The sequence below is a fragment of the Pseudomonas fluorescens HK44 genome (assembly GCF_000217955.3).
Taxonomy (GTDB): domain Bacteria; phylum Pseudomonadota; class Gammaproteobacteria; order Pseudomonadales; family Pseudomonadaceae; genus Aquipseudomonas; species Aquipseudomonas fluorescens_AQ.
Window position 1 is genome coordinate 115,344 of record NZ_AFOY02000008.1, and the last position, 57,671, is coordinate 173,014.

The following is a 57,671-nucleotide window of genomic DNA, read 5'->3' on the forward strand; positions in this document are numbered from 1 at the left end:
TGCACGCACGTTCACCAAAAACTCGGCAACTCGCAGTGGCCACCGTGCGGGCCGCAGGTCCGTACCCTTGAGCAGAGCGGGCAGCAGGCACACCGCTGACAGGTAGGCGCCGAGCAGACCGGCGGCAGAGAACACGGCAATCTGGGTCAGCGCCGGGAACGGTGTCCAGGCCAGTGCCAGATAACCGATGCAACTGGTGGCCAGGCTCAGGGTCAGCCCCGGCAAGGTCACGCGCAGTGCAGGCCAGCTGTGCCAGGGCTTCAGGCTCCAGCTTTTGGACAGGTAATGCAACGGATAGTCGACCGCAACGCCGATCAGGCTCGACCCCAGCACCAGGGTTATCACGTGCATATGACCAAACAGTGCGACGCAGGCCACCGCACCAAACAGCATGCCGACCAACACGGGGATGAAGGCCAGCAACACGCGGAATCTGCGGAACGCCAGCAACAGCAGCAACAGGATGCCGACGGTTGCACCACCGCCGACCCAGGTAATTTCGCGGGTCGCTTGCTGTTGACCGTTGGCGGCGTACAGCAGGCCACTGGCAGCGAGTAGTTGCACGTCAGCCTGCGCGGCTTCTTCGCGGCTGTGCTTGAGCAGCTCGGCGACTTTCAGCGGCAGCTGCATGTCGAACGCGTTACCGCTGGTGCGGGCTCGCAGCATGACCCAGCTTTTGCCGTCGGCGTCGGCGACCAATGTGCCACTGCCAATGTCCAGTTGCACTGAACCGTGCTGCGGCTGGCTGTTTTGAATGCGCCCGGTCAGGCCCAGCCAGTCATCCTGGCTCGGCACCAGGCTGAAACCGGTAAAGGGGTCGAACAGCGCTTGCACGCGCTGCTGGATGAAGGCTTGCGGTTGTTCGATCAGTTGTTGCCGATCGGCGGCCGAGAGCATTGCCAACCGACCTTGCAACAGTTGCGTGCGCAGCGCCGGCAAGTCGGCTTGCAGGTTCCATTGGACCTTTTCGAACACGCCGCTGGCCAGCCATTGCTCGCCGAGTTTTTGCGTCATGGCGATGGCTTGCTGGCGATCGGCGTGGCCGACCAGCACCAGCATTTCGCGGTTCAGCGGTTCTTGCATGCGCTGCTCGGCCTTGAGCTCCAGCGCATCCGGCGCGGTACCCGGTACCAGATCCATCAGGTTGGCCGACAGCGGTGCGCCGTCGTGCCATTGCCAGCCGGCGAGTGCGAGCACCGCCAGCAGCAGGGTCAAGAATAGCCGTGGGAGCATCCGTTCACTCGGCAAAGTCATGTTGCTCCGCATCGCTCAGTGGGTTGGCGCTGGTGGTGTCCTGCATGCGCAAAACGGTGCTGTCGCCCTGGGTTTCCAGCAACTCGATGCGCTGCACCAGTTCGCCGCCATCGATGTTGATCTGATTGAACACCTGCTTGAGCAGCATCGAGCGCGGGGTCAGCGTGAGTTTCCAGTGCTGCGCTTCGCCGCTCAGCGACAATTCGAAATCCCGTTGCAGGCCGCTGCTGTCACCTTGCAGCACCGCGAGGAAGATGCGGTTCTGCTCGGCCCCGGCACTTTTGCCCGGGAGCATTTGCCAGCCGCTGCTGTCACGCCGTGCGATGCCCTTGGTGCTGATCCGGTAATCCTGTTGCAGTGGAGTCTTGAGCAACCACAGCAAACCGTGATCCTTGGCCAGTACGAACGAGCCCTTGCTGGTCAGCGGTTGCGGCAGGGCACGCAGGTGTTTTTCCTGAATGAAACTGCCGTGGATCACGCTGGGTTTGGCCAGTTGATCGCTCAGCTGTTGCAGGTCGAACGCGTTAGCCAGCGATGAAAAACCCAGCAGCGCTATCAGTATCACCACAACCTTGTAGCCGCTACGTGTGGCGAGGGAGCTTGCTCCCGCTGGAGTGCGTAGCGCTCCCCAACCCAGACGACGGCATTCCGTCGGGGGGATCGAGTCGTCAGATTTACGGGTGCTGCGCGCCCGAGCGGGAGCAAGCTCCCTCGCCACAGGGCAGTCATCAAGTCGATTGGTGCTAAAGGTCATGGCAACATCCTCTCGACCGCATCGGTAAACACCTTCGGCGACGCCAGTTGCATCTCGCGGCTGGCGACGTGCACGGCGACCTGCACCGAGCTGGCGCGGGTCAGGCGTTCACCGGTGGCGAGGTCGCTGATCAGGTAGCTGATCTTCAGGCGGTTTTCCCATTCCACCAGGCTGGCGCGTACGTTAAGCGTCTGGCCGAACACCGCGCCGCGCACGTAACGCAGTTGCAGGTCGATCACCGGCCACGCGTAGCCGGATTCCTGCATGGCGGTGTAGTTGTGGCCGAGCTGGTCGAGCAGGGCGCAGCGGGCGACTTCCAGGTACTTCACGTAATGGCCGTGCCAGACCACGTTCATCGAATCGACGTCGAAGAACGGCACGAGGATTTGCGTATCGGCGTGAAGCACTCCCTTGCTACGCATGCAGCCTCCAGTGTTGTTCGGCGATGCGTTGCAGACACAGACGCAATTCACCTTCCAGGGCGCGGTCTTCAATGACCGGCGCGAAGTCCTTGGCGAGCTCTGCGTGCATCGCCGCCAGCGCCGGCGGCAATGGCCGGGCGTCTTCTGCCTGGCTACGCAACCAGACCCCTTGATTGGCCGCCAGCAGGGTCGCGGCGGCAACCTGTTCGGTCAGCTCCAGCACGCGGATCGCATCGCGGGCAGCGATGGTGCCCATGCTGACTTTGTCCTGGTTGTGGCATTCGGTGGAACGCGAGAACACGCTGGCCGGCATGGTGTTTTTCAACGCTTCGGCGGTCCAGGCGCTGGTGCCGATCTGCACCGCTTTAAAGCCGTGGTTGAGCATCGCGCGCTCGGCGCTGGCACCCGACAGGTTGCTCGGCAAGCCGTGGTTGTAGCGTTCGTCCACCAGCAGCGCGAGCTGACGGTCGAGCAGGTCGGCAACGTTGGCCACGAGGTTTTTCAGGCTGTCCATGGCGAAGGCGATATGCCCGCCATAGAAGTGCCCGCCGTGCAGCACGCGTTCGGCTTCGGCGTCGATGATCGGGTTGTCGTTGGCGCTATTGAGTTCGATCTCGATGAACGAACGCAGCCAGTTCAGGCTGTCGGCCAACACGCCGAGCACATGCGGTGCGCAGCGCAGCGAATAGCGGTCTTGCAGACGATGCAGCGGTGCGGTCGGTGCGTCGATTGCCAGATCCTTGCGCATCCACGCGGCTACTTGCATCTGGCCCGGGTGCGGCTTGGTGGCGAACAGGCGTTCGTCGAAGTGCTCCGGGTTACCTTGCAGGGCGACCACGTTCAGCGCGGTGATGCGCGTGGCCAGTTGCAGCAGGTAGTCGGCACGGGCGAAGGCCAGGCAGGCGAGGCCGGTCATTACCGCCGTGCCGTTCATCAGCGCCAGGGCTTCCTTGGGCCGCAGCACCAGCGGCTCCCAACCGAGTTCGCGGTGGACGTCGGCAGCCTGCCGGCGCTCGCCCTTGAACAGCACTTCGCGCTCGCCGGACAAGGTGGCGGCGACGTATGACAGCGGTGTCAGATCACCGCTGGCGCCCACCGAACCCTCTTCCGGGATCAGCGGCAGAATGTCGTGTTCGAGGAAGGCGTGCAGGCGCTCCAGCAGCTCGATACGAACCCCGGACACGCCGTGGCACAGCGACTGCAAACGCGCCGCGAGCACCGCACGGGTAGCCTGGGCGTCGAGCAGTTTGCCCAGTCCGCAACCGTGAAAGGTGTACAGATGACGCGGCAGCGCTTCGACATGATGCAGCGGCACCGCGACCACGCAGGAGTCGCCGTAACCGGTGGTCACGCCGTAGATCACGCCTTCCTTGTCCAGCAACGAATCGAGAAACCGTGCGCCCTTGGCGATGCGCTCACGGTATTCGCTGTCGTTTTGCAGTTGCACGGGCGCCTGACGGTTGGCCAGGGCCAGCACGTCTTCGATGCGCAAAGGGAGTTCGCCGAAGGTTACCGGCTCAAGCAGATGCGTCGTCATCGGTCTTCCAGAATGGGTAAAAGTTGAACCATTGTTGGGGCGCCTCAAGGCAGCACTGGCCAAGGCGTTCGGCGTAGCGCGTGGCCCAGTGGTGAATCACTTGCTCGCGGTCGCTGCGCTTCCACACTACCGCGTCGGTAAAGGGCTCAATGATCAGCCGATAGTCGCCCGTTGGTTTCTTCAGGCACAGCAGAAAATTGACCGGGCAGTTCAACAGACCGGCCAGCAGCCACGGACCTTGGGGAAACGCGGCCGGATGACCAAGGAAGTCCACCGTCACGCTGCGCCCGCGGTGCAGCGGCACGCGGTCGCCGGCAATCGCCAGCCACTCGCCGCGCTCCAGGCGCTGGCTCAGTTGCAGCATGATCACCGGGTCCAGTTCGCTGACCTGGATCAGCCGCAGATTGGTCGCGCCCGCTTCGCCCAGCAGGCGATTGAAACGCTCGGCGTGCTTGGTGTGCACCAGCACGTTCATGGTGACCCGTTCACCGAGTTCGGCGAGGGCTCGACAGACTTCGAGGTTGCCCAGGTGAGCGCCCACCAGCATCTGCCCGCGTGTGCCGCGCAATTGATTGCGCAACAGTGCCGGGTCGATGATTTCGATTTGTTCGATGCTCAGCTTGCCATTCCACACATCGAGCTTGTCGAGCATGGAGTCGGCGAAGGCCATGAACTGGCCAAACACCCGCCAATGAGACGGGCGCAATTCGGTGCGGCCGCTCCAGTCGGCGAGGCGCTGCTGGTATTGCCAGGCGCTGTGGCGAGCGCTGCGACCGAACAGGAAAAAGTACAAGACGATGCCGTACAGCAGCGGGCTCAATAGCCGACGCCCGAGCACTTTTGCGCAGAGTGCGGTGAATTTCATCAGCCAGAAACTGCCGCGTTCCTTGTGATCGGCCCAGTGCTCGTTGTCTGCATTGATGCTCATGTTCGCCACCGTCGCGAAAGAATGATTGGCGCCCGTAGCAGCATGCCGAAGAACAGGCGGGTATGCATGCCCGTAATCAGCACATTGTCGCGAAACAGCCGAAAATGCGAGACGCCATCCTGGGGGTAGTGAACCTTGGTGTGCAGCCAGCGCATCGGCAGATTGCGCCAGGCCAGGCGCACGATGATGTCGGTGTCGAAGTCCATGCGATTGCCGATCTTCACCGAGTTGATCAGCGCCAGTGTCGGCGGCAACGGGTAGAGGCGAAAACCGCACATGGAGTCGCGAATCTGCAAGGAAAGGGTGTTGATCCAGACCATGACGTGCGTCAGGTAGCGGGCGTACAAACGGCCCTTCGGCACGCTGGCGTCGTACAGCGGGTAGCCGCAGATCAGCGCGTCGGGATGGACGCGTGACTGCTCGATGAAGGTCTGGACATCACTGAGGTCGTGCTGGCCATCGGCGTCCACCTGCAAGGCGTGGCTGAAGCCCAGGCGTGAGGCTTCGCGAAACCCGGTTATGACGGCGCCACCCTTGCCCTGATTGACAGCGAGTTTGATCAGGAAAACCTGGTCGCGCCGGGCCAGTTGCTCAAGCACCGCCGCACAGGCCGGACTACTGGCGTCATCCACCAGAATGCACGGCAAGTGGTTGGCGAGCAGCGCATCGACCACGCTGGTGACGGCGGTTTCATGGTTGTAGACCGGGATCACGGCGCAGGGGTTATGCATGTGTTGTCCCTCGCCACAGATGCACAGCTTTAAACATGCGCGGCCTCCAGCAAAATTCGTCCACTGGAGCAGGTAGCCGTCTCATTGCGATAGGTGAAATACAATTTGCTGCGCAGTGGGTCGAAGCGCAGGTGCAGCTGGATTTCGTCGCCGGGGCGCACCAGTTGCTGGAATTTCAGCACTTCCATGCCGGCAAACTTTACCGGCAGCTCCATCAATTGTTGGCCCAGGTTCAGCGCCCACTCGACTTGCACCACGCCCGGCAATACCGGGGTTTGCGGGAAGTGGCCGCTGAAGTAGGCGAGGTCCGGCGGCACCGCCAGTTGCAGGCTCCACTCACCGTCGGCTTCGACCTGTTCCAATACGTGCGGCGCCTTTGGACGGGGCGCCAGCAGCAGGGCTTCAACATCGGCTTGCGGCAGTTTGCCCTGGGCGTTCAGCGGCAGTTGACGCAGCAACCGCCAGCGGCGCGGCAGGGCCAGGGTTTCGCAATGTTGGCTCAAGTGCTGACGCAGTTCCTGAGTCAGCATACGCCGCCCCTGATTGCGCAGCGCATGCAGGCCTTGTTCACTCAGCACCAGCAAGGCACCCAGCGAGGCCCGGTTTTCCTGAACCACGCCGAGGCGCGCTTCGGCGACCCAGTCGTGAGCCATCAGCGCCTGTTCGAGCATGGGCAACGAGATACGTTTTTCTTCCAGTTTGACGATCCGGTCCAGCCGCCCCAGCAGCTCGAAACGACCGTTGGCGGCGATGCGTACGGCGTCGGCGGTGTGTTCAATGTGGTCGACCGGCAAGTACGGCGAGGCGATGAGCAGGGCCCCGTCACTGTCCTGGCTCAGCACCACATCGGCAAAGGGCTGCCAGAGATTGTCGCCCTGACGCCAGGCAATACCACCGGTTTCCGAGCTGCCGAGAATCTCCGTCGGCCATTGTTGCAGGCGTTCGTACAAGCGTTGCGCAGCCTCGGCCGGTAACGCGCCGCCCGAGGAAAACACTCGGCGGACTGCGCTCAAGGCCGGCCAGTCGAGGTTGTCACCCATACGCTTGAGCAGCGCCGGGCTGGCAACCCAGGCGAAGGCCGGGTGTTCGCGGCTGGTGCGCTGCAGGTCTTCCGGGAACGCCAGTTGCCGGCGTACGAACGGACGCCCGGCGCACAGCGGCCACAGCACCCGAAACAGCAATCCATAGATGTGCTGGGTGCCGACGCTGCCGATGATGCAGGCGTTGCCCAGGTCCGCGCCCCACAAGTGCTCCAGCGCCTGTACTTCATTGGCCAGTTGCCGCAGGGTTTTCTCGATGCGCTTGGGTTCGCCGCTGGAGCCGGACGTGCACAGGCTCAGGTGACAGCGATCAAGATCCAGTTCGGCGGCAGCCAGTGGCGCCTGCTGGAAGTCAGTCAGCTGCGCGTCGTCTGCCAAATCGGTCAGCCACAGATCGACCGCCGTCGACCAGCGCAGACGGGTTTGGGGTTGCAGATCGGCGGGCAGCAGCACGCTGACCCCGGCACGCCAGGCGCCGAGCAGGGCGATGGCCAGTTGAGCGGCGTCTTCCAGGTGCACGGCGATGCGCGTTACACCTTGCGCTTGCAGGCCTGCGGCGAGGCGCAGGGCCTGCTCGCACAGGTCGGCGTGATTGAGCACCGGATCCGCCGTGACGGCGCGCGCCGGTAGTGCCTTGAGCAACAGGTGCTCAAGTTTTATCCAATTCATGGGTGGCCTCGTACCCGTTGTCGTATGAGCCATTCAATGGCAAACAGCAAACCCATTAACCCGTAGGAGATCAGGCCGGTGTACAACATCCACCAACTCAGCGGCGCCCAAAGGGTCAGGGCGGCGGCGAGCAAACCGTTACAGAGGAAAAACACACACCAGGCGATCGTCACCTGGCGGGTGTAAACAATGGCCTTGTCCGGCAGATGCGGTTCGCGCAAACGCGCCAGCCGCTCGATCATCGGTTGCCCGAATTTCAGGCTCAGGCCAAACAGCGCCAGCATGAAACCGCTCATCAGCACCGGGTACCAGCGCAGCAATACAGGGCTGTCGAACAGCGCCAGCAGCAGGCAAAACGCAATGGCGACCACCGCCATCCAGAGGCTGCCAGGACGCCGCTCGCCCAGCAGCGCACGGGCCAGCCACAATCCGCCCAGCAACAGACCGAACTGCCACGGGGCGAAATGTTCCATGCCGAAATACACCGCAAAAGGGTACAGCAGGCCCGCCAGCAGCAGGCCGAGGCCGATCAGTCGGCTCATGCGGTCGGTTTAACCAGACGGTAGACCGCCTCGACTACGTCGCTGACGGTACGCACCGACTTGAACTCTTCGGCGGCGATTTTCTTGCCGGTCTGGCGTTTGATGTGATCGATCAGGTCGACGGCATCAATGCTGTCGATTTCCAGATCCTGATACAGGTTGGCGTCCAGGGTTACGCGTTCGGGTTCCAGCTCAAAGAGTTCGACCAGGGCATCACGCAGTGTGTTGAAGATGTCGTCACGAGTTTGCATGGTCCGGTCTCAAGCTGCCTGTTTTGCAGTGACGAACGCCGCAAGGCTCGCCACGTTGCTGAAGTGACCACGAGTGTCATTGGCATCGGCGTCGATTTTGATGCCGTATTTTTTCTGGATCGCCAAGCCGAGCTCCAGCGCGTCGACCGAGTCCAGGCCCAGGCCTTCGCCGAACAGGATCTGCTCGTCACCGATATCGTCCACGCTGATGTCTTCGAGGCCCAGGGCGTCGATGATCAGCAGTTTTATGTCCTGCACCAGGCTATTAGTGTTCTGATCGCTCATCTTCGGCGAGCTCCTTAATAAAGTAAGAGTGAAAATAATCGTTGAGCTTGCGTGAAGCCTGAGGTGGAGGGCCCAGCGCTGCAAAGGTTTGTGGGTCTATATCGGCCCCGACACGAAAACTGAAGTGCACGCGGCGTTTGGGGATCCGATACCAAGGCTCGGCCTTGGTCAGGGTCGTCGGGCTGACCTTGATGATCACCGGGGTGACAATTCTCGCACCGCGCAGCGCGATTGCCGCGGCGCCCCGATGAAAGGCCGGCGGTTGGCCGGGTTGGGTGCGGGTGCCTTCGGGAAAGATGATCAGGGTCTGGTCGCTTTTCAGCGCGTCGGCCGCGGCGTCGAGCATCTCCATGCTGCCGTCGTTGCTGATGTATTTTGTGCGGCGTAGCGGACCGCGAGTGAAGGGGTTTTCCCAAAGGGTTTTCTTGACCACGCAGTTGGCGTGGGGCACCAGACCGATCAGGAACACGACATCGATCAACGAGGGATGATTGGCGATGATCATTTGCCCCGGGCGCCCGAGTTTTTCTGCACCCTGGATGTCGTAGGTCAGCACGCCCGAGCGGGCCATGAATCGGACAAAAAACCAGAATATCCGGCTGACGGTATAGCGTGCCCGTTGCCGATGGGTCTGGACATCGCCTGGCAGACAGCTCAACAGCGGCAAAACCATCAATCGCAGGCACAGCGCGCCCAACCCGAAGAGGGCGAAGCTTGCGGCAGTGGCCAGCAGGCGCCAGTAATAGGCGTCGCGGTTTTTATCGGTTACTGGTTGCGTTGCCAGGTCCATACACGATTTTTCCAGGCATGTTGGCAGGTGGTCTGCTGGCCGAGCAGCGTACTCAACAGATTCAGCGCATGGGGCCAATGCGGGTTGGACAACGTATCCGTGGTGCTGTTCAGAGACAGCTGCCATTGATTTCCGGGCGTGATCAGCAGGCCGACCGCATACGGGAACGGCACATCGTCGATCCAGGTCGAGTAGGCTTGCGGCGGTTGTTCTTCGGTGATCACCAGCAGTACCGCCGACGCGCCTTCTTCAAGCAACGCCGCAGCCTCTAGCATGCCGTGTTCAAGCCCATCGCCGGCTGCGGCGAGGGCGGTCATTTCGCTGGTTTCGCCACGCATGATCGACCACAGGCCGATGACGGCGTTGTGCACCGACAGACTGAACTGAGTCGGCGACAGCGGCTGATCGGCGGCCAGATCGTTGAGAATTTCGAAGGTGCGCGGGGTTTCGCCGTGACGAGAAATGAAGACCAACGGTAGCTGTTCGTGACCCTCGGCCAATGGCCAGCCGACACTAAAGGCCATCCGCGCCAGACGGCTGAGTCGCCGACGCTGCATGGCCGGCAAAAACGATACGTCGGGGGCGGCATCGCTGTTCTCGAGCACGACCGGTTGTCGGCTCCAGGCTTGCCAATCGTCCACGCTTTCGAGCCCAGGAGCCCAGGCGCGCCATTGGGCGATATTGAATTTGATCACTGAAATTCATCCCGCCCCTGCGGGCTTCCTTGACGCGGTGAGTCGATTGACCGACGACAGACCCAACATGGCGCTACGGCCGAGTGGCGCGCATTATCCCGGTGCGGCGGACTTGTAGCAAATACTGGCCCCATTTTGTTCGGCGTGCCATGCCATTTATCCGTGAAAAGATGTCGCTTGGCCATTACTCGGTTTTTACAGACATGTCTGTCAGTTGATTCATCGATCAAAGAGCGAAGCCGGTCGGTTTTTTGCAGCGATTGCAGCTGACTGCGTAGTCCGATTACCAATGAGGTAGCGAAGCAGCGGTGTCGGCTACTACACTCGGTCATTCTTTGGTACACGGAGGTTTTGACATGCGGCGCGTGGTGTTCAATCAGAAAGGCGGTGTGGGCAAATCCAGTATTGCCTGCAATCTGGCGGCGGTCAGCGCCAGCGAGGGCTATCGCACACTGCTGGTGGATCTTGATGCCCAGGCCAACTCCACTCAGTACCTGACGGGTTTGACCGGCAACGACATCCCGATGGGCATCGCCGACTTCTTCAAGCAAACCCTGTCGTCGGGGCCGTTCTCAAAGAAAAACCAGGTCGATATCTACGAAACCCCGTTCGACAACCTGCACGTGGTCACCGCCACGGCCGAGCTGGCCGACCTGCAGCCCAAGCTTGAGGCCAAACACAAGATCAACAAACTGCGCAAACTGCTCGACGAACTGGCCGAAGACTACGACCGGATCTACCTCGACACCCCGCCAGCGTTGAACTTCTATGCGGTTTCAGCGTTGATTGCCGCCGATCGCGTGCTGATTCCCTTCGACTGCGACAGCTTCTCACGTCAGGCGCTATACGGCCTGCTGGCGGAAATCGAAGAACTGAAGGAAGACCACAACGAAGAGCTGCAAGTCGAAGGCATCGTGGTCAACCAGTTCCAGGCCCGCGCGAGCCTGCCACAGCAGATGCTCGACGAACTGATCGCCGAAGGCCTGCCGGTGCTACCGGTGTACCTGGCCAGCTCGGTGCGCATGCGCGAATCCCACCAGGCCAACATGCCGCTGATCCACCTCGATCCCCGGCACAAACTGACCCAACAGTTCGTCGAACTGCACAACCTGCTGGAAAACACCTGATTCCTACAGGCAACACAAAACCCATGTGGGAGCGAGCCTGCTCGCGATAGCGGCCTGACAGCCAACATTTACATTCAATGTCACACTGTCATCGCGAGCAGGCGAACGTCGCCCGGCTCTTCCCGCATTTAGTTCAGGGTGACTTTGAGGTCGTCGTCAGATCCCCTGACTACGCAACCAGCTCATCAACTGCGGCAACGGAAACGCCCCGCTTTGACGCGCCACTTCCCGGCCGTTCTTGAACAGAATCAAACTCGGAATCGAACGAATCCCCAGCTGCGCCGACAACTGCTGATTCGCCTCACTGTCCAGCTTGGCCAACCGACACTTGCCCGCTAACTGCCCTGCCGCCTGCTCAAACACCGGCGCAAACGACTTGCACGGCCCACACCAATCCGCCCACACATCCACCAGCAACGGCAGATCACCCTTGATCTGGCTGGCGTAATCGCCTTGTGTCAGCTCGAAGGGTTTGTTCAGCAGGACGTCGGATTTGCAGCGCCCGCACTTGGGATGATCGCCCAAGCGCTCAGCGGGGATGCGGTTGAGGCCGTTGCAGTGGGGGCAGGGGATCAACAGGGGTTCAGACATGAAGGGGCTCCGCAAAGTGGGCAATGCAACCAATCTGGAGCCGAGGCCATGGATTATCAAGGCGGGCAGACGTAAGCGAAAATATGGGCGACCCCAAGGTCGCCCATATTCATTACGCCGAAACCTGCGCCCGCAAGCGTCGCCCTGGATGTCGTCGCGCAGGGCGAAGGTTTCCAGCAGTTGGGTGGCGCTGCGGATGCGCAAGGCGGCTGTTTCGTGCAGCACGTCGAGCGGGGTTACGGTGTCGATCAGCAGGGAAGGGACGTTGCAGTCCAGGCCGGCGCGAACACCCGTTGTTCCTCGTGCAGTGCTGCGGCATCCATCGATACCCGTTTGGGCGATCAACGAGCGCAAGAATTCTTGGGTGACGCAAACAACATCGACCAGCAGAGCTGGCCGATGTTTTGTAGCGGTCGGCCAGACTTAGCCTGTGACCGGGGAACGCCAGTCATCGGAACCCGAAGTACCGGATACTTCGTGGGTCCAGGTGATTTTGCGGTAGGTGAACTCTACGTCTTCCAGGTGAGTGAAGTGCGAGTTCGACGGGTCTTGGCAGTTGTGCATGTAGTCTTTGATGTCGACGATGATCGCGTCTTCAAGCTTGGTGGTGAAGTAGTGTTCCTGAGTGCCGGCAGCCGAAGTGCGGTACCACTGGATGGTGATTTCGGTCAGGCGCTCGCCGGAAGTCAGAGCCGCCAGCAGCAGTGGCGAGGACTTGTCGAACACTTTGGTGATTTTCACTGGCTTGTGAACGCGCTGGCTGGTTGGCTGGCCAGACTGCGGGTCACGCGGGATGATCACTTCGTGGCTGAAACCCTGAACCATGACCTGGTCTTCGTGACCTTCCTGATAGGTGTTGCCAACCGAATCAGCGGTGAATGCACCGGCGGTGATCAGACCTTGTTTGGTGCCAGTGATGGACATATACGCTGGTATAGCCATGGATGCTTTCCTTGCTAAATAAATGAGGGGGCCCGGGAGGCGAGATCGCCCGGTGGGTGCCTGACTGTCATCAAGGTGCGTGCCAGGTTGTGTCTGGCCCTTTAAAAACAGTGGGTTAGATATTTTTCGAGGCGAGGCAAGGGGGTATTCAAGGGCCGGGTGCGCAAGAAGTTGCACAGTGCTGCGCAACTTCTTGCGCACTTGACTACAGGCCTTGTGTGACATGGCCTAGAGCAGGACAGGGTGGTGTTTTTAGGTCGGTGAGTGCGCAACTTCTTGCGCATCATGGCTATGTGTGACTGCTTGTCGCGCATGGCTTTAGAACCGTCGTAGGCGACATGCTGGAAAAAATGCTCACATTTTCGCCAATGCCAAAGGGGATCGCGTATCCAGGCCGATAGAGCGCATCGAACGCTGCACCGCTGGTCCGCCAGCACGTATAGCAAGTTGCGATATACATGATGCGCTGCGCTACATGATGCGCGAAACCGGCTTGAGTCAGAGCGACCTGCCGGGTGTGGGCGCGCAATCGGTGGTATCGGAAATCCTGAGCGGCAAGCGCCAGCTCAACCTGCGGCAGATCCGCTGGTTGGCCGAGCGCTTCGGTGTGTCGGTGGAAACCTTCATCTGACCGCCCTCAAGACGAACAGCTGATCTCCAAATGCTTGCCCCACTCAGGCGGGCGCTCGGCGTAGCTGTCCATGCCAGGCTGTTCTTCGAACGGTTTGCTCAGGACCGCGTGCAGGCGGCGAACCTCCGCGTAGTCACCACTTTCTGCCGCGTCGATGGCTTTCTGCGCCAGGTAGTTGCGCAGGATGTAGAGCGGATTGACCGCGTGCATGCGGGCGCGACGCTCTCCTTGATCGCTGTTGCCGTCGCGGGCGACACGTGCGCAGTAGCGCTCGGCCCAGGCATCGAAGCCCTTGATGTCGACGAAGTCGTCGCGCAAGCGGGCGACGGCAAGCTCGGCGGCTTGATCACCCAAGCGGCGGAAAAACAGGCTGTAGTCGACGCTGCTGTTTTGCATCAGTTGCAGCAGATTTTCGACCAGTTGCTGGTCGTCTTCTTCGCCAGTGGTCAAGCCGAGGCGACGGCGCATCAGGTCCAGGTAATGAGCCTGATACAACGGGAAGTACAGGCCGAGGGTTTCGCGCAGGGCTTCGACGCTGATGAACGGTGTCAGGGCCTGGGCCAGTGCGCTGAGGTTCCATTGGCCGATCGGCACTTGATTGCTGAACGAGTAGCGACCCTGATCATCGGAATGGTTGCAGATGAAGTTGGCGTCAAAGTCGTCAAGGAAGGCAAACGGACCAAAGTCGAACGTGACGCCGAGGATCGACATATTGTCGGTGTTCATCACGCCGTGGCAGAAGCCATAGGCCTGCCATTTGGCGATCAGCTCGGCGTTGCGCTCGACGACTTCGCGGAACATCGCCAGGTACGGTGCAGGTGCTTCCAGGCACTCGGGGAAATGCATCGCCAATACGTGCTCGCCGAGGGCTTTCTGTTGTTCGGGCCGTTTGGTGTAGTAGAAATATTCGAAATGCCCGAAGCGCACATGGCTTGCCGCCAGGCGCAGGACCATCGCCGCGCGTTCCTGTTTCTCGCGCCAGACCGGGGTGTTCGAACCGATAACGCACAGTGCGCGGGTGGTCGGGATGCCCAGGGCGTGCAACGCTTCAGACGCCAGAAACTCACGAATCGACGAACGCAGCACTGCCCGGCCATCGCCCATGCGCGAGTACGGCGTTTGTCCGGCGCCCTTGAGGTGCAAGTCCCAGTGTTCGCCGGCGTCGTTGTAGACCTCGCCCAGCAGCAGCCCGCGACCATCGCCCAATTGCGGGTTGTAGGAACCGAACTGGTGCCCGGAATAGACCATCGCCCGTGGCTCGGCTTCTGCCCACAGCTTGTGACCGCCGAACAGTTCGGCGAACACTGGCGTTTCGGCAACGCTCGGGTCGAGGTCAAGCAGGGCCATGGCCGCAGGGCTGACAACCACCAGTCGCGGTTCGCCGATGGGCTCAGGCAGTACATGAGTTGAGAGCGCGTCGCCCAGCCGGGCGAAGCGGTTGTCGAAGGTCAGTTCGTCGAGGGCTTTCAACGGCCATCTCCAGCAGAATGTCCGAGCATTCTGCTAGGGAATGGCGCGTGGCGTCCAGTCAGTCGAGATGCACCGACGGTGGCTCGGGTGGGGTCTTGCCTTTATCGGGAGACATGGAGGGTTTGACCGCATCGCTGGTCAGCAACAGCTGTTCCTGGCCTGTCAGGTTTTTCAGGTGGATATCTACCTGACGGAAAGCGATGTTGATGTTGTGCTTTTTGAACTCGCTGTTGATAAACCGGTTGATTTCATCGAGTGCCGGGTTACGGTCGCCGAGGTCACGGACATGAATACGCAGCTCGTGGTCCAGGGTGCTTTCACCAAAGTTCAGGAAGTACACCGAGGGTGAAGGGTCCTTCAGCACACGCGGGTTTTCCATGGCCGCTCTGAGCAGCAGGGTGCGTACCAGCTCCAGATCCGAATCGTAGCCGACGCCCAGCTTGAGGGTTACCCGGGTTACGGTGTCGGTCAGCGACCAGTTGATCAGTTGCCCGGTGATGAACGTCTTGTTCGGGACAATGATGTCCTTGCGGTCGAAGTCGGTGATGGTGGTGGCACGGATGCGGATTTTGCTCACCGTGCCCGACAGGTTGCCGATGGTGATCGTGTCGCCGATCCGGACCGGGCGCTCGAACAGGATCATGATCCCGGAGATGAAGTTGGCGAAGATCTCCTGCATACCGAAACCCAGACCGACCGAGAGCGCGGCCACCAGCCATTGCAGTTTGTCCCAGCTCACACCGAGGGTCGACAGGGTGGAAACAAAACCTACACCGGCAATCACATAGGTCAGCAGGGTGGTCGTGGCGTAGGCACTGCCCTGAGCCAGGTCGAGCTTGGACAGCACCAGCACCTCGAGCAACCCCGGCAGGTTTCGCGCCAGGGCCACGGTAATACCGATGATGATCAACGCACCGAGCATGTCGCCGATGCTGATCGGCACCATGCTCATGTTGGCACCGACGCCGCTGGTGTATTCGTACAACGTGATGTTGTCGAGGTACGAGAACACCGAGATCAGGTCTTTCCAGACCCAATACAACGCCGCGATGAAGCCGCCGAGCAAGGCCAGACGGATCAGGCGCAGGGACTGTTCGTTGACTTTCTCGATGTCCAGTGTCGGCTCTTCGACGACCGCTTCACCGTCGCCGGCTTCTTTGGCGGCCTGGCGTTTGGTCAGGGCGCGCTGGTAGGCCAGGCGCCGCGCCGCGACGGCCAGACCGCGCACAAAAGTGGCTTCAATGATCAGCCAGAACATCAGCAGGTACAGGGTGTTGATCAACCGGTCGCTGAGTTTCAGTGCGGTGTAGAAGTAGCCAAAGCACACGGCGATAAACAAGGCGATCGGCAGCACAGTGAATAGAACGCCGACCGCTTTGCGAAACAGGGAGGCGCTGTTATGGGTCGGACTGTTGATCAGCAGGCGGCTGAGCAACCAGGCCATCAAGGCGTAGCAGGTCAGCACCACGGCGATGCCGATTACGTCGTCCGTCAGGGCCGCCGGTTGCAATTCGGCAACCGCCACCACGGCGACCAGCGCCAGCACGACCAGACCCAGGCGACGGATCCAGCCGCGGAGGAATTCCACCTGCGGTCTTTCCCAGCGAAAGTGCAGTTGCGCCACGCCACCCGGTGCCAGGATCCGGTACGCGGTGTAGAACACCAGCCACGCCTGGGCAATTTGCAACAGGGCGGCGCCCAGGTTGGCGTTTTGCCCGCGGGCGTCGATCTGCAAGGCGAAACCGCACAGGGCCAGCGCCAGTGACACCGGCATCGCCAGCAGCACGTTGATCAGGATCGCCTGCGGTGTGTGCCATTGACTGTCGCGTTTGAAGTGACCGATGTCCTGATGCACCTTGTTCAGTCGTGCATAGAGGTATTTGCGCCGCCAGACCAGGAAGCCGATCAGCAGCACCAGCGGCAGAAACAGCAGTGGCCGCTGGGTTAGCCCGTCGGCCAGCTCGCTCAGGCTCGAAGCCCACGGCAGAGTGACGACCTGTTTCTCCAGTCGGTCCGGCACGCCGCGCATCCATTCGAAGTCCAGCGGCTTGTTGCTGGGAATCCAGAACATCTGTTCGTCGAGGGTCGCGCGCAGGTTCTGAGCGGTAGTGAGCAGTTGTTTCTGGTTCAGTTGCAGGGTGATGGATTCGTTGAGCAGCGCACTCAGTTCGCGGCTCAGGCGCTCCAGCAGGTCGGCGCGGGTGACAGCCAGGTCCAACAGGTTCTTGCGCAGTTGCGGGGTGACCTGATCGGGTGGCTGGCTCGCCAGCAAGTTATCCACATAGGCGCCGGGTGTGCTGATCAGTTCGCGTTGTTGATTGACCTCGAACTGGTACAGGCGAATGTCGGCGATGTCGTTGGCCAGGTTCCGATCAAGCGTGAGCCGTGGCAAGGCCTGTTTTTGTTTGTAGAGGATCTTGGACAGCAACAGACTGCCCTTGAGCACGCTGATCTGCTCGTCCAGCGCAGCGTCGCTTTGGGTCACGCTGTCGAGTTGCTGCTTGGTCTGCAGATTCTGCTGGGTCAGCTCGTTGAGACGGTCGGTGCTTTTGAGCAGGTAGTCGGAGAGCTTCAGGTTGGCGGCGCTTTCGGTGGCCAGCAGATTGCTGCCGCCAGCCTTTTGCGCTTCGATCGATTGCTGGGTCACCGTCTGTTGAGACTGGGCCAGGCGCTTTTGGTTGATCAGGGTTTGCAGGTCCTGGATCTCCCGCTCCATGCGTGCGGTTTTTTCCAGCAGCAAGTCGTGTTGGCTGTTGCCCAGGTCCTGCAGTTGACTGTTGCCAGCCAGTTCCTGACGACGCAGCGGGATCAACGCATTCAACGCGGCCAGCTCGGCGTTGAGTGTGTCGCGTTGTTCATTCGTCAGGGCTTTGCCGTTGTCTCTGCCCAGCTTGAGGATGCCGTTGATTTGCAGGATGCGTGTCTGGCTGGTGCTGATCTCGGCCTGGGCGCGCTCGGGGCGGGTCTGGGCGGTGATGATCAGGCTGTTGGCGTCGGCCAGGGCTTTTTGCAGATCGCTTTGCTGGGTGCTGCGTTCAGTGAGCATCTGCTCGAGTTGTGGCACCGACAGGTTGGCGTAACGTTGCTCGACCGGTACGGCTTTGCTGGCCTTGAGGCGCTCCAGCTCGCGCTGGTTTTCGATGTTTTGCTTGGGCGCAGTGCTCAATTGCTGCTTGAGGTCGTTCAGGCGCTTTTCGTAATCGTCCCTGTTGGACAATTGAGTCAGCGTCTGTTGCAGCACCAGTTGCAGGGCCTTTTGATCGGCCTCGGGCAGTTTACGCTCGGCAATCTTGTCCAGACTCTTTTGCACGGTCTCGGCGGACGGTGGTTCGGCCGCTTGCAGGGAGCCGACGGAGAGACTGAGCCCGAGCAGGGCAATAGCAAAAAATGAGCGCAGAGTTGGCATAGAGACCGATCGAAAACGTAACGAAAAAAGGAGTTTAGAGGAACAACCCGGGGCCCGGGCGACTTCCTTCGGGAAATCTGACGCCCACTTTGGCGATCTTGTTCCCGTCCATGACCGCGACGGTCCAAATGGTGTTGTTCCATTCCACCTGGTCGCCGACCACCGGAGCGCCGCCGACTTTCTGGGTGATGAAACGACCCAGCGGCATGTCTGGATCGACCCCTTCGAGTTGCAACCCGTACAGTGCTGAAACCGCGCCCAGCTGGGCGTCGCCTTCCAGAACGAAGTCGCCGAAGAAGCGCAAATCGAGGCCTCGTTGCGGTGCCTGGCTGAAGAGCTTTCCGAGTGCCGGCAGGTTGTGTTCATGGCCGATAACGCAGAGCAAGTCGCCGACTTCGAGCACCGTACTACCCGACGGATGGAGCAGTTGCTGGCCACGAAACAGTGCCGCGATACGCGTGCCTTCGGGCATTTTCAACTCGCGAAGAGCGGCGCCGATGCACCATTTCTCTGCGCCAAGACGATAAACGAACAACTCCCACTCGCTGGTGACATGCACTTCGAGGGCGGCCCGGGAGATCGGTGCGGGCTCTGGCGGGACGGTTACCTTCAGCAGCTTGGCGACCCATGGCAGGCTGGTGCCCTGTAACAGCAACGAAACCAGCACGATAAAGAACGCGAGATTGAAATACAGCTGGGCATTCGGCAGCCCGGCCATCAACGGGAACACCGCCAGAATGATCGGTACCGCACCGCGCAGGCCAACCCAGGAGATGAAGGCCTTTTCGCGCCCATGGAAGGCCTTGAACGGTAGCAGGCCGACCAACACCGACAGTGGACGCGCAAACAGAATCATCCACAGCGCCAGACCGAGGGCGGGCAGGGCAATGGGCAGCAAGTCATGGGGGGTCACCAGCAGCCCCAACACCAGGAACATGCCGATCTGCGCCAGCCAGGCCATGCCGTCGAGCATGTGCAGAATGCCGTGGCGGCTACGCACTGGACGGTTGCCGATCACCAGGCCACACAGGTACACCGCGAGAAAGCCACTGCCGTGCAGGGCGTTGGTCAGGGCGAACACCACCAGACCGCCAGCGATCACCAGTATCGGGTACAGACCGGCGGCCAGGTGGATGCGATTGACCATTTGCAGCATCAGCCAGCCACCGCTCAGACCGATGATTGCGCCGATGCCGAACTCGCGGACCAGGTGCCCGAGCAGGCTCCAGTGCAGACCTGTCTGGCCGCTGGCGAGCATGTCGATCAGGGTGACGGTAAGAAACACCGCCATCGGGTCGTTACTGCCGGATTCGATTTCCAGGCTGGCGGTCACCCGCTCGTTCAGGCCTTTGCCACCGAGCAGCGAGAACACCGCCGCGGCGTCGGTGGAACCGACGATGGCACCGATCAGCAAGCCCTGGATCAGGTTCAGGTTGAATAACCAGGCGGCGGCCATGCCGGTCAGCACGGTGGTGATCAGCACCCCGACCGTGGCCAGCGACAACGCCGGCCACAACGCCACGCGGAAACTCGCGACCCGGGTGCGCAACCCGCCGTCGAGCAGGATCACGGCCAGCGCGAGGTTGCCGACCAGATAAGCGGTGGGGTAGTTATCGAAGATGATGCCGCCGCCGTCGACGCCGGCAGCCATGCCCACGGCCAGGATGATCACCAGAATCGGGATCCCGAGGCGGGACGAAAGTGAGCTCACCAGAATGCTCGCACCTACCAGCAACGCGCCGATCAAGAACAGGCTGTTGATGGTCGTCGCATTCAATGGCAGTACTCCGGAAAGCTTGAAGACAGGCGCAAACTGACCATGCAGCCTGCGTGCCAGCGATTCTAACCTGTTGAAATGTGATGCTGTCAAAAAGCTTTTGACGGCGCTCGACCACAGTCCCTTGTGTCGGGCGCGATCACTGTGGCGAGGGAGCTTGCTCCCGCTGGGTCGCGCAGCGGCCCCAAAACAGACGCTGCGGTCTTCCAGAAAAAACTTATCAGCAATTTTACGGCTGCTGCGCACCCGAGCGGGAGCAAGCTCCCTCGCCACAGGGTATTCAGTGACCGTTAAAGGCTGAACCGCCCAACCATATTGTTCAGGTCCAGCGCCAAACGCGACAACTCGTTGCTGGCGGCGCTGGTCTGGTTGGCGCCGGTGGCCGATTGCACCGACAGGTCGCGGATGTTCACCAGGTTGCGGTCGACTTCGCGGGCCACCTGGGCCTGTTCTTCGGCGGCGCTGGCGATCACCAGGTTGCGCTCGTTGATTTCGACGATAGCGCTGTTGGTCAGCAAGCGGCAAGACAGCACACGCTGGCGCAGGGAGAGTTGGGTGAACTCACCCAGGGCCTTGATGCTCGGCACGTTGTTCTGAACGATGTCTTCACCGGCAGCGCGAATCTTGCTCATCTGGTTCAAGGCGAACACACCCAGAATCAACATCAGTGCGCCAATCAGGGTGAAGCCTTTGAACGCTCTGGGCGCGATATTCATATTACGAAGGGACATGGTGTTCACCGTAAAGCGCGCATTGGCACGGGGTCAGAGACGAGGTATGTATGACTTATCGGTCATACAACTAAAGTCTTGAGCCACTATGCGCTTTTGCCGCAGATCGGCCGTACTGACGAGCTGTCAGGAACCAGAGCGGACAATCGCAGTCTTTAAAACTCGCAAGCAAGGTCGCCGCCAGGCAAATCAAGGCTCTGCGCCTGAATAACCCTGGCGCCAGTGGTGACTTTTCTTTATCGTACGCGCCCTTTGAAAATGCTCGGAAAATCAAAATGTTGGAAGCATCCCTAAGCCAATTGGAACAACTGGTCAGCGACCTGGTGCAACAGAACCAGGAACTGCTGGGCACGAACGCAACACTGAGCGCAGAACTGGCCCAGGCCAAGGATGAAAACGAAAGCCTGCAATTGAGCCTGATGGAGCAGGAAGAGAAGCAGGGCGCCACTGTTGCGCGCATTCAAGCGCTGGTTGAGCGCGTGAGCGCAGGTCCTGTGAACGCATGAGACACGGTGCCGACGGGATAAAAGTCGTCTCGATTCTCGGGGAAGACTATTCGATCAAGGCGCCGGTCGGGGAAGAGCAGACCCTGCTGGACGCCGCATTAATGTTGAAAGCGGTGCTGGCCGAGACCAAAAAGAAATACCCGACCCTGATCGGAGACAAACTGCTGGTGCTGACGGCCATGAACCTGTGCTCGCAGCAGCTCGAGATGCAGAAACGTCATCAGCAGGAACTCGACCGTTACCAAGAGCAAGTCAGCGCCACGGTTGAAGTGATTTCGAAGACGATCAATCAGGCCTGATCAGTTTGCGCACAACCAAAGAGTAGATTGTCGATTTAGTTGTATACAATCGGCACGGCTGTTGCAGTGATTCAGCCTCTTACTCTTTGGGGGTGCTTCATGCAGTTCTGGCGACGCAGTATTCAATGGCAGTTGATCCTGAGTATGGGGACCGCCCTGCTGGTCAGTATTCTGATCGTGGTCGGCATTTATACCCTGGTGGTCAACCGGCTTGCCCAGCGCTATCTGGTCGAGCAAGCGCTGCCGTCGAGCATCGAAGCGATGCGCAACGACATCGAACGAATTCTGGTCCAGCCGCTCACCGCGGCCAAGGACATTGCCAGCAACAGCATGGTGCGCGAGTGGTTGGCCGAAGGTGAAAGCGCTGACCGGGCCAGCGGCTTCGTCAGCTACCTGGAAGGCATCCGCGCCGAGCACAAAGCCTTTACCGCGCTGATCGCAGGCACTGCGTCGGGCCACTACTTCACCGAAAAAGGGCTTGATCGGACCCTCAGTCGATCCAATCCCGCAGACGCCTGGTTCTACGCTTTCCTCGACGGCAACCAGCCGCGCACCCTCAATATCGACAAAGACACCGCCACTGGCGAGTTGGCCTTGTTCATCGACCTCAAGGTCTCGCAGGGCGGCAAAGTTGTAGGCGTTGCCGGGCTGGGCCTGAGCATGAAGGAACTCTCGGAGCTGATTCACAACTTCAGCTTCGGCGAGCGCGGGAAGGTCTATCTGGTGCGTTCCGACGGGTTGATCCAGATTCATCCCGAGGCCGGGTTCAGCAACAAGCGCCAGTTGGCCGAGCAGATCGGCAGTCCGGCGGCGCAAGCGGTGATGGGCCACCAAGGCCCGACCAGCAGCGGGTTTGTGCGCGACGGCGAAGACTATCTGGCCCTGAGCCTGCCATTGCGCGATCTGGGTTGGACCTTGGTGGCCGAAGTGCCGAAATCACAGATCTACGCTGAGGCCCGGCAGGCGATGTGGATGACCAGCGCCATCGGTTTGGGCGTGGCTTTGGTTTGCCTGTTATTGGTGGTGTTGCTGGCTCGCGGTCTGGTACGGCCGATCCGTCAGGTAACAGCGGCATTGGTGGCGATTGGTAGCGGTGGTGGCGATTTGACCCACAGGTTAGATTCTTCGCGAGCCGATGAGCTGGGTGATCTGGCTCGTGGCTTCAACCGTTTCCTTGAAAATCAACGCAGCATGATCGGCGAAGTGCTGGCGACCAGCGAGCGATTGCGCACGGCCGTCGGGCAAGTTGCGCGAGTGGTGGAGAACACCGCCGAGCGTTCTGGACGACAGCAGGAAATGACCGACATGGTCGCCACCGCCGTGCACGAGATGGGCCTCACCGTGCAGGAGATCGCGCAGAACGCCGGCAACGCGGCGGTCGCCTCGCAAACTGCCCGTGATGAAGCGTTGCAGGCGCGTGAGGTGGTCGGCGGTTCCATTCGGCATATCGAAAGCATGTCTGATGAAATCGGCATTGCCGCCAGTGCCGTCGGCGCGCTGGCGACTCAGGTAGCGTCCATCGATCAGGTGCTGGCGGTGATTCGCGGGATCTCTGAGCAGACCAATTTACTGGCATTGAACGCAGCGATTGAAGCGGCGCGGGCCGGCGACATGGGCCGGGGCTTTGCTGTGGTGGCGGATGAAGTGCGGACGCTGGCGCGCCGCACGCAATCGTCCACCGATGAAATCCAGCAGATGATCGGCAGCCTCAAGCAGGGCGCGGATAATGCAGTGTCGTCGATGCACTCCGGGCAAGCGGCGACCGGTACCGGCGTCGAGTCGAGCCAGCGCACCGGGGCTTCGTTGACGGCGATTACCGGACAGGTCGAGCGCATCAGCGATATGAACCATCAAGTGGCGACGGCTACCGAAGAGCAGTCGGTGGTGACGGAAGAGATCAACCGTAACGTGCAGGGGATTTCCGATCTGGCGCGGGCCACAGCGGGCGAGGTCAGGGCGTGTCGGGAGGATTGCCAGACGTTGCAGCGGTTGGCGGATGATCTGGCGCGGCAGATGGGTGGGTTTCGGTTGCAATAACCAGGATCAAAAGATCGCAGCCTGCGGCAGCTCCAGGCTGCGATCTTTTTTGTTATTGGTCAGAACCACTCATCCCGCATCGTCAGGCACGTATCATCCCGCGCCTCAAGAATCGCCAGTTCATGATGACAACCCGGCACTTCCCAGGTCAGGAAGTAGCGCGCCGCTTGCAGCTTGCCTTTATAGAAGCTGACATCCGCCGCATTGCCCTTGGCCAACCCTTCTTCTGCGCGGATCGCCTGTTCCAGCCAGCGCCAGCCGATCACCGTATGACCAAAAACCTTCAGATACAGCGCCGAGTTCGCCAGGCTACCGTTGACCTTGCCTTGGCCCAGATCCGTCAGCAGGCCGATGGTCACGGTTTGCAGGCGCGCCAGCAATTTCTCCAGCGGTTCACGTAGCGGCGTTAACGATTCGTACACATGGGCGCGTTCGGCGGTATTGGCGATCAGTCGGATCAATTGCTTGAGCCCGGCGCCGCCGTTTTGCGCCAGTTTGCGCCCCAGCAGGTCCAGTGACTGAATGCCGTGAGTACCTTCATGGATCGGGTTCAGCCGGTTGTCGCGGTAGTACTGTTCTACCGGGTATTCGCGGGTGTAGCCGTGGCCACCGAGGATCTGGATCGCCAGTTCGTTGGCCTTCAGGCAGAACTCCGACGGCCAGGATTTGACGATCGGCGTCAGCAGGTCGAGCAATTCATGGGCCTGTTTGCGCTCGGCTTCGGGCGCCAGCGTGGTGGTGTCGTCGAACAGTCGCGCGGCATACAAACCGAGGTCGAAGGCGCCTTCGACGTAAGCCTTTTGAGTCAGTAGCATGCGTTTGACGTCGGCATGCTGAATGATCGAGACCGGCGCAGTGTTCGGGTCCTTGCTGTCAGGCAGGCGACCTTGCGGGCGCTCGCGGGCGTAGTCCAGCGAGTACAGGTAGCCGGCGTAACCGAGCATTACCGCGCCCATGCCGACGCCGATTCGCGCTTCGTTCATCATCTGGAACATGCAGTTCAGGCCTTGATGCGGCTTGCCTACCAGGTAGCCGACACACTCACCGTTATCGCCGAAGTTCAGCGCGGTGGAGGTGGTGCCGCGCCAGCCCATCTTGTGAAACAGCCCGGCCAGCAGCACGTCGTTACGCTTGCCCAGGCTGCCGTCATCGTTGACCAGGAATTTAGGCACGATAAACAGCGAAATGCCTTTCACGCCGGCAGGTGCATCCGGCAGTTTGGCCAGCACCATGTGCACGATGTTTTCCGACAGCGAGTGATCGCCGCCGGAGATGAAGATCTTGTTGCCCTTGAGTCGATACGTGCCATCGGCCGCCGGTTCGGCGCGGGTGCGGATGTCCGACAGCGAGGAGCCGGCGTGAGGTTCGGTCAGGGCCATGGTGCCGAAGAAGCGACCGTCGATCATCGGTTGCAAGTAGCGCCGCTTCTGCTCGTCGGTGCCGAAGCTTTCGATCAGGTTGGCCGCGCCCATGGTCAGGAACGGATAGGACGTCGTCGCGGCGTTGGCGGACTGGAAGTGCGCAAAGCAGGCTTGCGAGAGCAAGGTCGGCAACTGCATACCGCCGGCCTCGAAACTGCGTGCGGCGTTGAGAAAGCCGGCTTCGAGGAATGCATCCACCGCAGGTTTCACTTCCGCAATCAGGATCGCCTTGCCATCTTCGTAGCGCGGTTCGTGCTCGTCGCCCTTGCGGTTGTGTGGGGCAAAGAATTTCTCGGCAAGGCTGCGCGCTGTACCAATGGCGGCGTCGAACGTCTCGCGATTGTGCTCGGCGAAGCGCTCGCGCTGGGTCAGGCCCTCGGCGTCGAGGACTTCATACAGCTCGAAAGCCAGATTGCGGGAACTGAGCAACGTCTCGGACATGGCGGCCTACCTATATTGGAATGGACCGAGTCTAGGCGCGAGGAGGACGGGCTGAACAGGATGATTGATGTGGGTGATGGTGGGGCAGAGCAGAGACTTAACTAACGACACAAAGCCATTGTGGGAGCGAGCCTGCTCGCTCCCACAGGGTGTTGTGAACCGGGCCGCCATTGCGGACGCCCGGTCGTATTGCGATTTAACCAATAGTCATCAAGCTGGCATTACCCCCCGCCGCAGCGGTGTTGACGCTCAGCGCGCGCTCGATCACCAGGCGTTCCAGCGCAATGTTGGTTTCGCCCTGCGACAGGCCATGAACCCCGACGATGGCGCCGGCACGCTTGGCCACTTGCTGGCAGACCGCACGCAACTGGTCGGAGTGGCCGTGATGCAGGACTGCATCGAACACCACTTCGTCCTTGTTCCAGTCGGCGACCAGCTTGATGCGCGCTTGCACCTCTTTCGGCAGGCGAGCCAACAACGCTTTGCTTAGTTCACCTTCCGACAACACCGCCGAGCCACCCACGGCCAGCACTGCAGCCAATTGGCTCAGCAGATCGCTTTCGACGTCCGCCAGGCACAGCACATGCTCGCGCGGCAGGATGGCGTAGCTGTTGCGCTCGCCTGTCGGGCCATTCAGCGTGCGGGTGATGCCGCTTTGCGATTGTGTCGCAAACTGCGCGCACAACGCGCTCAGCTCAGTCAGCTTGTGGCTGTCGGCCCAGGTTTTCAGGGCAGTCAGCGGTTTGCTCATGGCGTCACGCAGACGAACGTCCGGTGCCGCGATAGCATCGCCGCGAGCGAAAGACTGTTCGATCGCGTCGGTAGGACGCGTCGACAGCAAGCGGTACAGGTACAGCGGCCCACCGGCTTTCGGGCCAGTGCCCGACAGACCTTCGCCACCGAACGGTTGCACACCGACCACGGCACCGACGATGTTGCGGTTGACGTAGACGTTACCGGCGTTGACGTTGTCGATCACCTTGGCGATGGTTTCGTCGATACGCGTGTGTACACCCAGTGTCAGACCGTAGCCGGAAGCGTTGATCTGCCCGATCAGTTGATCGATGTCTTTGCGCTTGTAGCGCACCACGTGCAGCACCGGGCCGAAGATCTCCCGCTGCAGCTCGTCGAAGCTTTCCAGTTCGATCAGGGTTGGCATGACGAACGTGCCGCGCTTGCATTCTTCCATGTCGGCGATGGCGACCTGGTAGACGTTGCGACCTTTGTCACGCATGGCCTGGATGTGTTTCTCGATACCGGCCTTGGCTTCGGCGTCGATCACCGGGCCGATGTCCACAGATAGACGCTCCGGGTTGCCGAGGCGGCATTCAGCCATGGCGCCCTTGAGCATTTCGATCACGCGGTCGGCGGAGTCTTCCTGCAAGCACAGCACGCGCAGCGCCGAGCAGCGTTGGCCGGCGCTGTCGAAGGCCGAGGACACCACGTCGATGACCACTTGTTCGGTCAGTGCCGAGGAGTCGACGATCATCGCGTTCTGGCCGCCGGTTTCGGCGATCAGCGGGATCGGACGGCCCTGGGCATCCAGGCGCCCGGCGACGTTGCGTTGCAGCAAGCGTGCAACTTCGGTGGAGCCAGTGAACATCACGCCTTTGACCCGGTCGTCGCCAACCAGACGGGCACCGACGGTTTCGCCACGGCCCGGCAGCAGTTGCAGCACGCCTTCGGGAATCCCGGCTTCGAGCAGTATACGTACGGCTTGAGCGGCCACCAGCGGTGTTTGCTCTGCCGGTTTGGCCAGTACCGGGTTACCGGCGGCCAGTGCGGCGGCGACTTGACCGCTGAAGATCGCCAGCGGGAAGTTCCACGGGCTGATGCACACCACCGGACCCAATGGACGGTGGGCGTTATTGGTGAAATCGTTGCGTGCCTGCACTGCGTAGTAACGCAGGAAATCCACGGCTTCACGCACTTCGGCGATGGCGTTGGCGAAGGTCTTGCCGGCTTCGCGAGCCAGCAGGCCCATCAGCGGCTGAATCTCGCCTTCCATCAAATCGGCGGCGCGTTCGAGGATTGCGGCGCGCTCGGCGGGCGGGGTGGCCTGCCAGATCGGTGCGGCATTCAGTGCGCACTGGATGGCGTTGTCGACGTCGGTAACGGTGGCTTCTTGTACATGACCGACCACGTCACGCAGGTCCGACGGATTCAACACCGGTGCCGGGGTTTCAGCGCTGGAAGCGCAGCCCAGCATCGGCGCGGCTTTCCAGTGGTTGTGCGCGGTGGCCAACAAGGCGCAGGACAGCGATGCCAGGCGATGTTCGTTGGCCAGGTCGATGCCGCTGGAGTTGGCGCGCTCGCTGCCATAGAGGTCACGCGGCAGCGGGATACGCGGGTGCGGCAGACCGAAGCCGCCTTCCAGCATCGCCATCTGCTCGATGCTGCTCACCGGATCGGCTACCAGCTCCTGAATCGAGATCGACTGGTCGGCGATACGGTTGACGAACGAGGTGTTCGCACCGTTTTCCAGCAGGCGACGTACCAGGTACGCCAGCAGGGTTTCGTGAGTGCCGACCGGTGCGTACACACGGCACGGACGGTTCAGCTTGCCTTCGGAAACCTTGCCTACAACCTGTTCGTACAGCGGTTCGCCCATGCCGTGCAGGCACTGGAACTCGTACTGGCCCGGGTAATAGTTCTGACCGGCAATGTGATAAATCGCCGACAGGGTGTGGGCATTATGCGTGGCGAACTGCGGGTAGATGACTTCTGGCACCGAGAGCAGTTTGCGTGCGCAGGCGATGTAGGAAACGTCGGTGTACACCTTACGGGTGTACACCGGATAGCCTTCCAGGCCTTCGACCTGGGCGCGCTTGATTTCGCTGTCCCAGTAGGCGCCTTTCACCAGACGGATCATCAGGCGATGACGGCTGCGGCGAGCCAGGTCGATCACGTAGTCGATCACATACGGGCAACGCTTCTGGTAGGCCTGGATCACGAAACCGATGCCGTTCCAGCCGGTCAGTTGCGGCTCGAAGCACAGGCGCTCGAGCAGATCCAGCGACAGCTCGAGGCGGTCGGCTTCTTCGGCATCGATGTTCAGGCCGATGTCGTATTGCTTGGCCAGCAGGGTCAGCGACAGCAGGCGCGGGTACAGTTCGTCCATCACGCGCTCGTACTGGGCACGGCTGTAGCGCGGGTGCAGGGCCGAGAGCTTGATCGAGATGCCCGGGCCTTCATAAATGCCACGACCGTGGGACGCCTTGCCAATCGAATGGATGGCTTGCTCGTAGGACGCGAGGTATTTCTGGGCGTCATGTTCGGTCAGTGCGGCTTCGCCGAGCATGTCGTAGGAATAGCGGAAGCCTTTGGCTTCGAACTTGCTGGCGTTGGCCAGGGCTTCGGCGATGGTTTCGCCGGTGACGAACTGCTCGCCCATCAGGCGCATGGCCATGTCGACGCCCTTGCGGATCATCGGCTCGCCGCTTTTGCCGATGATCCGGCTCAGGGATGAGGTCAGGCCAGCTTCGTTGTGGGTGGCGACCAGTTTGCCGGTCAGCAATAGGCCCCACGTGGCAGCATTGACGAACAGCGACGGGCTATTGCCCAAGTGTGGCTGCCAGTTGCCGGTGCTGATCTTGTCGCGGATCAACGCGTCGCGAGTGCCTTTGTCCGGGATCCGCAGCAACGCTTCGGCCAGGCACATCAGTGCCACGCCTTCCTGGGACGACAGGGAAAATTCCTGCAACAGGCCCTGAACAATACCTGCACGGCCGCCGGCGCTCTTCTGATTGCGCAGTTTTTCGGCAATCGAGGCGGCGAGTTTGTTGGTGGCCTCGCACATCGGGGCTGGCAGGCGAGCCTGCTCCAGCAGCATCGGTACCACTTCCGGCTCCGGACGACGGTAGGCGGCAGTGATCGAGGCACGCAGCACCGATTGCGGGAGGATGCTTTCAGCGAATTCGAGGAAGCACTGATGGGCGTGATCGGCGTGGACCTCGGCACCGTCATCGGCTTCGGAACGGGTCGAACCGCTCAGTTCGGTCAGGGTTGCACCACCCTCGAGTTTTTCCAGGTAATTGAAAATCGCCTGTTTGATCAGCCAATGCGGCGTGCGATCAATCGAGGTCGCGGCAGCTTTGAGGCGCTCGCGGGTCGGGTCGTCGAGTTTGACCCCAAGGGTGGTGGTAGCCATATTTTTATCCTCATGTTTGCCACGACTGCGTGGCATCAGCTAGCGGCAAGATTAGCCGCGCACTGAAAGAGGTGCAACCGGGTGCAACCCTTTTTTTGTCGGAATAATCGGCAACTCGTCAGGAAATAAATTCTGGTACGCAAGTCCAGCCCCTGCTTGGTGCTTTTTACAGTGGTCAGCCAAGGTTCTTGCTCCGAAAAGGAGCAAAAAACGGGGTTTAAAAGAAAATTCATATTAGGTGCAACTTATTCTCGAGAAACTGGTTGCGCCTTATTTGCTTTGTTGAATAGCATTCGCGGCAAAGGTGCAACCGCCGTTGAGGCGGTTCATCGGCTGATGGCTTTCCTGGGGAAACTTCAGTCATAAATGCGCGGATGACCCGATCGCCTCTCAAACGTAATTGTTTGGCGGCGGTTCAGCAGACCGCCGCTACATAAAAACAAAGCCAGGGCGTAACTCAATGAGTGCAAGCAATCCAACCTTGATCACGTTCGTGATCTACATCGCGGCCATGGTGCTGATCGGCTTCATGGCCTATCGCTCCACCAACAACCTTTCTGACTACATTCTGGGTGGTCGCAGCCTGGGCAGCGTCGTGACCGCGCTTTCCGCTGGCGCCTCCGACATGAGCGGCTGGTTGTTGATGGGCCTGCCGGGCGCCATCTACATGTCGGGTCTGTCGGAAAGCTGGATCGCCATCGGGCTGATCGTCGGTGCGTACCTGAACTGGCTGTTCGTGGCCGGCCGTCTACGCGTGCAGACCGAACACAACGGCGACGCGCTGACGCTGCCGGATTACTTCTCCAGCCGTTTTGAAGACAAGAGCGGCTTGCTGCGGATCATCTCTGCCGTCGTGATCCTGGTGTTCTTCACCATTTATTGCGCCTCCGGCATCGTGGCCGGTGCCCGTCTGTTTGAAAGCACCTTCGGCATGTCCTACGAAACTGCATTGTGGGCCGGCGCTGCGGCGACGATTGCCTACACCTTTGTCGGTGGTTTCCTGGCGGTGAGCTGGACTGACACCGTACAAGCCACACTGATGATCTTTGCTTTGTTGCTGACACCGATCATCGTGCTGCTGGCTACCGGTGGTATCGACACCACGTTCCTGGCCATCGAAGCACAAGATCCAGGCAACTTCGACATGCTGAAAAACACCAGCTTCATCGGCATCATTTCGCTGATGGGCTGGGGTCTGGGCTACTTTGGTCAACCGCACATCCTGGCGCGCTTCATGGCGGCGGATTCGGTCAAGTCGATTGCCAACGCTCGTCGCATCTCCATGACCTGGATGATCCTGTGCCTGGCCGGCACCGTGGCGGTGGGCTTCTTCGGTATCGCTTACTTCTCGGCGAACCCGGCCGTGGCAATGCCAGTGAGCGAAAACCACGAGCGTGTGTTCATCGAACTGGCCAAAATCCTCTTCAACCCATGGATCGCCGGCGTGCTGCTGTCGGCCATTCTGGCTGCCGTAATGAGCACCCTGAGCTGCCAGTTGCTGGTGTGCTCGAGCGCCCTGACCGAAGACTTCTACAAATCCTTCCTGCGTAAAAACGCTTCCCAGGTTGAATTGGTCTGGGTCGGTCGCGCGATGGTTCTGGCGGTTGCACTGATCGCCATCGCATTGGCCGCCAACCCGGAAAACCGTGTGTTGGGTCTGGTCAGCTACGCCTGGGCCGGCTTCGGCGCCGCGTTCGGTCCGGTGGTACTGATCTCGGTACTGTGGAAAGGCATGACTCGTAACGGCGCACTGGCCGGTATCGTGGTGGGTGCACTCACCGTGATCGTCTGGAAGCACTTCAACCTGCTGGGTCTGTACGAAATCATCCCGGGCTTCATCTTCGCCAGCCTCGCTATTTTGCTGGTCAGCAAAATGGGTGAGCCGTCGGCCGGCATGCTGCAGCGTTTCGCCGCGGCGGAAAAAGATTTCCACCTGAACAAGTGAAGTGAAGCGCTGATGCGCTGACCCTTTGCTGAATAAAAAACGGCCCGCAGCCTAATGGATGCGGGCCGTTTTTTTTCCTCCGTGGTTCGGATTTGAAGACGCCAGCGCGGGCAAGCCTTGCTCCTACATACCACGCGTACCTGTAGGAGCAAGGCTTGCCCGCGATGGCGCCAGAACATTCAACACAGCCCGTCCGACAGGAATGTCTGTAGTAGTTAATCCCGATATCTGAAGGAAAACTCTCTAAAAAATCAGGGCAAATCTGATTTTTCTGACCCTCCATCACCCCCCTTTGTCGCTCATGCAGAATCGGCCGCCTTCATTCTGCTTCGGAGGCATCGGATGCTAACGTCTGCCCATCAACCGCGTTTCACGTTGACCCTCGACGGCGTCCAGAATGAGCTCAAAGTGCTTGAGTTCACGGGCAAGGAAGCCATCAGCCAACCCTATCGTTTTGACCTGGAACTGGTCAGTGAACACCCGGACCTCGATCTTGAGAGCCTGCTGTATCGTCAGGCCTTCCTCAGTTTTGGTGCTCAAGGTTCCGGTATTCATGGCCAGGTGCATCGCGTCGCCCAAGGCGATTCCGGCAAGCGTCTGACCCGCTACCAGATCAGTCTGGTGCCGCGGCTGGCCGATCTCGCTCAACGCATCAACCAACGAATCTTCCAGCATAAAAGCGTTCCCGAGATCATCGCTCTGGTGCTCAAGGACCACGGCATTCTGGGGGATGCGTTCGACTTTCGACTCGATAGCGAATACCCCCGACGCGAGTACTGCGTGCAATACGCCGAGAGTGATCTGGCGTTCATTCAGCGGCTCTGCGCCGAGATCGGTATTCATTACCACTTCCAGCACAACCCGAACGGTCACCTGCTGGTGTTCGGTGACGATCAGACGTTTTTCCCCAATCTGGCGCAGCCGACCCTTTACTTGCCAGGCAGTGGAATGGCCGCCGACCAGCCTGCGATCACGCGCTTCAACGTCCGCCTGGAAACCCGCACCACCGCAGTCACCCGCCGCGACTATGACTTCCACAAACCCGGCCTGCTGCTGCAAAGCGCTGTCGACAGCGAGCAGCGTACGGTGCTGGAGGATTACTGCTACCCCGGTCAGTTCACTGATCGCGACCACGGCAGACACTTGGCGCAACGGGCGCTGGAGCGCCATGGCGCGGATTTCCGTCAGGCTGAAGGTCGCAGTGATCAATCGGCGTTGCTCACCGGCCATTTTCTGAAGATCGTCGAACACCCGCGCACAGAATGGAATGACCTGTGGCTACTGACAGAAATCGAGCACCACGGCCGGCAGCCGCAAGTGCTGGAAGAGGCAACTGACAGCGGTGATTTTCAGGGGTATCGCAATACCTTTCTGGCGACGCCGTGGGACGTACCGTTTCGTCCGCCATTGGCCGACAACAAGCAGCGAGTAACGGGCTATCAGAACGCAGTCGTTACGGGGCCAACCGACAGCGAAATCCATTGCGACGAGTTCGGACGGGTCAAGGTGCAGTTCGCCTGGGACCGCGAGGGGCAACTGAACGAGCATTCCAGCTGTTGGCTGCGAGTCGCCAGTGGTTGGGCTCATGACGGTTACGGCAGTGTGCTGATCCCTCGGGTGGGAATGGAAGTATTGGTCGGGTTTGTCGATGCCGACCCGGACAAACCCATGGTCATGGCCTGTTTGCCGAATGGGGCCAACTCGGTGCCGCTCGATCTGCCGGCGGACAAGACACGCAGTATTTTTCGCAGCCAGAGCAGTCCCGGTGGTGGCGGTTATAACGAGCTGCGCGTTGAAGACCGCAAGGGCGCCGAGGAGATCTATCTGCGGGCCCAGCGCGACTGGACCCGGCACGTATTGCACGACCTGCACACGCAAGTGGGCAACCAGCGAAGTGTGGTGGTCACGGGGCTCGACCGCCATGAACTGAAGGCTGACGAACAGCGCATCACCCACGGTCAGCGCCAAACCGAAGTGAAGCAGGACGATCACCTGGTGGTGGTTGGCGACCGGCACATTCGGGTGACCAGTCAGGCGCTCAATGCCAGTCAGCAATTCCATGTCAGCGCCGGCCAGCAAGTGCTCATCGACGGTGGTGTCAGCGTGACCATCCAGGCGGGCGGGCAGTGGATCAACATCGGCCCCGACGGGATTTTCAGCAGTGTGCCGATTCAGCTGGGGGGCGCGCCGATGGCGGCGATGGCTGCTGCGCCAAGGTTGCCGGACGCTCCATTGAAACTCGCCGCAGCGCCAGCTGCGTTGTTGAGTGCTGCGCAGATTCTGAGCCTGAAAAGCGACGCGCCATTCTGCGAAGAATGCGAGCGCTGCAAGGAGGGTGTCTGTGCAGCCTGATGCCCTGTCACCTCGTGCCTGGCTGGAACGCCATCCGCTGAATCCTTCCGAGCAGTTGTTCGCGGTGTTCGGCAATGCCAGCTCTGCCGAGCCTCTTAAAACCTGGCAACGCTCGATGACTGCGCAAGCACCAAGCGCCATCTGGGCGGACACTGTTTACGCCGAGTGGGGGGCGGTGATGCCCTATGTCGGCATCGTCACCGCGGGCAGCGAGTTTCTGGAGTGGGTCGCCACTACCGAGTCTCGCGATTGGGGTTGGCTGGCGGTGTCTTCTGCGCCTCAAGAGGTTCTGGTCGAGCATCTGCGCAGCCTTACGCAAGCCTTGTTACCCAACGGCAACGCAGTGTTCTTCCGCTTCTGGGACGGGCGTTATTTGCTGCCGATTCTTCAGTCTGCACAGGTTGATGCCGCTCAACTGATGTCGCCGATCGGGCGCTGCCTGATCAATGGCCGGGCCTTGGAAATCGGTGGCTGCGCGCTGAAAACATCGAAGGTTTTTCCATGGTGGGAGATTCCCGGCGCGTTATTGGAGCAACTCGAGGCCCAGTCTGCCACCACCCGAATCAACAACCTGCTGACGTGGCTGAGCGACGATCGCCCGGACCTGTACGAAGCGTTTTCCGAAAGCGTTTTACGGCACAAAGTCGCGATCTTTCTTGAAGCACCTGACCTGCCTCAAGCACCGAAAACCGCCTTGGTGGAATTCCTGATGGCGGAGCTGAACTGATGGGTCAGATCGTACGTATCGAGCAGGGACTCGACAGCTTTAAAGACACCCTCAGCCTCTACCGCGAACAACTCAACCGCTGGTTTATCAAGGCCGCCGACAAGGCTAGCCACGCTGCGGACCTGCCGTCGCTGATGGGCATGGAGCGGCTGATCAAGTTCGGTAGCACGACCACCGCGGTGAGCACCGGCGATGACGATTTCATCTCCAGTGTGGCGCAGTGTCCGGCCGACGGCCTGTTGCAGATCGAGAGCAAGTTCGAATCGGTCTACGACATTCCCTTGGGGAATATTCAGGTCGATGTGATTGCCGTGGAGGGCGGTGAAAAGACGCCTGTCCTGCTGGATGAGAGCGGCAAAGGGAAGTTTAAGGGAACTGCCGGGAAGTTCTATCGCGTTCATGTCCAGAGCGAAGTGACAGTGGAGCAAGTCGATGAGCTTTTCGATGCTTACGACGGCCTGACCAAGGAGCTGGAACGCTGGCTGCGCAGCGAGTGGGAAGGGTTCAAGCCGCAGTGGTCGCAGCAGTCTGCTTCAGCGTCGCTGCTGGCGGCGGGCAATGGTTTGCTCGCCGGCAGTTGGGCGGCTATCGAGGGTGTTTGGGACAGCATTGGCCTGATTGGCGACATCCTCAAGGACCCAGCGAAGTTTGCCGAAAGGCTCGGTGGCAGCGGTGCGGCCCTGGCCGATCTGGCGCAAAAGTCGCCGGAACTGATGGAAAAGGCCCTGCTGCTGGCCAGTGACGAAGCGGCGCTGTGTTTGTTGTTGCGCACTGCGAGTCTGTGGCTGGAAGCGTTACCGCCGAGTCAGATGGCTGGAGCCACGGCAGAGGCAGTTTCGAAGACAGTGGTCGAGCTGGTGATCGATTTGCTGATTGGCATCGTGCTGAGCTTTTTCGGGGTGGGCATCGCCTATCTGTCGGTGCGGCTGATGCGCTACGGCCAATACATCGTCGACGCCGCCCTGCGCTTCGTCGCTGCGATTTTCAAGATCATCGACAGCTTTATGGACTACGTCGACCGCTACAAAAAAGTCGCCGCACGGGGTGTCGTGGCGGGTCTGAAAAAAGGTCGGATGCAACTGCGCTGGAGTGGCCGCAATAACACCACGCTGAATAAACACGAGCCTCACGTCGACGTCCCAAAGCAGGCGAAAAACCCCAACGGCAACAGCGCCGATTCGGCAGATAAAACCGCCACCCACAACTGCCCGGTGTCGATGGTCACTGGTGAAGAACTGCTGACCTTGGTCGATGGTTCGCTGGACGGGATTCTGCCGTTCGACTTCACCCGGCTCTATCGCACCAGCGCCGCCGAGATCGATAGCGGACTGGGCTTTGGCTGGAGCCATTCGCTGGCGCATCGCCTGGAAATCGACGGCGACAACGTCATCTGGATCGACCACGAAAACCGTCGTACGGCATTCCCGTTACCGAACATCGAGCGCCCGGCAATCCACAACAGCCTCTCGCGGGCGGCAATTTATCTGGGCGATGACTCCGAGGAACTGATCCTCGCCCAGGCCGGCGACGACACGCGTTTTTATCACTTTCATAACGGCCGGCTGACGACCATCAGCGACGCTTATGACAACCGCCTGCGCATTACCCTCGACCGTCAGGACCGCATCAAACGCCTCGATAACGGCGCGGGGCGCGCCTTGCTGTTGCGTTATGACCGCAGTCATTTGATCGCCGTCGACTACCAGTGCTTTGTTCCGGCCCAGAGCCTCGACGAGGCGTGGCGCACCGAGCAGACGCTGGTGAGTTATCGCTACGACGAACGCGAACAACTGATCGAGGCGACCAATGCTGCGGGCGAAAGCGAGCGCTACGACTACGACGCTCAGCACGTCATTTTGCAGCGGCAACTGGCCGGTGGCGCGAGCTTTTTCTGGGAGTGGGAAAGGTCCGGCAAGGCTGCCAGATGCATTCGGCACTGGGCGTCGTTTTCGCAGATGGACGCGCAGTACGTCTGGGATGACCAGGGCGGTGTCACCGTCCTGAATATCGATGGCAGCGAAGAGGTTTACGTCCATGACGATCGGGCGCGGCTGGTGCGCAAGGTCGACCTGGAGGGTGGCGAACATCTCAAGGCCTACGATGACAAAGGTCGGCTGATTGCCGAGCAGGATCCGCTGGGGGCCGTCACCGAATACCGTTATGACGAGGTCGGACGGCTTGTCGCGCTGATTCCACCGGAAGACGAACCGACGGCCTACGAATACCGCGACGGTTTTCTGCATGCACGGTATCGCGGTAAAGCCGTGTGGAAGTATCGGCGCAATGCTCAGGGAGACGTCACGGAAGCGACCGATCCCGACGGGCATGTCACGCATTACCACTACGACACTCAGGGGCGGCTGCTGTCGATCCGTTATCCGGACACCAGTCGGCATGTGTTCGTCTGGAACGGCTTGGGGCAACTGCTCGAAGAAACGTTGCCAGACGGTGGCCAGCGTCGGTTTTCCTACGATGCTTTGGGTCGGCAGATTACCCGGCAGGACGAACACGGTGCTGTCACCTGCTACCAATGGGATGCCGTCGGGAGACTGATTCAGACAACGCTTCCCACCGGTGCCAGCCGCGCCTTCAGCTACAACGCCTACGGAAAAATCACCGCCGAACGCGATGAGTTGGATCGCGTCACGCGCTACGAATACGCCGACGACCTGCACTTGGTCAGCCGTCGCATCAATGCCGACGGCACGCAACTGCGTTATCGCTACGACAACGCGCAGCTGTTGCTGACAGAAATCGAGAACGAATCCGGCGAAAAATATCAGCTGGACTACACGCCCAATGGCCTGATCCGACAGGAAACCGGTTTCGACGGCCGCCGCACCGCCTATGCCTACGACCTCAACGGCCATCTGCTGGAGAAAACCGAGTTCGGCGATGACGGCTCGCAACGGGTTACCAGCTATCAACGGGACTCTGTCGGACGATTGTTGGTCAAGACTCTGCCCGATAGTGTCAACGTCGAGTACCGCTACGACGGCCTTGGCCGACTGGTCAGCGTCGATGACGGCCATGACCACCCATTGGAGTTTGAGTACGACCAGCAGGACCGGCTGATCACCGAACACCAGGGCTGGGGCACCTTGCGCTATGGCTACGACGCCTGCAGCCAGCTCAATCGTCTACGCCTGCCGGACAACAGCACGCTCGATTACCACCACGCCAAGGGCGGTGCGCTGACGGCCATTGACCTCAACGGCACACGGCTGACCACGCATGTCTTTGACGCGGGGCGCGAACAACAACGCCAGCAAGGCCAACTGCTTAGCCAGTATCACTATGACGAACAGGGCCGGTTGCACGCGCACGCGGTCAACCAGTCAGACCGACCGCTGTACATGCGCCACTACAGCTATGCGGTCAACGGTAACCTGGCCGCCATCGCGGACAGCCGTCACGGTCAGCGCAGTTATTACTACGACGCGCTCAACCGCCTGACCCGCGTACGCCATGCCCGCGGCGAACCGGCGCAAAGCTTTGAACACGACCCGGCCGGCAACCTGCAAATGCACGATCGCCCGGGCCTGGCGACGATCAAAGGCAACCGCCTGCTGCTGCAAGGCGATCGCCATTACGACTACGACGCCTTCGGCAACCTGATCCGCGAACGCCGCGGTACCGCACAGAAACTCGTCACTGAATACCGCTACGACTGCCAACACCGGTTGATCGGCCTCACGCTGCCGGATGGCAAAACCGCCAGCTACCGCTATGACGCCTTCGGTCGGCGCATCGCCAAAACCGTCGACGGCCACACCACCGAGTTCTTCTGGCAAGGCGACAACCTCGTCGCCGAACGCGGCAAAGAACACTACCGCAGCTACCTCTACGAACCCGGCAACTTCCGCCCCCTGGCCATGCTCGACGGCTTCGGTCCACGCAAGGCCTGCCCGTTCTACTACCAACTCGACCACCTCGGTACCCCGCAGGAACTCACCGACTACAGCGGCGAAATCGTCTGGTCCGCGACCTATAAGGCCTATGGAAAACTCGCCAGCCTCCAGCACATTGGCGGAGAACAACTTGAGCAGCCGTTACGCTTTCAGGGACAGTACTTCGACGCCGAAAGCGGCCTGCACTACAACCGGCATCGCTACTACAATCCGGACATCGGCCGCTACCTGACACCCGACCCGATCAAATTGGCGGGCGGACTAAACGGCTACCAGTACACCCCGAATCCGACAGGCTGGGTGGATCCGCTGGGGCTGAGCGGAAATTGTCCGCCACCGAACAAGCCAGGTTGTAAGGCGCCGGATGATGTGGGTGGCGCTGCGGTTGATGAGCAGCCTCCAGCACTACCTAAGACAGAAAAGTTTGATCCAGAAAATGAGGCAGAGGCCAAACGCCAAGTTTTGGCTTGGGAAAAACAATACAAAATGCATACGGTCGCGAAGCATGGTCCGGAAATTGGTGATAAGGCCTTAAAGCAGCGGTCAATTGATGGTTCGCATCCAACAAAAAAAGGAGTAAGAGAGAGAATTAATTCTAGCTCTCAGTTTAAAAGTTGGACTATGCAGTTTCGGGCGATAAGTTATGCACTATCGAAAATGCATCGTGACCCACCTGAACCAACTGGCTACGATAACGAACGGAATCCTATTGTTCGAGTGGAGTTGCCAGGTGCCGGTCGTGGCTATAAACCGAATGATAAAGATAGAAATAGCCCCAGGTATATTGAGAGTTTGGATGGCGCTGAAATTAAGTTTGATAAAAAGAATATAAAACGACCATTTACTGCTTTTCCACGATAGGTGAAATGAATGTTGACTCATCCGTTTGTGAACATCCCTTATGTGCCAGTTCCTTTGTATTTGCTTGGGGGGATATCAATATACGATAGAGAGGAAACGCTGGGTGAGGAGCTGTGGGTATATAATCCGAATAAGAAAGATGATAGGGAGAAGATAATAAAGGTGTTCATACTTCCAGACTTTGACTATTTAACTTATAGGCATAGGTTTGTAACGTTCAAAATGCTTGAGGACATCCTGAGGCAAGCAGACTTTGATTTTGCTGCTCAGTTTGAAAGTGATTACGATGAACCACGCACTATTGCGTGGAATGAAACAGAAATAGACGATCCTCGTGGTTTTTTTGAGGATATATATCGGTTGGCGAGCGAAGCGTGGAAAGACGATCTCCATAAGGCCAGCCTTGAAGATCAGTCCACTTGGTAAAAGAACGACCCTGAGACGGAGGCGAAATTTCTGGGCAAAGTCGTCGGAAGTTTCCTTCAAAATCTAACGGTTTCCGTGAACTGGTGCGAAATGAGTTCAACCGATAGCCTTTGGTGGTCACTGACAATTCAGTGGCGGGGTGTAGGAACCCTTCAATACCATCGGAAACGCGTTAGCGTCGAAACCTGATTTGCGGCCGTCAATGTACGTCCGTAAGATTTGTTGCGGCGGCTGTGCGCGGGCACGCTTCGGCGTGATCGAGTTCTCCGATGCTCGGTATTCCTACCCCGCGTATAGCTGCCACCTAAGCCTGTAGGAAGGCTGATGGTAGCTCTCATTTACATTGGAGATCTCAAATGCCATCACTTCACCCCGATCCACCCTACGTTCCGCCGACTTCCCATCCTTCCAACCGCTACATGGCCCTCACCAGCAATTGCAGCGACATGCCAACCCTGTTCGTCGACACCCACGCGCCGCTGGATATCCTGCATGACGCTGCCGGTTATCGTATTCGCGCCGTGACTCAGGTGCTGGAGAACCTGGCGATGCGTGGGGAGATTGCCAGCGACTCGGTGATTCTTAACGACTTCGCGTTGCTGTGTGCCATCCCGCTGCGTGATGGTTGCGATCTGCTGGACGTGATCGGACGGAGGTTGCAAGCGAGACCTTCGGCGTAACGTCACGCGGTTTTGTGGCGAAGGGGCTTGTCGGATCGCCGCACTGCCCCGTTCGGCTGCGTAGCAGTCGTAATCCCGGCGAATGCGGTATGTCTTGAAGAAGTGATCGCCGGTTTTGGGGCCGCTTTGCGGCCCAGCGGGGGCAAGCCCCCTCGCCACAGGTGATGCGTTGTTCCATCCGCTCGGCTGCCAACCCCTGACGCTGGGCGCGGTACAAGGTAAACTTCGCCTCCTTCGCAGGAGCAGCCATGAATTATCGTCACGCCTTCCACGCCGGCAATCACGCCGATGTGTTCAAACACCTGACCTTGACCCGCCTCATCGCCTTGATGTCGCGCAAGGAGCAGCCGTTTGCCTATCTCGACACCCACGCCGGCATTGGTCTGTATGACCTGCAGGGCGATCAGGCGAGCCGTACCGGTGAATACCTGGAAGGCATCGCACGCTTGTGGGGCGCGCAGGATCTGCCGCCGCTGACCGCCGATTACATGCGGGTCTTGCATGAGATGAACCCGGATGGCGAGTTGCGCTACTACCCGGGCTCGCCTGAGCTGGCGCGGCGTTTGACCCGTCCGCAGGACCGGGTGTTGCTCAACGAGAAACACCCGGAAGACGGGTTGCTGCTCAAGGACAACATGAAGGGCGATCGCCGGGTCAAAGTGCACCTGGGCGAAGGCTGGCACGTGCCTCGGGCGCTGTTGCCGGTGCCGGAGAAGCGTGGGTTGATGCTGATCGATCCGCCGTTCGAGAAGCTCGACGAGATGCAGCGCTGCGCTGCGTCGCTGAAAGAGGCGATTGGCCGGATGCGTCAAACCGTGGCGGCGATCTGGTACCCGGTGAAGGACCAGCGCATGTTGCGTCGTTTCTACCAGGATCTGGCGGGCACCGGCGCGCCGAAGTTGTTGCGCGTGGAGTTGCTGGTGCATCCGCTGGATACGCCGAACAGCCTGAACGGCTCCGGGCTGGCGATTGCCAATCCGCCGTGGGGGCTTGAGGAAGAGTTGCGCGAGTTGTTGCCGTGGTTGTCGAAAAAGCTCGGCCAGACCCAGGGTGGGTGGCAGATGGATTGGTTGATCGCCGAGTAATGTGTGGCGAGGGAGCTTGCTCCCGCTCGGCTGCGAAGCAGTCGTAAAATCGGTATACAGGTTCTATCTGAAAGAACGTTGTCACTGATTTTAGGGCCGCTTCGCGCCCCAGCGGGAGCAAGCTCCCTCGCCACAGGTACTGTGTTCACCCATCAGATCGGGCAGGTCACGCCCGTACCGCCAATCCCGCAATACCCTTCAGGGTTCTTCGCCAGGTATTGCTGGTGGTAGGCCTCGGCGAAGTAGAACGTCGGAGCTTCTTCGATTTCTGTGGTGATGGTGCCTTTGCCGGCCTTGGTCAGTTCGGCCTGGAACACTTGCTCGCTGTGCTTGGCGGCTGCCAGCTGAGTTGGGGTAGTGGCATAGATCACCGAGCGATACTGGGTGCCGATGTCATTGCCCTGACGCATGCCTTGGGTCGGGTTGTGCAATTCCCAGAACATCTTCAGCAGCTCTTCATAGCTGACTTTTGCCGGTTCGTAGACCACCAGTACCACTTCGCTGTGGCCGGTCAGGCCCGAGCAGACCTCTTCGTAAGTCGGGTTCGGGGTAAAGCCGCCAGCGTAACCCACTGCCGTACTGACTACGCCTTCACGCTGCCAGAACTTGCGTTCCGCGCCCCAGAAGCAGCCAAGGCCGAAGATTGCGAAATCCACATCGGTGACGAACGGGCCCAGTAGCGGGGCGTCGAGGACGAAGTGTTTTTCCGGCACGGTCATCGGAGTTTCGCGGCCAGGCAGAGCTTGTTCTTTAGTTGGGAGCACGTTTTTGTTCACCAGAATTTCCGAGCGCAGAACCATGATCAGTCCTCTCAGTCAGGTTGGGATGAGCGATATACGCAATAAGACCCACAGTGTGCCCGAGTGTTACAGCGCTGTCAGGCGGTTGGGCCACGCGGATAGCGTTTGAGCTGCTCGATCAGCTCGGCGCCCGGGATCGGCCGGTCGAACAGGTAGCCCTGGCCGACGTCGCAGCGGTGGCGACGGAGGAACGCCAGTTGTTCGGCGGTTTCGATGCCTTCGGCGACCACTTTGATCTTGAGGTTATGGGCCATGGCGATCACGGCCGAGGTGATTTCCATGTCGTCCTGGTTGTCCGGGATTTCATGGATGAAGCTGCGATCGATCTTGATGATGTCGATCGGGAATTTCTTCAGGTAGCTGAGTGATGAGTAACCGGTACCGAAGTCGTCCATGGCCAGGGTCAGGCCCAGACGCTTGAGTTGGTCGAGCTGCAAGTGCGTATCTTCGGTGGCTTCCAGCAGCAGGCCTTCGGTCAGTTCCAGCTCCAGCAAGCATGCGGGCAGTTGCTCTTCCTTGAGGATGTTGGCAATCGATGAAACCAGGTCCGGGTCGGAGAACTGCTTGGGCGACAGGTTGATCGCCACCTGCAAATTGCCGAGCCCGGCGGCGGTCAGCTCGATGCTCTTGCGGCACGCCTGACGGGCGATCCATTTGCCGATGGGAATAATCAGACCGGTTTCTTCGGCGACGCTGATGAACTGATCCGGGCGGATCATGCCCTTTTCCGGATGGTTCCAGCGCAGCAACGCTTCCATCCCCAGCAAGCGCCCGGAGCGCAGGCACAGCTTGGGCTGGTAGAACACGTCCAGCTCGTTCTGGGTCAGGGCGCGGCGCAGGTTGTTTTCCACGAACAGTTTGTAGCTGGCCTCGGCGTTCAGCGCTTCGGTAAACACCTGAACCTGATGCTTGCCGTTGGCCTTGGCCTTGTGCAGCGCGAGCCCGGCGTTACGCATCAGGGTCTGCGGATCGCGGCCGTGCAGTGGCGCGCAGGCCAGGCCGACGGAGCCGGTGACGCTGATCAACTGGTTGTCGACGAACATCGGCTTATCCAGCGTCATCAACAATTGGCTGGCGACGTGTTGGCCGGCCTGAAGGTGGGTGTCGTCGAGCAGCACCGCGAACTCGTTACTGGCGAACCGCGCCAGGCTGCCGCTCGGGCTCAGGCTGTTGCGCAGCCGCCGGGCCAGGCTGATCAGCAGTTTGTCGCCGGTCTGGTGGCCGAGGCTGTCATTGATTCGCTTGAAGTTGTCGATGTCCACCAGCAGCAGGCAGATCGGGCTGTCGCTGTCGCGGGCGAAACGCTCGTCGAGGTTGCGGATGAATGCCGGACGGTTGCCCAGGTTGGTCAGATTGTCGGTGTAGGCCAGGCGCTCGATACGTTGCTGGGCGAGCTTGGTCTGGGTGATGTCTTCGTAGATGCCGATGTAGTGGGTCAGTTCACGGTTGTCGCCGTAGACCTTGGAGATCGACAGCTGGCCCCAGTACGGTTCGAGGTTTTTGCGTCGGCTCTTGAACTCGCCCTGCCAGCTGTTGCTCTTGGCCAGGCTTGAGGGCGCGTCGAACAGCAGTTCACTGAGGTTTTCCAACGCCGGCAGTTCCGACAGCCGATGGCCGTGGACTTCTTCGGTGCTGTACTGGGTGATCGCGGTGAAGCTGGGGTTGACGTACTCGACCACACCGTCGCAATTGACCAGCAAAAAGGCGTTGGCACTTTGCTCGACCGCGCGCTGGAACAGGTGCAACGCGCTGGTGGCGGTGCGGCGATTATGGTTGTTGATGACCTGGGCGAACTGGTCGGCCAGCTCGCCGGCGAAGGCGATCTCGTCCGACTGCCAGGCGCGGGTCATGCCGGTTTGCTCCAGGCACAGCACACCGACGACCTGACCGTCGACACGGATGCTGGCGTCGAGCATGGCATTGATGTCGCGCGGACGCAGTCTCTCGGCCATTTCCCGGGTGCGCGGGTCACGCATGGTGTTGTGGGCGTCGACCGCCCGGCTGGTGTGCAAGGCTTCCAGGTAATCGGGGAAGTTGCTGGCGTCAATCACGTCCGGCAACCAGTACTCTTGAGAAGCGCGATGGTAGGCGGAAATCGGCACCAGCTTCTGGCCGTCAAGGTTCCACAGGCTCGCGCAGTCGATTTCGTAGATGTCGCAGGCGCTGCGGGTGATCAGTTCGGCGGCTTCTTGCAAGGAGTTGCCAGTGCTGTAGCGCTGGCGCGCGAGCAGCAGGATCAGGTCTTGCTGGGCGCGAACGCGATCCAGGTGCAGCAGTTGTTCCTGCTGGACGCGCTGGTTCAGTTCCAGGGCAATCTGCAGGCGCGAGTTCTGGGTTTCCAGGTCCAGCGCCGGTAGCAGCGGATCATCGGAAAACAACCCATCGACCACCAGCAGATAGCCGCGTAGCAGGTGGCGATTGTGTTGTTTGTAGGCTTCGCCCAATTCGAGCAGGCTGAGGGAGCCTTGGGCGGTGTGTAGCGTGTAGCGGACCAGGTAATGCGGGCTTGCGGTCAATTGCTGCTGGATCGCATCGTGCAACTGATAGCGCGCTTCGGGCTCCATCAGGCTCGCATAGGGTGAGCCGACCAGAGCGCACAGCTCGACAGCGGGCAAACCGAACTGACGTTCACAATTAGGGTCAAGGAACAGCAGCGCCCAGCTTGGTTCATTCAGCCGTTCGAAACGCAGCATGCCGAGCCGCGAGGGCACAGGCAACTGCGTCACTACCTCGGCCACCATACGGCTGGCGGCATCGGGATGGCTTTTCATGGAAGAAACTCGCTTCGAAAATACTGATCGCGCCGGGCTCGCGCCCTCTTTACTGTTGCCTGCGGCAAGGTTGCATCATGCTGCACTGACTGACAAGTAAGGATGAAGGCTAAGTGCTATAAGACTGTATCGGCGGGGGTGGGTTTTTCTCCAGCGAGGGCCTGAAAGTAATGCGCTAGAGCGAAAAGATCGCAGCCTTCGGCAGCTCCTGCAGGGTGTGCGCCGTTCTCTTGTGGGAGCTGCCGAAGGCTGCGATTTTTTCCGGGCTTAACGCAATTGAATATTTGTCGATTGCACCTGGTTGCCATCCCGGTCGTGATAACTGACGCGAATGTGCTGCACGTCGACCACCAGGTGCGCAAAGTTATCCTGGCTGACCACTTCGCTGGTCAACTGGTGGTGATAGTCGCCCGCGGCTGTTCGCACCACTGGCTGGTCGAGTATGAAGGTCGAGGCTTTGGCGTAGGGCAGCAGTGCGCTGTTGCACAGAGGCGAGGAGACGATGGTGTGAACCTCGAAATCCGGGTCTTCGCTGTGGCTCAGGCGGCTGGTGAGTGAGCCATGAACATCACCGGAAACGATGATGACGTTCTTGATCTTGTGGGCCCGGATGGTTTCCAGCAGGCGCAGACGCTGCTGGGGAAAGGCTTTCCAGGCGTCGTCGCCATGGTGCTTGCGGTCGGGGTAGAACATCACGCTGGTGACCACGAACTTGACTCGTGCCGGGCTGTGGATCAGCCATTTGAGCAGGGCTTGCTCCTGCTCTGCATCGAGGATGCGTCGGTCATCGGCCGCGAGCGTGCGTCGGGTTCGACTGTCGGTCACGAACCATTCGATATCTCCCTCGGAAAACTGATACCAGTAATGTTTTAGTTCTCGGCTGGGTTGCCCGTTGGGCAGTAACTCATGAGCAGGGCTATGACTGGCCTGATATAACTCATACGCGGCCATGGCGTTGGTGTAGAGGAATTTGTCGTCTGCGCTTGCATTGGCGGGCCAGTTGTCTTCTATTTCGTGGTCATCAAGGATCATGTAAGTTGGAAGTGAAGCCATTAACTTCTGTATGTGTGGCTGGGAAAAAGCGCTTCGATACTTGCTGAGAATCTCCTTGTATTCCCGGTCGGGGGCGATAACGTTCAGGTCATCCACATAAATCTGGTCACCCGTCATCAGCAAGGCGCTGATCGGCGGCGATGCTGTTTCAGCCAGGGCGCCGATGGCGGCAAAAATGCGGTCGCCCTTGGCGGGTGCCGATGGCACGCCCGCTGTCATGCGCAGGTAGCGGCATGAGCCAACGATATAGCCGCGGGCTGTGGTGGTTTTGCTCGATGCGGTGCGAAAACGGTAGATCTCTTTCGGCCATTGCAGGGGGAGTTCTTGCACCGTTTCCACGGTGTGCACCGGGCTCATGGTGCTGAACCAGCCAGCCTGGTACTCGTAGGCGGTATCGGCGTCGAGGTTGTTGAGCGCAATAACGCCGGACAGGTCGTGAAGTGCGGTTAAAGCAACAAACAGGCCTTTGGACCAGTGTGCATCAGCGGCGCGGCGATAACGTATACCCGCAAAGACCGGGGCATTGTTTTCTACATCGCCGCGTAAAAAAATACGGGCATGGTTAGTTGTTGTGTGGCCAACAATCGGGCCAACAGTAGGTTTGAACATTTTCGAGTCCGTTCGAAGTGTAACTGTGAAAGTTATAGTGTTTTGTGAGAACGGTTAGTGCACTTTGTTGGGGCTATCCTATTGTTCGTTGGGCGATAAATATTGATAGGCAAGTGGACTTTGGCTGTGGTCTGAATAAGCCATGGAAGTAGTCTCGACTGTTATCGACGGTAGGAATACATACAGCGCTTGATCGACCGTTGACGCATGCTGAAGTGGCGGGCGTTTTTTCGGGCAAAAAAAGCCCCGCCAAATTGGCGGGGTTGAGGTACGAGCGTGGCGCTCGGAAAACGTGGAACGCGAGTGGCCCTCCGGTGAAGGAGGGCCGCCCGGTCTTACAGCAGAATGGTGCGGATGTCGCCCAACAGGTCGCTCAGACGCTTGGTGAAGCGTGCGGCAGCGGCGCCGTTGATCACGCGGTGATCGTAGGACAGCGACAGTGGCAGCATCAGTTTCGGCTGGAAGGCTTTGCCGTCCCAGACTGGCTGGATGGTTGCCTTGGAAACACCGAGGATCGCCACTTCCGGCGCGTTGACGATCGGCGTGAAGCCGGTGCCGCCAATGTGCCCGAGGCTGGAAATCGTGAAGCAGGCGCCTTGCATATCGTCCGCCGAGAGCTTCTTGGTCCGGGCTTTTTCAGCCAGGGAAGCGGCTTCGGCAGCCAGTTGCAGCAGGCTCTTCTGGTCGACGTTCTTGATGACCGGTACCAGCAGGCCTTCAGGGGTGTCGACGGCGAAGCCGATGTTCACGTATTTCTTGCGGATGATCGCTTTGCCGCTTGGCGCCAGCGAGCTGTTGAAGTCCGGCAGTTCCTTGAGCAGGTGTGCGCAGGACTTGAGCAGCAGTGGCAGTACGGTCAGCTTGACGCCAGCCTTCTCGGCCACGGCTTTCTGCGCGACACGGAAAGCTTCCAGCTCAGTGATGTCAGCCGAATCGAACTGGGTCACGTGAGGCACGTTCAGCCAGCTGCGGTGCAGGTTGGCGGCGCCAGCCTGCATCAGGCGGGTCATCGGCACTTCTTCGATTTCACCGAAGCGGCTGAAGTCCACGACCGGAATCGGCGGGATGCCCGCGCCGCCGGTTGCGCCGCCAGCGGCCGGTGCTTCCTTGGCCTTCTGCATCATGGCTTTGACGTAAACCTGCACGTCTTCTTTCAGCACGCGACCGTGTGGGCCGCTTGGGCTGACCGCGCTCAGCTCGACGCCGAATTCACGGGCCAGTTGGCGCACCGCAGGACCTGCGTGAACCTTGGCGCCAGGCTTGGCTGGAGCAGCGGCCGGGGCGGCAACTGCAGGCGCGGCTGCAGCCTGAGCGGCAGGTGCAGCAGCAGGAGCGCTCGGAGCAGCAGCGGCTGAAGCCGGGGCTGTAGCAGGTGCCGCGCCTTTGACTTTCAGCTTCAGGATCAGGTCGCCGGTACCGACTTCGTCATCCAGCTTGATGGAAACGCTTTCCACCACGCCAGCGGCAGGCGATGGAATTTCCATGCTCGCCTTGTCGGATTCCAGGGTGATCAGCGACTGGTCGGCGGCAACGGTGTCGCCAGCCTTGACCAGTACTTCGATGATCTTGGCCTTGCCCGCCGAACCGATATCCGGGACGTGGATGTCCTGAACGCTGTCGGCAACCGGTGCAGCCGGAGCCGCAGCGGCTGGCGCCGGAGCAGCGGCAGCAGGCGCAGCAGCCTGGGCAGGAGCGGCAGCAGCAGGGGCCGCAGCGCCCGCCACTTCCAGATCCAGAATCAGATCGCCCGTGCCGACTTCGTCATTGAGCTTGACGCTGATGGCCTTGACCACGCCAGCGGCAGGCGAAGGGATTTCCATGCTGGCCTTGTCGGATTCCAGGGTGATCAGCGACTGATCAGCCTCGACGGTGTCGCCGACCTTGACCTGGATCTCGATGATCTGGGCCTTTCCCGACGAACCGATGTCCGGCACGTGCACTTGCTGAATGCTGGCAGCAGCCGGCGCGGCAGCAGGCGCCGCCGGCGCAGGTGCGGCAGCCGGTTTGGCTTCAGCTTTGGCAGCCGGCGCAGCGGCAGGGGCCGCAGCAGCGGCACCTTCGACTTCCAGTTCCAGCAGTTCGTCGCCTTCTTTCAGGCGATCGCCCAGCTTCACTTTCAGGCTCTTGATGATGCCGGCCTTAGGCGCAGGCACTTCCATGCTCGCCTTGTCCGATTCCAGCGTCAGGATGCTCTGATCGGCTTCGATACGGTCGCCGACCTTCACAAACAGTTCAATTACTTCACCTTCACCGCTGCCGATGTCAGGTACGCGAATGAGTTCGCTCACAGAGTCTCTCCTCAGCAGTCCAGTGGGTTGCGTTTTTCCGGGTTGATACCGAACTTGACGATGGCTTCAGCCACCACCTTGGGTTCGATGTCACCACGGTCAGCCAGTGCTTCAAGGGCTGCCAACACCACGAAATGACGGTCGACTTCGAAGAAATGACGCAGTTTCTTGCGGCTGTCGCTACGGCCGAAACCGTCGGTGCCCAGCACTTTGAATTCCTTGGACGGAACCCACTGACGGATCTGCTCGGCGAACAGCTTCATGTAGTCGGTCGATGCGATGACCGGACCTTTACGGCCGATCAGGCAGTCTTCAACGTAGCTGCGCTTAGGCTTCTGGCCAGGGTGCAGGCGGTTGGTGCGCTCTACGGCCAGGCCATCACGACGCAGTTCGTTGAAGCTGGTAACGCTCCACACGTCAGCGCCGACGTTGAACTCTTCACGCAGAATCTTCGCCGCTTCACGGACTTCACGCAGGATGGTGCCGGAGCCCATCAGCTGAACGTGGTGCGCCGCTTCGCGGTTGTCTTCTTCGAGCAGGTACATGCCCTTGATGATGCCTTCCTCGGCACCGGCCGGCATGGCTGGCTGCTGGTAGGATTCGTTCATCACGGTGATGTAGTAGAAAACGTCCTGCTGCTCTTCGGTCATCTTCTTCATGCCGTCCTGGATGATTACCGCCAGCTCGTAGCCGTAGGTTGGATCAAAGGTGCGGCAGTTCGGGATGGTGGCAGCCAGAATGTGGCTGTGACCGTCTTCGTGTTGCAGGCCTTCGCCGTTCAACGTAGTCCGGCCGGCGGTGCCGCCGATCAGGAAGCCACGGGTACGGCTGTCGCCAGCGGCCCAGGCCAGGTCGCCGATACGCTGGAAACCGAACATCGAGTAGAAGATGTAGAACGGCAGCATCGGCTGGTTGTGGCTGGAGTACGAAGTACCGGCAGCGATGAAGGAGCTCATGGCACCTGCTTCGTTGATGCCTTCTTCGAGGATCTGGCCCTTCTTGTCTTCTTTGTAGAACATCACCTGGTCTTTATCGACTGGCTCGTAGAGCTGGCCGACGGACGAGTAGATGCCCAACTGGCGGAACATGCCTTCCATACCGAAGGTACGGGCTTCGTCCGGGATGATCGGAACGATGCGCGGGCCGATTTCCTTGTCCTTGACCAGTTGCGCGAGGATCCGCACGAAGGCCATGGTGGTGGAGATTTCACGGTCGCCCGAGCCGTCGAGGATAGCCTTGAGGGTATCGAGCGATGGTGTCGGCACGCTGAAGCTGTTGGCGCGGCGCTGTGGCACGAAACCGCCCAGTGCAGTGCGGCGCTCGCTCAGGTAGCGGGCTTCGGCGCTGTTTGGCTCCGGTTTGAAGAACGGCAGGTTTTCCAGCTCTTCGTCTTTGACCGGAATGTCGAAGCGGTCACGGAACAACTTCAGGCTGTCGACATCGACTTTCTTGGTGTTGTGCGCGGTGTTTTTCGCTTCGCCGGCACCGGTGCCATAACCTTTGATGGTCTTGGCCAGGATGACGGTCGGTTGTTCTTTATGGTTGACCGCTTCGTGGTACGCCGCGTAGACCTTGTACGGGTCGTGGCCGCCACGGTTGAGCTTCCAGATCTCGTCGTCGGACAGATCGGCAACCATCGCCTTGAGTTCTGGCGAGTTGAAGAAGTGTTCACGCACGAACGCGCCGTCTTTGGCCTTGTAGTTCTGGTACTCGCCGTCGATGACTTCGTCCATCCGGCGTTGCAGGATACCGTCGACGTCTTTGGCCAGCAGTGGGTCCCAGAAACGGCCCCAGATGACTTTGGTCACGTTCCACTGAGCACCGCGGAACACGCCTTCGAGTTCCTGGATGATCTTGCCGTTGCCGCGAACCGGGCCGTCGAGGCGCTGCAGGTTGCAGTTGATGACGAAGATCAGGTTGTCGAGCTTCTCGCGGCCAGCCAGCGAGATCGCGCCCAGGGATTCCGGCTCGTCGCACTCGCCGTCGCCCAGGAAACACCAGACTTTTTGCTTGCCTTCAGGGATGAAGCCGCGGGCTTCCAGGTACTTCATGAAACGTGCCTGGTAGATCGCCTGGATCGGGCCCAGACCCATGGATACCGTCGGGAACTGCCAGAAATCAGGCATCAGCCAAGGGTGCGGGTAGGACGACAGACCGTTGCCATCGACTTCCTGGCGGAAGTTGTTCATCTGGTCTTCGGTGATGCGGCCTTCCATGAATGCACGGGCGTAAACGCCTGGCGAGGTGTGGCCCTGGAAGTAGATCAGGTCGCCGCCGTGTTCGTCGGTCGGGGCCTGGAAGAAATAGTTGAAGCCAATGTCGTACAGGGTTGCGCTGGAGGCGAAGCTGGAGATGTGACCGCCCAGGTCAGAATCTTTCAGGTTCGTACGCATCACCATGGCCATCGCGTTCCAGCGTACCAGCGAGCGAATGCGGCGTTCCATGAACAGGTCGCCAGGCATGCGTGCTTCGTGGGTAACGGGAATGGTGTTGCGGTATGGCGTGGTGATGGCGTAAGGCAATTGCGAACCGCTGCGGGTTGCGAGTTCGCCCATACGGGTCATCAGATAATGAGCACGGTCTTCGCCTTCTTTGTCGAGAACCGATTCCAGGGCGTCCAGCCATTCCTGGGTTTCGACGGGATCGAGGTCTTGCATGGCTTGCTCCAGGGCGGAAAGGCTTCCAGAATCGGTTGCCTGAGTTAGCGACTGGCCTTGTGGGCAGACGTTATAAATTCTTGGAATGCCGGAGGTTGATTCGGCGGCGTGTAGTTTTACTACAAATCCTCGGCCATTTCAGCCTTTCGAATGTATATACGAGTAGTAAAACTACAGCGGATGGGCGTGTGGCCTCCTGCTGCGTTGTGAGAATAATCGTTACTGTTGGTCTTTAGCTAACCAATACAGGTTGAAGTTTGATGCTGGCTGCCAAAAAAACCGAAATTTCAGCTATTTCTAACTTTTGTTCGACAGTCCTTTGCGTAGTGCTTTTCATGCATTCACTACACACAGCCCTTTCTACGCCGCCCAAGGATAGACCATGAGCCTTCCTTCGCTTGCCGAACTGCCGGCCATTCTTCTTCCGCTTGTCAGTCGCGCCGAGCAGTCGTTCCGTGCCGCTGTTGCCCTGTTTGACGATGATCATGGCCTGTCGACCTGGTCGCCAGAGCGCTGGGCAGCGTTTGCCCGAGTGACAGCGGCCAGCGATTTTGTCATTGAACAGAGCCTGCGTGACCCTTTGATGTTGCTTGAGCTTGTGCAGTCCGGCGAACTAGACCGAAGTTTCACCGCCGGTGAAATGTGCGCACAGATCGCCGCCGCTGTGCAGGCGGCCACCACCGACGATGAGTTGGGCCGTGTATTGCGCCGTCAGCGCAACCGTCAGCAAGTACGAATCATCTGGCGCGACCTGACCCGCCAGGCCGATTTGATCCAGACCTGCCGCGACCTCTCGGACATGGCCGATGCGAGCATCGATCAGGCTTATCAATGGTTGTATCAGCGCCATTGCCAGCAATTCGGTACGCCCACCGGGCGGCGCAGCGGCGAACCGCAGCAAATGGTCATCCTCGGGATGGGCAAGCTTGGCGCCGTGGAGCTCAACCTGTCGTCGGACATCGATCTGATCTTCGCTTATCCCGAAGGTGGTGAAACGGTTGGCGTGAAACGTGCGCTGGATAACCAGGAGTTCTTCATTCGTCTGGGCCAGCGGTTGATCAAGGCGCTGGACCCGATGACCGTCGACGGTTTTGTATTCCGCGTCGACATGCGCTTGCGGCCGTACGGTTCATCCGGTGCGCTGGTGCTCAGCTTCAACGCACTGGAGCAGTACTACCAGGACCAGGGGCGCGACTGGGAGCGCTACGCAATGATCAAGGCGCGGGTGGTGGCCGGTGATCAGGCGGCGGGGGCGCAATTGCTCGACATGCTGCGCCCGTTCGTTTACCGGCGATATCTGGATTTCTCGGCCATCGAAGCACTGCGCACCATGAAGCAGCTGATTCAGCAGGAAGTCCGGCGCAAAGGCATGGCCGACAACATCAAGCTCGGCTCTGGCGGCATTCGCGAAGTTGAGTTTATCGCGCAGGCTTTCCAACTGATTCACGGGGGGCGCGACCTGAGTTTGCAGCAGCGCCCTCTATTAAAAGTACTCGGCACGCTGGAAGGGCAGGGTTACCTGCCGCCGGCAGTGATCGCCGAGCTACGCGAAGGCTACGAATTCCTGCGCTACACCGAGCATGCGATCCAGGCGATTGCCGATCGTCAGACGCAAATGCTCCCGCATGGCGAGCAGGATCAGGCGCGCATTGCCTTTATGATGGGTTTTGCCAATTGGACGGCGTTCCATGAGCAATTGATGTATTGGCGCGGCCGGGTCGACTGGCACTTTCGCCAAGTGATCGCTGACCCGGATGAAGAGGAAGGCGAGGAGAGCGAAGTGGTGGTCGGCGGTGAATGGCTGCCGCTCTGGGAAGAAGCCCAGGATGAAGACGCCGCTTGCCGACAGTTGGAAGAGGGCGGTTTTGTCGACGCGCCCAAGGCCCTGAAAACGCTCGCCAGCCTGCGCAGCAGCCCGCAATTGCGGGCGATGCAACGTCTGGGGCGCGAACGGCTCGATGCCTTTATTCCACGTTTGCTGGCGCAAGCGGTGGAACATGCCAGCCCGGACCTGGTGCTGGAGCGTGTGTTGCCGTTGGTTGAAGCGGTGGCGCGGCGCTCGGCTTACCTGGTGCTGCTCACCGAGAACCCCGGTGCGTTACGGCGGCTGATGACCTTGTGCGCAGCCAGCCCGTGGATTGCCGAACAGATCACCCGTTTCCCGTTGTTGCTCGACGAACTGCTCAACGAGGGGCGGCTGTTCAAGCCGCCGTTGGCGCCGGAGTTGGCCGCCGAATTGCGCGAGCGGCTGACGCGGATTCCCGAGGATGATCTTGAACAGCAGATGGAAGCCTTGCGGCATTTCAAACTGGCGCACCGCCTGCGGGTGGCAGCCTCGGAAATTGCCGGCAGCCTGCCGCTGATGAAAGTCAGCGACTACCTGACCTGGCTCGCCGAAGCCATTCTGGAGCAAGTGCTGACCCTGGCCTGGCGCCAGACGGTCGCCAAGTACGGCTCGCCGCAGCGCACCGACGGCACCTTGTGCGACCCGGGTTTCGTCATTGTCGGTTACGGCAAGGTCGGCGGCCTGGAGCTGGGGCATGGTTCGGACCTGGACCTGGTGTTTATCCACGATGGTGATCCGCAAGCGGAAACCGACGGCCCGAAACCGATCGACGGCGCGCAGTTCTTCACCCGTCTGGGGCAGCGGATCATCCATTTGCTGACCACCCAGACCAACTCCGGCCAGTTGTACGAAGTCGATATGCGCCTGCGCCCTTCCGGTGCGTCGGGGCTGTTGGTCAGTTCGTTGGGGGCGTTCGAGCGTTATCAGGAAAACGAAGCCTGGACCTGGGAGCATCAGGCGCTGGTGCGGGCGCGGGTGCTGGTCGGCAGTCAGGATGTCGGCCAGGCCTTCGAGAAAGTCCGGGCGAAAGTTCTGGGCCGTGCACGCGATTTGCCCAAGCTGCGCCAGGAAGTCAGTGAGATGCGTGCCAAGATGCGCGACAACCTGGGGAGCAAGGGCACCGCTGCCGGGACCGCGCCCAATGCCTTCGAAGCCACTGCGCCGTTCGACCTCAAGCAGGACGCCGGTGGTATCGTCGATATTGAATTTATGGTGCAATACGCCGCCTTGGCGTGGTCTGACACGCACCCTTCGCTGCTCCGCTATACGGATAATATCCGCATCCTGGAAGGTCTGGAGGAGGTCGGGTTGATGCCCGCCGAAGACGCCAGCCTGCTGCGCGAGGCCTATAAAACCTACCGCGCGGCGGCTCATCGCCAGGCCCTGCAGAATGAAGCCGGGGTGATTGCGGGGGACCAGTTTGTGGCCGAGCGACGAGAAGTGTTGCGGATCTGGCGCGAACTGGGGTTAAGCTGAAACAGGGAACTTGAAACACCAGATCCCCCCTGTGGGAGCGAGCCTGCTCGCGATAGCGGACGGTCAGTCACTATTGATTTCGAATGTGAGGGCCTCATCGTCGGATCGCCGCCCGGAGCCGGCTCGCTCCCACTGGATCTGCGGTGTTTTGTAGAAAAATGCTCCGACGAGTCTCAGCCGGCTCGTCCAAATGACCTGGCAGCCAAGGCTACAGGTGTTGGATTACCGAGGCGGGGAGGCTTATGCCTCCCTTATTCGTTTGTGGATAACTATGAAAATTCTGATCGTTGGGCCCAGTTGGGTGGGTGACATGGTGATGGCGCAGACACTCTTTCAGTGTCTGAAACAGCGTCATCCTCAGTGCGAAATCGACGTGCTGGCCCCCGAGTGGAGTCGGCCGATCCTTGAGCGTATGCCCGAAGTGCGTCAGGCCTTGAGCTTTCCGCTCGGCCACGGCGTGCTGGAGCTGGCAACGCGGCGGCGGATCGGCAAGTCCCTGGCCGGCCAGTACGATCAGGCGATCTTGCTGCCCAACTCGTTGAAGTCGGCACTGGTGCCGTTCTTTGCCGGCATCCCGAAACGCACCGGTTGGCGTGGCGAGTTTCGTTACGGCCTGCTCAACGACGTGCGCACCCTCGATAAAGCGCGTTACCCGCTGATGATCGAGCGCTTCATGGCGCTCGCCTATGAGCCGGGTGCCGAGTTGCCCAAGCCGTATCCGCGTCCGAGCCTGCAAATCGACCCGACCAGCCGCGACGCCGCGCTGGCCAAGTTCGATCTGGCCCTTGATCGTCCGGTGCTGGCGCTGTGCCCGGGTGCCGAGTTCGGCGAGTCCAAGCGCTGGCCGTCGGAGCACTATGCCAAGGTCGCCGAAGCGAAAATCCGCGAAGGCTGGCAAGTCTGGTTGTTCGGCTCGAAGAACGATCACGCGGTCGGCGAAGACATTCGCTCGCGACTGATTCCGGGCCTGCGTGAAGAGTCGGTGAACCTCAGTGGCGCTACTTCGCTGGCCGAGGCTATCGACTTGCTGTCCTGCGCCGATTCCGTGGTGTCCAACGACTCCGGCCTGATGCACGTTGCGGCAGCGCTGAACCGTCCGCTGGTGGCGGTCTACGGCTCGACGTCGCCGGGCTTCACGCCGCCGCTCGCCGAGAAGGTCGAGATCGTTCGCCTGGGTATCGAGTGCAGCCCGTGTTTCGATCGCACCTGCCGTTTCGGTCATTACAACTGCTTGCGCCAACTCACGCCGCAACCGGTGAACGAAGCGTTAGAACGCCTGCAAGGCGCTCCGGTAGAGGTCCGTTAAGTTGCGGGTACTGTTGATCAAGACTTCTTCGCTGGGCGACGTGATTCATGCGTTGCCGGCGTTGACCGACGCGGCACGGGCGATCCCGGGCATCAAGTTCGACTGGGTGGTGGAAGAAGGCTTCGCCGAGATCCCGACCTGGCACCCGGCTGTCGGCAAGGTGATTCCGGTGGCGATCCGTCGCTGGCGCAGGAACCTCTGGCAAACCATCAAAAGCGGCGAGTGGAAACGCTTCAAGCAAAGCGTTCGTGCCACGAAATACGATTTGGTGATCGATGCTCAGGGTCTGCTCAAAAGCGCCTGGCTGACCCGATACGTCCGTGCCCCCGTGGCTGGGCTGGACAAAAATTCTGCCCGTGAGCCCATCGCCGCGCGCTTTTATTCGCGCCGTCTGGCGGTGGCACGTGGTCAACACGCGGTGGAGCGAGTGCGTCAGTTGTTCGCCGTGGCGCTGGGCTACGACCTGCCGCAAGGGCTTGGCGATTACGGCCTGAACGTCGAACGACTGGTCGAGTTGCCACGCAAGAATCCTTACGTGTTGTTCCTGCACGGCACGACGTGGGACACCAAGCATTGGCCGGAAGCGTATTGGCGTGAGTTGGCCGAACGCATGGGCCACCTTGGCATGGCGGTGAAACTTCCGTGGGGCAACCCGGCCGAAAAGGCCCGGGCTGAGCGCATCGCCAAGGGGCTGCGCAATGCCGAAGTGCTGCCCAAATTGAACCTGGCCGGCGTCGCCAAAGTGCTGGCCGGTGCGCAAGCCTGCGTGGCAGTCGACACCGGTCTCGGTCATCTGGCCGCCGCGCTGGACGTGCCGACGGTGTCGCTGTTCGGCCCGACCAATCCGGGCCTGACCGGTGCCTATGGCAAAAGCCAGGTGCACCTGGCGAGTGACTTCCCGTGTGCGCCGTGCCTGCAAAAAAAATGTTCTTACCAACCGACCGCTGACGATCAGCGTCGGTTCGATCTCAAGCGCGAGTGGCCGCTGTGCTTCACTCGCCTGAACCCCGAGCGTGTCGCGAGCCGACTGAGCACGTTGTTAATGGCTGAGGAGCTGCGCTGATGCAATTGGCTTTTGTCCTTTACAAATATTTCCCGTTTGGCGGGTTGCAGCGCGATTTCATGCGCATCGCCCTGGAATGTCAGCAGCGTGGGCATCAGATCCGTGTCTATACGCTGATCTGGGAAGGCGATGTGCCGCCGGGTTTCGAAGTGCTGGTGGCGCCGGTCAAGGCGATCTTCAATCATCGCCGTAACGAGAAGCTGACTGCCTGGATGGAAGTCGACCTGGCCAAGCGTCCGGTGGACCGGCTGATCGGCTTCAACAAAATGCCGGGGCTCGATGTCTATTACGCTGCGGATGGTTGTTTCGAGGACAAGGCGCAGACCCTGCGCAATGCTCTCTACCGGCGCTGGGGTCGCTACCGGCACTTCGCCGAGTACGAGCGCGC

39 protein-coding genes and 3 pseudogenes (2 of these 42 cut by a window edge) are annotated in these 57,671 nt (G+C 60.1%); 17 read left to right on the forward strand and 25 right to left on the reverse strand.

Annotated features, from left to right (window positions below):
* The 12 genes from HK44_RS07125 to HK44_RS07180 form a co-directional block, all read right to left on the reverse strand.
* On the reverse strand, positions 1-1,254 hold the 5' portion of the coding sequence (locus tag HK44_RS07125; protein WP_019691414.1) for an MMPL family transporter. It extends 1,086 nt beyond the left edge of the window; only the first 1,254 of its 2,340 coding nucleotides appear in the window; it begins with the start codon at positions 1,252-1,254; its stop codon lies beyond the left edge, outside the window.
* The gene (locus HK44_RS07130) at positions 1,238-1,822 is read right to left on the reverse strand and encodes an outer membrane lipoprotein carrier protein LolA (RefSeq protein ID WP_019691415.1); all 585 of its coding nucleotides are present in this window, start codon (positions 1,820-1,822) and stop codon (positions 1,238-1,240) included. Before HK44_RS07130 ends, HK44_RS07125 begins: the two co-directional genes overlap by 17 nt.
* Positions 1,823-2,004: 182 nt before the next feature.
* Positions 2,005-2,430: an acyl-CoA thioesterase gene (locus HK44_RS07135; RefSeq protein WP_019691416.1), complete on the reverse strand. Its 426-nt coding sequence runs from the start codon at positions 2,428-2,430 to the stop codon at positions 2,005-2,007.
* The gene (locus tag HK44_RS07140) at positions 2,423-3,967 is read right to left on the reverse strand and encodes an HAL/PAL/TAL family ammonia-lyase (protein ID WP_019691417.1); all 1,545 of its coding nucleotides are present in this window, start codon (positions 3,965-3,967) and stop codon (positions 2,423-2,425) included. The genes HK44_RS07135 and HK44_RS07140 overlap by 8 nt, the downstream gene beginning before the upstream one ends.
* Positions 3,948-4,895: a glycosyl transferase gene (locus HK44_RS07145; RefSeq protein ID WP_019691418.1), complete on the reverse strand. Its 948-nt coding sequence runs from the start codon at positions 4,893-4,895 to the stop codon at positions 3,948-3,950. Before HK44_RS07145 ends, HK44_RS07140 begins: the two co-directional genes overlap by 20 nt.
* A complete protein-coding gene (locus HK44_RS07150) occupies positions 4,892-5,626 on the reverse strand; it encodes a glycosyltransferase family 2 protein (RefSeq protein WP_019691419.1) in 735 nt (244 codons plus the stop codon). Before HK44_RS07150 ends, HK44_RS07145 begins: the two co-directional genes overlap by 4 nt.
* Before the next feature lie 29 nt (positions 5,627-5,655).
* Complete coding sequence (locus HK44_RS07155; protein WP_019691420.1) at positions 5,656-7,335, reverse strand: acyl-CoA synthetase family protein; 1,680 nt, start codon at positions 7,333-7,335, stop codon at positions 5,656-5,658.
* The gene (locus HK44_RS07160) at positions 7,332-7,877 is read right to left on the reverse strand and encodes a membrane protein (RefSeq protein ID WP_019691421.1); all 546 of its coding nucleotides are present in this window, start codon (positions 7,875-7,877) and stop codon (positions 7,332-7,334) included. Before HK44_RS07160 ends, HK44_RS07155 begins: the two co-directional genes overlap by 4 nt.
* Positions 7,874-8,128: an acyl carrier protein gene (locus tag HK44_RS07165; protein WP_019691422.1), complete on the reverse strand. Its 255-nt coding sequence runs from the start codon at positions 8,126-8,128 to the stop codon at positions 7,874-7,876. Before HK44_RS07165 ends, HK44_RS07160 begins: the two co-directional genes overlap by 4 nt.
* 9 nt (positions 8,129-8,137) lie before the next feature.
* The gene (locus HK44_RS07170) at positions 8,138-8,413 is read right to left on the reverse strand and encodes a phosphopantetheine-binding protein (RefSeq protein ID WP_019691423.1); all 276 of its coding nucleotides are present in this window, start codon (positions 8,411-8,413) and stop codon (positions 8,138-8,140) included.
* A complete protein-coding gene (locus HK44_RS07175; RefSeq protein WP_019691424.1) occupies positions 8,394-9,203 on the reverse strand; it encodes a lysophospholipid acyltransferase family protein in 810 nt (269 codons plus the stop codon). Before HK44_RS07175 ends, HK44_RS07170 begins: the two co-directional genes overlap by 20 nt.
* Entirely contained in the window at positions 9,179-9,904 is a 726-nt protein-coding gene (locus HK44_RS07180) for a beta-ketoacyl synthase chain length factor (RefSeq protein ID WP_024264793.1), read from the reverse strand. Before HK44_RS07180 ends, HK44_RS07175 begins: the two co-directional genes overlap by 25 nt.
* Before the next feature lie 350 nt (positions 9,905-10,254).
* Between HK44_RS07180 and HK44_RS07185 the strand changes: the two genes are divergently transcribed.
* Complete coding sequence (locus tag HK44_RS07185; RefSeq protein WP_019691426.1) at positions 10,255-11,025, forward strand: ParA family protein; 771 nt, start codon at positions 10,255-10,257, stop codon at positions 11,023-11,025.
* 156 nt (positions 11,026-11,181) lie between these two features.
* Here the strand turns inward: HK44_RS07185 and trxC are convergent, their stop codons facing one another.
* Both trxC and HK44_RS07195 read right to left on the reverse strand, forming a co-directional pair.
* Positions 11,182-11,616 carry a thioredoxin TrxC gene (trxC, locus tag HK44_RS07190; RefSeq protein WP_024264811.1) on the reverse strand — a complete coding sequence of 145 codons (435 nt, stop codon included), beginning with the start codon at positions 11,614-11,616 and terminating at the stop codon, positions 11,182-11,184.
* A 423-nt stretch (positions 11,617-12,039) separates the two neighbouring features.
* On the reverse strand, positions 12,040-12,558 hold the full coding sequence (locus tag HK44_RS07195; RefSeq protein WP_019691428.1) for an Hcp family type VI secretion system effector: 519 nt from the start codon (positions 12,556-12,558) through the stop codon (positions 12,040-12,042).
* A gap of 460 nt (positions 12,559-13,018) precedes the next feature.
* On the opposite strand from HK44_RS07195, the pseudogene HK44_RS07200 reads away from it, so the two are divergent.
* Positions 13,019-13,189 (forward strand): annotated as a pseudogene (locus HK44_RS07200) (helix-turn-helix domain-containing protein); the annotation flags it as partial.
* Between the two features lie 6 nt (positions 13,190-13,195).
* On the opposite strand, the gene selO reads toward HK44_RS07200, so the two are convergent.
* The 4 genes and pseudogenes from selO to HK44_RS30435 form a co-directional block, all read right to left on the reverse strand.
* Positions 13,196-14,659: a protein adenylyltransferase SelO gene (gene selO / locus HK44_RS07205; RefSeq protein WP_019691430.1), complete on the reverse strand. Its 1,464-nt coding sequence runs from the start codon at positions 14,657-14,659 to the stop codon at positions 13,196-13,198.
* A gap of 58 nt (positions 14,660-14,717) precedes the next feature.
* Positions 14,718-18,065 (reverse strand): mechanosensitive channel MscK, encoded by a 3,348-nt coding sequence (mscK, locus tag HK44_RS07210; protein ID WP_019691431.1) that lies wholly within the window; start codon positions 18,063-18,065, stop codon positions 14,718-14,720.
* A gap of 34 nt (positions 18,066-18,099) precedes the next feature.
* Positions 18,100-19,842, reverse strand: a complete 1,743-nt coding sequence (locus HK44_RS07215) for a potassium/proton antiporter (RefSeq protein ID WP_019691432.1) — start codon at positions 19,840-19,842, stop codon at positions 18,100-18,102.
* Positions 19,843-20,132: 290 nt separating this feature from the next.
* A pseudogene (locus HK44_RS30435) lies at positions 20,133-20,336 on the reverse strand (methyl-accepting chemotaxis protein); the annotation flags it as partial.
* A gap of 512 nt (positions 20,337-20,848) precedes the next feature.
* Here HK44_RS30435 and HK44_RS07230 point away from each other — a divergent pair.
* From HK44_RS07230 to HK44_RS30445, 4 genes and pseudogenes are all read left to right on the forward strand, one after another.
* On the forward strand, positions 20,849-21,079 hold the full coding sequence (locus HK44_RS07230; RefSeq protein WP_019691434.1) for a hypothetical protein: 231 nt from the start codon (positions 20,849-20,851) through the stop codon (positions 21,077-21,079).
* Positions 21,076-21,378 carry a cell division protein ZapA gene (locus HK44_RS07235; protein WP_019691435.1) on the forward strand — a complete coding sequence of 101 codons (303 nt, stop codon included), beginning with the start codon at positions 21,076-21,078 and terminating at the stop codon, positions 21,376-21,378. The genes HK44_RS07230 and HK44_RS07235 overlap by 4 nt, the downstream gene beginning before the upstream one ends.
* A gap of 144 nt (positions 21,379-21,522) precedes the next feature.
* Positions 21,523-22,548, forward strand: a pseudogene (locus HK44_RS30440) (HAMP domain-containing protein); the annotation flags it as partial.
* A 135-nt stretch (positions 22,549-22,683) separates the two neighbouring features.
* Positions 22,684-23,415, forward strand: coding sequence for a methyl-accepting chemotaxis protein (locus HK44_RS30445; RefSeq protein ID WP_431357318.1), 732 nt, complete (start codon positions 22,684-22,686; stop codon positions 23,413-23,415).
* Between the two features lie 59 nt (positions 23,416-23,474).
* On the opposite strand, the gene HK44_RS07245 is transcribed toward HK44_RS30445, so the two are convergent.
* Both HK44_RS07245 and putA read right to left on the reverse strand, forming a co-directional pair.
* Positions 23,475-25,277, reverse strand: coding sequence for an acyl-CoA dehydrogenase (locus tag HK44_RS07245; RefSeq protein ID WP_019691437.1), 1,803 nt, complete (start codon positions 25,275-25,277; stop codon positions 23,475-23,477).
* A 196-nt stretch (positions 25,278-25,473) separates the two neighbouring features.
* On the reverse strand, positions 25,474-29,427 hold the full coding sequence (gene putA, locus HK44_RS07250; protein ID WP_019691438.1) for a trifunctional transcriptional regulator/proline dehydrogenase/L-glutamate gamma-semialdehyde dehydrogenase: 3,954 nt from the start codon (positions 29,425-29,427) through the stop codon (positions 25,474-25,476).
* 460 nt (positions 29,428-29,887) lie between these two features.
* Between putA and putP the strand changes: the two genes are divergently transcribed.
* The 7 genes from putP to HK44_RS07285 all read left to right on the forward strand — a co-directional run bounded on the left by putP (position 29,888) and on the right by HK44_RS07285 (position 41,414).
* Positions 29,888-31,372, forward strand: a complete 1,485-nt coding sequence (putP, locus tag HK44_RS07255) for a sodium/proline symporter PutP (protein WP_019691439.1) — start codon at positions 29,888-29,890, stop codon at positions 31,370-31,372.
* A 342-nt stretch (positions 31,373-31,714) separates the two neighbouring features.
* Positions 31,715-33,724 carry a type VI secretion system tip protein VgrG gene (locus HK44_RS07260; RefSeq protein ID WP_019691440.1) on the forward strand — a complete coding sequence of 670 codons (2,010 nt, stop codon included), beginning with the start codon at positions 31,715-31,717 and terminating at the stop codon, positions 33,722-33,724.
* On the forward strand, positions 33,714-34,451 hold the full coding sequence (locus HK44_RS07265; RefSeq protein WP_019691441.1) for a DUF4123 domain-containing protein: 738 nt from the start codon (positions 33,714-33,716) through the stop codon (positions 34,449-34,451). The genes HK44_RS07260 and HK44_RS07265 overlap by 11 nt, the downstream gene beginning before the upstream one ends.
* On the forward strand, positions 34,451-39,223 hold the full coding sequence (locus HK44_RS07270) for an RHS repeat-associated core domain-containing protein (RefSeq protein WP_019691442.1): 4,773 nt from the start codon (positions 34,451-34,453) through the stop codon (positions 39,221-39,223). Before HK44_RS07265 ends, HK44_RS07270 begins: the two co-directional genes overlap by 1 nt.
* A 9-nt stretch (positions 39,224-39,232) precedes the next feature.
* The gene (locus tag HK44_RS07275; RefSeq protein WP_019691443.1) at positions 39,233-39,649 is read left to right on the forward strand and encodes a hypothetical protein; all 417 of its coding nucleotides are present in this window, start codon (positions 39,233-39,235) and stop codon (positions 39,647-39,649) included.
* A 356-nt stretch (positions 39,650-40,005) separates the two neighbouring features.
* Positions 40,006-40,329 (forward strand): hypothetical protein, encoded by a 324-nt coding sequence (locus HK44_RS07280; RefSeq protein WP_019691444.1) that lies wholly within the window; start codon positions 40,006-40,008, stop codon positions 40,327-40,329.
* Between the two features lie 248 nt (positions 40,330-40,577).
* Positions 40,578-41,414 carry a 23S rRNA (adenine(2030)-N(6))-methyltransferase RlmJ gene (locus HK44_RS07285; RefSeq protein ID WP_019691445.1) on the forward strand — a complete coding sequence of 279 codons (837 nt, stop codon included), beginning with the start codon at positions 40,578-40,580 and terminating at the stop codon, positions 41,412-41,414.
* 152 nt (positions 41,415-41,566) lie between these two features.
* Here HK44_RS07285 and msrA read toward each other — a convergent pair whose 3' ends face one another.
* The 5 genes from msrA to aceE all read right to left on the reverse strand — a co-directional run bounded on the left by msrA (position 41,567) and on the right by aceE (position 51,592).
* On the reverse strand, positions 41,567-42,214 hold the full coding sequence (msrA, locus tag HK44_RS07290) for a peptide-methionine (S)-S-oxide reductase MsrA (RefSeq protein ID WP_019691446.1): 648 nt from the start codon (positions 42,212-42,214) through the stop codon (positions 41,567-41,569).
* Positions 42,215-42,291: 77 nt separating this feature from the next.
* Positions 42,292-44,985, reverse strand: a complete 2,694-nt coding sequence (locus HK44_RS07295) for a sensor domain-containing phosphodiesterase (RefSeq protein ID WP_019691447.1) — start codon at positions 44,983-44,985, stop codon at positions 42,292-42,294.
* Between the two features lie 267 nt (positions 44,986-45,252).
* Positions 45,253-46,647, reverse strand: a complete 1,395-nt coding sequence (locus HK44_RS07300; RefSeq protein WP_019691448.1) for an alkaline phosphatase D family protein — start codon at positions 46,645-46,647, stop codon at positions 45,253-45,255.
* A 335-nt stretch (positions 46,648-46,982) separates the two neighbouring features.
* On the reverse strand, positions 46,983-48,935 hold the full coding sequence (gene aceF / locus HK44_RS07305; protein ID WP_024264795.1) for a dihydrolipoyllysine-residue acetyltransferase: 1,953 nt from the start codon (positions 48,933-48,935) through the stop codon (positions 46,983-46,985).
* 11 nt (positions 48,936-48,946) lie between these two features.
* Positions 48,947-51,592: a pyruvate dehydrogenase (acetyl-transferring), homodimeric type gene (gene aceE / locus HK44_RS07310; protein WP_019691449.1), complete on the reverse strand. Its 2,646-nt coding sequence runs from the start codon at positions 51,590-51,592 to the stop codon at positions 48,947-48,949.
* A gap of 382 nt (positions 51,593-51,974) precedes the next feature.
* Between aceE and glnE the strand changes: the two genes are divergently transcribed.
* The 4 genes from glnE to HK44_RS07330 form a co-directional block, all read left to right on the forward strand.
* Positions 51,975-54,914, forward strand: a complete 2,940-nt coding sequence (gene glnE / locus HK44_RS07315; RefSeq protein WP_019691450.1) for a bifunctional [glutamate--ammonia ligase]-adenylyl-L-tyrosine phosphorylase/[glutamate--ammonia-ligase] adenylyltransferase — start codon at positions 51,975-51,977, stop codon at positions 54,912-54,914.
* Positions 54,915-55,185: 271 nt separating this feature from the next.
* Positions 55,186-56,220, forward strand: coding sequence for a lipopolysaccharide heptosyltransferase II (waaF, locus tag HK44_RS07320; protein WP_019691451.1), 1,035 nt, complete (start codon positions 55,186-55,188; stop codon positions 56,218-56,220).
* Between the two features lies 1 nt (position 56,221).
* A complete protein-coding gene (waaC, locus tag HK44_RS07325; protein ID WP_019691452.1) occupies positions 56,222-57,283 on the forward strand; it encodes a lipopolysaccharide heptosyltransferase I in 1,062 nt (353 codons plus the stop codon).
* Positions 57,283-57,671, forward strand: the start of a protein-coding gene (locus HK44_RS07330; protein WP_019691453.1) for a glycosyltransferase family 4 protein. Its footprint extends 736 nt past the window's final position; the window shows 389 of its 1,125 coding nt (coding positions 1-389); it begins with the start codon at positions 57,283-57,285; the stop codon falls past the right edge of the window. Before waaC ends, HK44_RS07330 begins: the two co-directional genes overlap by 1 nt.

Excerpts from the sequence above, each read along its gene's own strand:
- HK44_RS07245 (WP_019691437.1), bottom strand. The coding sequence starts at position 25,277 with ATGTCCGAGACGTTGCTCAGTTCCCGCAATCTGGCTTTCGAGCTGTAT.
- msrA (WP_019691446.1), bottom strand. The coding sequence starts at position 42,214 with ATGGTTCTGCGCTCGGAAATTCTGGTGAACAAAAACGTGCTCCCAACT.
- HK44_RS07140 (WP_019691417.1), bottom strand. The coding sequence starts at position 3,967 with ATGACGACGCATCTGCTTGAGCCGGTAACCTTCGGCGAACTCCCTTTG.
- HK44_RS07300 (WP_019691448.1), bottom strand. The coding sequence starts at position 46,647 with ATGTTCAAACCTACTGTTGGCCCGATTGTTGGCCACACAACAACTAAC.
- waaF (WP_019691451.1), top strand. The coding sequence starts at position 55,186 with ATGAAAATTCTGATCGTTGGGCCCAGTTGGGTGGGTGACATGGTGATG.
- HK44_RS07170 (WP_019691423.1), bottom strand. The coding sequence starts at position 8,413 with ATGAGCGATCAGAACACTAATAGCCTGGTGCAGGACATAAAACTGCTG.
- HK44_RS07285 (WP_019691445.1), top strand. The coding sequence starts at position 40,578 with ATGAATTATCGTCACGCCTTCCACGCCGGCAATCACGCCGATGTGTTC.
- trxC (WP_024264811.1), bottom strand. The coding sequence starts at position 11,616 with ATGTCTGAACCCCTGTTGATCCCCTGCCCCCACTGCAACGGCCTCAAC.
- HK44_RS30445 (WP_431357318.1), top strand. The coding sequence starts at position 22,684 with ATGGTCGCCACCGCCGTGCACGAGATGGGCCTCACCGTGCAGGAGATC.
- HK44_RS07230 (WP_019691434.1), top strand. The coding sequence starts at position 20,849 with ATGTTGGAAGCATCCCTAAGCCAATTGGAACAACTGGTCAGCGACCTG.
- putP (WP_019691439.1), top strand. The coding sequence starts at position 29,888 with ATGAGTGCAAGCAATCCAACCTTGATCACGTTCGTGATCTACATCGCG.
- HK44_RS07175 (WP_019691424.1), bottom strand. The coding sequence starts at position 9,203 with ATGGACCTGGCAACGCAACCAGTAACCGATAAAAACCGCGACGCCTAT.
- HK44_RS07165 (WP_019691422.1), bottom strand. The coding sequence starts at position 8,128 with ATGCAAACTCGTGACGACATCTTCAACACACTGCGTGATGCCCTGGTC.
- HK44_RS07135 (WP_019691416.1), bottom strand. The coding sequence starts at position 2,430 with ATGCGTAGCAAGGGAGTGCTTCACGCCGATACGCAAATCCTCGTGCCG.
- HK44_RS07295 (WP_019691447.1), bottom strand. The coding sequence starts at position 44,985 with ATGAAAAGCCATCCCGATGCCGCCAGCCGTATGGTGGCCGAGGTAGTG.
- aceE (WP_019691449.1), bottom strand. The coding sequence starts at position 51,592 with ATGCAAGACCTCGATCCCGTCGAAACCCAGGAATGGCTGGACGCCCTG.
- glnE (WP_019691450.1), top strand. The coding sequence starts at position 51,975 with ATGAGCCTTCCTTCGCTTGCCGAACTGCCGGCCATTCTTCTTCCGCTT.
- HK44_RS07280 (WP_019691444.1), top strand. The coding sequence starts at position 40,006 with ATGCCATCACTTCACCCCGATCCACCCTACGTTCCGCCGACTTCCCAT.
- HK44_RS07145 (WP_019691418.1), bottom strand. The coding sequence starts at position 4,895 with ATGAGCATCAATGCAGACAACGAGCACTGGGCCGATCACAAGGAACGC.
- putA (WP_019691438.1), bottom strand. The coding sequence starts at position 29,427 with ATGGCTACCACCACCCTTGGGGTCAAACTCGACGACCCGACCCGCGAG.
- HK44_RS07260 (WP_019691440.1), top strand. The coding sequence starts at position 31,715 with ATGCTAACGTCTGCCCATCAACCGCGTTTCACGTTGACCCTCGACGGC.
- HK44_RS07160 (WP_019691421.1), bottom strand. The coding sequence starts at position 7,877 with ATGAGCCGACTGATCGGCCTCGGCCTGCTGCTGGCGGGCCTGCTGTAC.
- HK44_RS07150 (WP_019691419.1), bottom strand. The coding sequence starts at position 5,626 with ATGCATAACCCCTGCGCCGTGATCCCGGTCTACAACCATGAAACCGCC.
- HK44_RS07235 (WP_019691435.1), top strand. The coding sequence starts at position 21,076 with ATGAGACACGGTGCCGACGGGATAAAAGTCGTCTCGATTCTCGGGGAA.
- HK44_RS07195 (WP_019691428.1), bottom strand. The coding sequence starts at position 12,558 with ATGGCTATACCAGCGTATATGTCCATCACTGGCACCAAACAAGGTCTG.
- HK44_RS07155 (WP_019691420.1), bottom strand. The coding sequence starts at position 7,335 with ATGAATTGGATAAAACTTGAGCACCTGTTGCTCAAGGCACTACCGGCG.
- mscK (WP_019691431.1), bottom strand. The coding sequence starts at position 18,065 with ATGCCAACTCTGCGCTCATTTTTTGCTATTGCCCTGCTCGGGCTCAGT.
- HK44_RS07185 (WP_019691426.1), top strand. The coding sequence starts at position 10,255 with ATGCGGCGCGTGGTGTTCAATCAGAAAGGCGGTGTGGGCAAATCCAGT.
- HK44_RS07270 (WP_019691442.1), top strand. The coding sequence starts at position 34,451 with ATGGGTCAGATCGTACGTATCGAGCAGGGACTCGACAGCTTTAAAGAC.
- HK44_RS07275 (WP_019691443.1), top strand. The coding sequence starts at position 39,233 with ATGTTGACTCATCCGTTTGTGAACATCCCTTATGTGCCAGTTCCTTTG.